49 protein-coding genes and 4 pseudogenes are annotated in these 51,127 nt (G+C 69.5%); 30 read left to right on the top strand and 23 right to left on the bottom strand.

Annotated elements, in window-relative coordinates; translation table 11 throughout:
- Nucleotides 1–381 precede the first annotated feature (381 nt).
- Nucleotides 382–738, top strand: coding sequence for a branched-chain amino acid transporter permease (locus ACIQFZ_RS24770; RefSeq protein ID WP_402692186.1), 357 nt, complete (start codon nucleotides 382–384; stop codon nucleotides 736–738).
- Here the strand turns inward: ACIQFZ_RS24770 and ACIQFZ_RS24765 are convergent.
- A pseudogene (locus tag ACIQFZ_RS24765) lies at nucleotides 674–883 on the bottom strand (hypothetical protein); the annotation flags it as partial. The gene ACIQFZ_RS24770 and the pseudogene ACIQFZ_RS24765 sit on opposite strands and share 65 nt — an antisense overlap.
- Between ACIQFZ_RS24765 and ACIQFZ_RS24760 the strand changes: the two are divergent.
- Nucleotides 824–994 carry a hypothetical protein gene (locus ACIQFZ_RS24760; protein WP_376653212.1) on the top strand — a complete coding sequence of 57 codons (171 nt, stop codon included), beginning with the start codon at nucleotides 824–826 and terminating at the stop codon, nucleotides 992–994. The pseudogene ACIQFZ_RS24765 and the gene ACIQFZ_RS24760 sit on opposite strands and share 60 nt — an antisense overlap.
- A 416-nt stretch (nucleotides 995–1,410) precedes the next feature.
- Nucleotides 1,411–2,166 (top strand): hypothetical protein, encoded by a 756-nt coding sequence (locus ACIQFZ_RS24755; protein ID WP_402692188.1) that lies wholly within the window; start codon nucleotides 1,411–1,413, stop codon nucleotides 2,164–2,166.
- A 15-nt stretch (nucleotides 2,167–2,181) separates the two neighbouring features.
- On the opposite strand, the pseudogene ACIQFZ_RS24750 reads toward ACIQFZ_RS24755, so the two are convergent.
- Nucleotides 2,182–2,307, bottom strand: a pseudogene (locus ACIQFZ_RS24750) (IS5/IS1182 family transposase); the annotation flags it as partial.
- Nucleotides 2,308–2,345: 38 nt separating this feature from the next.
- Nucleotides 2,346–3,263 carry an RNA polymerase sigma factor SigJ gene (gene sigJ, locus ACIQFZ_RS24745; RefSeq protein WP_402692148.1) on the bottom strand — a complete coding sequence of 306 codons (918 nt, stop codon included), beginning with the start codon at nucleotides 3,261–3,263 and terminating at the stop codon, nucleotides 2,346–2,348.
- Between the two features lie 101 nt (nucleotides 3,264–3,364).
- Between sigJ and ACIQFZ_RS24740 the strand changes: the two genes are divergently transcribed.
- Nucleotides 3,365–3,733 carry a hypothetical protein gene (locus ACIQFZ_RS24740; protein WP_365425214.1) on the top strand — a complete coding sequence of 123 codons (369 nt, stop codon included), beginning with the start codon at nucleotides 3,365–3,367 and terminating at the stop codon, nucleotides 3,731–3,733.
- 112 nt (nucleotides 3,734–3,845) lie between these two features.
- Here ACIQFZ_RS24740 and ACIQFZ_RS24735 read toward each other — a convergent pair whose 3' ends face one another.
- Together ACIQFZ_RS24735 and ACIQFZ_RS24730 are read right to left on the bottom strand one after the other, a co-directional pair.
- A complete protein-coding gene (locus ACIQFZ_RS24735; protein ID WP_365425212.1) occupies nucleotides 3,846–4,442 on the bottom strand; it encodes a hypothetical protein in 597 nt (198 codons plus the stop codon).
- Nucleotides 4,443–4,461: 19 nt separating this feature from the next.
- Complete coding sequence (locus ACIQFZ_RS24730) at nucleotides 4,462–5,466, bottom strand: anion permease (protein WP_383060359.1); 1,005 nt, start codon at nucleotides 5,464–5,466, stop codon at nucleotides 4,462–4,464.
- Nucleotides 5,467–5,521: 55 nt separating this feature from the next.
- Here ACIQFZ_RS24730 and ACIQFZ_RS24725 point away from each other — a divergent pair, with 55 nt between their 5' ends.
- A complete protein-coding gene (locus ACIQFZ_RS24725) occupies nucleotides 5,522–5,818 on the top strand; it encodes a hypothetical protein (RefSeq protein WP_383060358.1) in 297 nt (98 codons plus the stop codon).
- A gap of 4 nt (nucleotides 5,819–5,822) precedes the next feature.
- Here ACIQFZ_RS24725 and ACIQFZ_RS24720 read toward each other — a convergent pair whose 3' ends face one another.
- Entirely contained in the window at nucleotides 5,823–6,029 is a 207-nt protein-coding gene (locus tag ACIQFZ_RS24720; RefSeq protein WP_141367736.1) for a cold-shock protein, read from the bottom strand.
- A 660-nt stretch (nucleotides 6,030–6,689) separates the two neighbouring features.
- On the opposite strand from ACIQFZ_RS24720, the gene ACIQFZ_RS24715 reads away from it, so the two are divergent.
- Together ACIQFZ_RS24715 and ACIQFZ_RS24710 are read left to right on the top strand one after the other, a co-directional pair.
- Nucleotides 6,690–7,514, top strand: a complete 825-nt coding sequence (locus tag ACIQFZ_RS24715; protein WP_383060355.1) for a lipase family alpha/beta hydrolase — start codon at nucleotides 6,690–6,692, stop codon at nucleotides 7,512–7,514.
- A 105-nt stretch (nucleotides 7,515–7,619) separates the two neighbouring features.
- Complete coding sequence (locus tag ACIQFZ_RS24710) at nucleotides 7,620–8,447, top strand: GNAT family N-acetyltransferase (protein ID WP_365775513.1); 828 nt, start codon at nucleotides 7,620–7,622, stop codon at nucleotides 8,445–8,447.
- Between the two features lie 101 nt (nucleotides 8,448–8,548).
- Here the strand turns inward: ACIQFZ_RS24710 and ACIQFZ_RS24705 are convergent, their stop codons facing one another.
- Together ACIQFZ_RS24705 and ACIQFZ_RS24700 are read right to left on the bottom strand one after the other, a co-directional pair.
- Complete coding sequence (locus tag ACIQFZ_RS24705; RefSeq protein ID WP_402692147.1) at nucleotides 8,549–8,671, bottom strand: hypothetical protein; 123 nt, start codon at nucleotides 8,669–8,671, stop codon at nucleotides 8,549–8,551.
- Between the two features lie 15 nt (nucleotides 8,672–8,686).
- Complete coding sequence (locus ACIQFZ_RS24700) at nucleotides 8,687–9,598, bottom strand: hypothetical protein (protein WP_383060352.1); 912 nt, start codon at nucleotides 9,596–9,598, stop codon at nucleotides 8,687–8,689.
- A gap of 583 nt (nucleotides 9,599–10,181) precedes the next feature.
- On the opposite strand from ACIQFZ_RS24700, the gene ACIQFZ_RS24695 reads away from it, so the two are divergent.
- Together ACIQFZ_RS24695 and ACIQFZ_RS24690 are read left to right on the top strand one after the other, a co-directional pair.
- Entirely contained in the window at nucleotides 10,182–11,921 is a 1,740-nt protein-coding gene (locus ACIQFZ_RS24695; protein WP_383060351.1) for an amidohydrolase, read from the top strand.
- Between the two features lie 811 nt (nucleotides 11,922–12,732).
- Nucleotides 12,733–13,608, top strand: a complete 876-nt coding sequence (locus tag ACIQFZ_RS24690; RefSeq protein ID WP_376653139.1) for an undecaprenyl-diphosphate phosphatase — start codon at nucleotides 12,733–12,735, stop codon at nucleotides 13,606–13,608.
- Nucleotides 13,609–14,011: 403 nt separating this feature from the next.
- On the opposite strand, the gene ACIQFZ_RS24685 is transcribed toward ACIQFZ_RS24690, so the two are convergent.
- A complete protein-coding gene (locus tag ACIQFZ_RS24685) occupies nucleotides 14,012–15,154 on the bottom strand; it encodes a PucR family transcriptional regulator (protein WP_402692146.1) in 1,143 nt (380 codons plus the stop codon).
- Between the two features lie 215 nt (nucleotides 15,155–15,369).
- Between ACIQFZ_RS24685 and ACIQFZ_RS24680 the strand changes: the two are divergent.
- Nucleotides 15,370–15,483: pseudogene (locus ACIQFZ_RS24680) on the top strand (IS3 family transposase); the annotation flags it as partial.
- Nucleotides 15,484–15,761: 278 nt separating this feature from the next.
- Entirely contained in the window at nucleotides 15,762–16,316 is a 555-nt protein-coding gene (locus ACIQFZ_RS24675) for a hypothetical protein (RefSeq protein WP_402692145.1), read from the top strand.
- Nucleotides 16,317–16,487: 171 nt separating this feature from the next.
- Here the strand turns inward: ACIQFZ_RS24675 and ACIQFZ_RS24670 are convergent, their stop codons facing one another.
- Nucleotides 16,488–18,002: a low temperature requirement protein A gene (locus ACIQFZ_RS24670; protein ID WP_402692144.1), complete on the bottom strand. Its 1,515-nt coding sequence runs from the start codon at nucleotides 18,000–18,002 to the stop codon at nucleotides 16,488–16,490.
- Nucleotides 18,003–18,064: 62 nt separating this feature from the next.
- Here ACIQFZ_RS24670 and ACIQFZ_RS24665 point away from each other — a divergent pair, with 62 nt between their 5' ends.
- Nucleotides 18,065–18,241 (top strand): hypothetical protein, encoded by a 177-nt coding sequence (locus ACIQFZ_RS24665; protein WP_365422153.1) that lies wholly within the window; start codon nucleotides 18,065–18,067, stop codon nucleotides 18,239–18,241.
- A gap of 51 nt (nucleotides 18,242–18,292) precedes the next feature.
- On the opposite strand, the gene ACIQFZ_RS24660 is transcribed toward ACIQFZ_RS24665, so the two are convergent.
- On the bottom strand, nucleotides 18,293–18,631 hold the full coding sequence (locus ACIQFZ_RS24660; protein ID WP_402692185.1) for a winged helix-turn-helix transcriptional regulator: 339 nt from the start codon (nucleotides 18,629–18,631) through the stop codon (nucleotides 18,293–18,295).
- Nucleotides 18,632–18,791: 160 nt separating this feature from the next.
- Here ACIQFZ_RS24660 and ACIQFZ_RS24655 point away from each other — a divergent pair, with 160 nt between their 5' ends.
- From ACIQFZ_RS24655 to ACIQFZ_RS24570, 18 genes and pseudogenes are all read left to right on the top strand, one after another.
- On the top strand, nucleotides 18,792–19,430 hold the full coding sequence (locus ACIQFZ_RS24655) for an NAD(P)H-dependent oxidoreductase (protein ID WP_365422156.1): 639 nt from the start codon (nucleotides 18,792–18,794) through the stop codon (nucleotides 19,428–19,430).
- A 591-nt stretch (nucleotides 19,431–20,021) separates the two neighbouring features.
- Nucleotides 20,022–20,109, top strand: a pseudogene (locus ACIQFZ_RS24650) (transposase family protein); the annotation flags it as partial.
- Nucleotides 20,110–20,345: 236 nt separating this feature from the next.
- Nucleotides 20,346–22,457: a glycoside hydrolase family 27 protein gene (locus ACIQFZ_RS24645; RefSeq protein WP_402692143.1), complete on the top strand. Its 2,112-nt coding sequence runs from the start codon at nucleotides 20,346–20,348 to the stop codon at nucleotides 22,455–22,457.
- A gap of 234 nt (nucleotides 22,458–22,691) precedes the next feature.
- Complete coding sequence (locus ACIQFZ_RS24640; protein ID WP_383060177.1) at nucleotides 22,692–23,984, top strand: ABC transporter substrate-binding protein; 1,293 nt, start codon at nucleotides 22,692–22,694, stop codon at nucleotides 23,982–23,984.
- A gap of 2 nt (nucleotides 23,985–23,986) precedes the next feature.
- Nucleotides 23,987–24,883 (top strand): carbohydrate ABC transporter permease, encoded by an 897-nt coding sequence (locus tag ACIQFZ_RS24635; protein WP_383060221.1) that lies wholly within the window; start codon nucleotides 23,987–23,989, stop codon nucleotides 24,881–24,883.
- Nucleotides 24,883–25,806, top strand: a complete 924-nt coding sequence (locus tag ACIQFZ_RS24630; protein ID WP_402692142.1) for a carbohydrate ABC transporter permease — start codon at nucleotides 24,883–24,885, stop codon at nucleotides 25,804–25,806. Before ACIQFZ_RS24635 ends, ACIQFZ_RS24630 begins: the two co-directional genes overlap by 1 nt.
- Nucleotides 25,803–27,917, top strand: coding sequence for an alpha-galactosidase (locus ACIQFZ_RS24625; protein ID WP_383060178.1), 2,115 nt, complete (start codon nucleotides 25,803–25,805; stop codon nucleotides 27,915–27,917). Before ACIQFZ_RS24630 ends, ACIQFZ_RS24625 begins: the two co-directional genes overlap by 4 nt.
- 82 nt (nucleotides 27,918–27,999) lie before the next feature.
- Nucleotides 28,000–28,758 (top strand): SDR family oxidoreductase, encoded by a 759-nt coding sequence (locus ACIQFZ_RS24620; protein WP_365422170.1) that lies wholly within the window; start codon nucleotides 28,000–28,002, stop codon nucleotides 28,756–28,758.
- A gap of 49 nt (nucleotides 28,759–28,807) precedes the next feature.
- The gene (locus ACIQFZ_RS24615) at nucleotides 28,808–29,569 is read left to right on the top strand and encodes a FadR/GntR family transcriptional regulator (RefSeq protein ID WP_365422172.1); all 762 of its coding nucleotides are present in this window, start codon (nucleotides 28,808–28,810) and stop codon (nucleotides 29,567–29,569) included.
- A complete protein-coding gene (gene dgoD, locus ACIQFZ_RS24610) occupies nucleotides 29,566–30,717 on the top strand; it encodes a galactonate dehydratase (RefSeq protein WP_365422175.1) in 1,152 nt (383 codons plus the stop codon). Before ACIQFZ_RS24615 ends, dgoD begins: the two co-directional genes overlap by 4 nt.
- Nucleotides 30,711–31,508 (top strand): hypothetical protein, encoded by a 798-nt coding sequence (locus ACIQFZ_RS24605; protein WP_365422178.1) that lies wholly within the window; start codon nucleotides 30,711–30,713, stop codon nucleotides 31,506–31,508. The genes dgoD and ACIQFZ_RS24605 overlap by 7 nt, the downstream gene beginning before the upstream one ends.
- Nucleotides 31,509–31,534: 26 nt before the next feature.
- The gene (locus tag ACIQFZ_RS24600; protein ID WP_383060182.1) at nucleotides 31,535–32,170 is read left to right on the top strand and encodes a bifunctional 4-hydroxy-2-oxoglutarate aldolase/2-dehydro-3-deoxy-phosphogluconate aldolase; all 636 of its coding nucleotides are present in this window, start codon (nucleotides 31,535–31,537) and stop codon (nucleotides 32,168–32,170) included.
- Nucleotides 32,167–33,081 (top strand): SMP-30/gluconolactonase/LRE family protein, encoded by a 915-nt coding sequence (locus tag ACIQFZ_RS24595; RefSeq protein WP_402692141.1) that lies wholly within the window; start codon nucleotides 32,167–32,169, stop codon nucleotides 33,079–33,081. Before ACIQFZ_RS24600 ends, ACIQFZ_RS24595 begins: the two co-directional genes overlap by 4 nt.
- 10 nt (nucleotides 33,082–33,091) lie before the next feature.
- A complete protein-coding gene (locus ACIQFZ_RS24590; RefSeq protein WP_383060185.1) occupies nucleotides 33,092–34,069 on the top strand; it encodes a sugar kinase in 978 nt (325 codons plus the stop codon).
- A gap of 200 nt (nucleotides 34,070–34,269) precedes the next feature.
- The gene (locus ACIQFZ_RS24585; RefSeq protein WP_383060187.1) at nucleotides 34,270–35,274 is read left to right on the top strand and encodes a zinc-binding dehydrogenase; all 1,005 of its coding nucleotides are present in this window, start codon (nucleotides 34,270–34,272) and stop codon (nucleotides 35,272–35,274) included.
- Between the two features lie 46 nt (nucleotides 35,275–35,320).
- The gene (locus ACIQFZ_RS24580) at nucleotides 35,321–36,145 is read left to right on the top strand and encodes a hypothetical protein (protein ID WP_402692140.1); all 825 of its coding nucleotides are present in this window, start codon (nucleotides 35,321–35,323) and stop codon (nucleotides 36,143–36,145) included.
- Nucleotides 36,142–36,648: a DUF302 domain-containing protein gene (locus ACIQFZ_RS24575; protein ID WP_402692139.1), complete on the top strand. Its 507-nt coding sequence runs from the start codon at nucleotides 36,142–36,144 to the stop codon at nucleotides 36,646–36,648. Before ACIQFZ_RS24580 ends, ACIQFZ_RS24575 begins: the two co-directional genes overlap by 4 nt.
- Before the next feature lie 426 nt (nucleotides 36,649–37,074).
- Complete coding sequence (locus tag ACIQFZ_RS24570; protein WP_383060191.1) at nucleotides 37,075–38,175, top strand: NADH:flavin oxidoreductase/NADH oxidase; 1,101 nt, start codon at nucleotides 37,075–37,077, stop codon at nucleotides 38,173–38,175.
- Nucleotides 38,176–38,320: 145 nt separating this feature from the next.
- On the opposite strand, the gene ACIQFZ_RS24565 is transcribed toward ACIQFZ_RS24570, so the two are convergent.
- The 12 genes from ACIQFZ_RS24565 to ACIQFZ_RS24510 all read right to left on the bottom strand — a co-directional run bounded on the left by ACIQFZ_RS24565 (nucleotide 38,321) and on the right by ACIQFZ_RS24510 (nucleotide 50,757).
- Complete coding sequence (locus ACIQFZ_RS24565) at nucleotides 38,321–38,743, bottom strand: tautomerase family protein (protein ID WP_402692138.1); 423 nt, start codon at nucleotides 38,741–38,743, stop codon at nucleotides 38,321–38,323.
- Nucleotides 38,744–38,794: 51 nt separating this feature from the next.
- The gene (locus tag ACIQFZ_RS24560; protein ID WP_402692137.1) at nucleotides 38,795–39,496 is read right to left on the bottom strand and encodes an SDR family oxidoreductase; all 702 of its coding nucleotides are present in this window, start codon (nucleotides 39,494–39,496) and stop codon (nucleotides 38,795–38,797) included.
- A gap of 269 nt (nucleotides 39,497–39,765) precedes the next feature.
- Nucleotides 39,766–40,917: an alpha/beta hydrolase gene (locus ACIQFZ_RS24555; protein WP_383060195.1), complete on the bottom strand. Its 1,152-nt coding sequence runs from the start codon at nucleotides 40,915–40,917 to the stop codon at nucleotides 39,766–39,768.
- Nucleotides 40,918–41,123: 206 nt separating this feature from the next.
- Complete coding sequence (locus tag ACIQFZ_RS24550; protein WP_402692136.1) at nucleotides 41,124–41,972, bottom strand: MBL fold metallo-hydrolase; 849 nt, start codon at nucleotides 41,970–41,972, stop codon at nucleotides 41,124–41,126.
- A 130-nt stretch (nucleotides 41,973–42,102) separates the two neighbouring features.
- Nucleotides 42,103–43,815, bottom strand: a complete 1,713-nt coding sequence (locus ACIQFZ_RS24545) for an NAD-dependent malic enzyme (protein WP_402692135.1) — start codon at nucleotides 43,813–43,815, stop codon at nucleotides 42,103–42,105.
- 75 nt (nucleotides 43,816–43,890) lie between these two features.
- Nucleotides 43,891–44,799 carry an alpha/beta hydrolase gene (locus ACIQFZ_RS24540; RefSeq protein ID WP_365775528.1) on the bottom strand — a complete coding sequence of 303 codons (909 nt, stop codon included), beginning with the start codon at nucleotides 44,797–44,799 and terminating at the stop codon, nucleotides 43,891–43,893.
- 14 nt (nucleotides 44,800–44,813) lie between these two features.
- Nucleotides 44,814–45,575, bottom strand: a complete 762-nt coding sequence (locus ACIQFZ_RS24535; RefSeq protein ID WP_402692134.1) for an alpha/beta fold hydrolase — start codon at nucleotides 45,573–45,575, stop codon at nucleotides 44,814–44,816.
- A gap of 111 nt (nucleotides 45,576–45,686) precedes the next feature.
- Nucleotides 45,687–46,151: a hypothetical protein gene (locus tag ACIQFZ_RS24530; protein WP_402692133.1), complete on the bottom strand. Its 465-nt coding sequence runs from the start codon at nucleotides 46,149–46,151 to the stop codon at nucleotides 45,687–45,689.
- 241 nt (nucleotides 46,152–46,392) lie between these two features.
- A complete protein-coding gene (locus tag ACIQFZ_RS24525) occupies nucleotides 46,393–47,232 on the bottom strand; it encodes an MBL fold metallo-hydrolase (protein ID WP_365428811.1) in 840 nt (279 codons plus the stop codon).
- A gap of 178 nt (nucleotides 47,233–47,410) precedes the next feature.
- Complete coding sequence (locus tag ACIQFZ_RS24520; protein ID WP_402692132.1) at nucleotides 47,411–48,430, bottom strand: zinc-dependent alcohol dehydrogenase family protein; 1,020 nt, start codon at nucleotides 48,428–48,430, stop codon at nucleotides 47,411–47,413.
- Nucleotides 48,431–49,071: 641 nt separating this feature from the next.
- Nucleotides 49,072–49,476, bottom strand: a complete 405-nt coding sequence (locus ACIQFZ_RS24515; protein ID WP_383060205.1) for a nuclear transport factor 2 family protein — start codon at nucleotides 49,474–49,476, stop codon at nucleotides 49,072–49,074.
- A gap of 147 nt (nucleotides 49,477–49,623) precedes the next feature.
- Nucleotides 49,624–50,757, bottom strand: coding sequence for a zinc-binding dehydrogenase (locus ACIQFZ_RS24510; protein WP_402692131.1), 1,134 nt, complete (start codon nucleotides 50,755–50,757; stop codon nucleotides 49,624–49,626).
- Between the last annotated feature and the right edge of the window lie 370 nt (nucleotides 50,758–51,127).

The following is a 51,127-nucleotide window of genomic DNA, read 5'->3' as shown; positions in this document are numbered from 1 at the left end:
CGGCTGCCGAGGAAGCGGAGGCCGGTACCGAAACGCCCAGTGGCGAAGAGGTCGCGCCGGAGACTGAACCGGCCGCAGAAGGGAGTGATAGCGGCGGTGAGGAGTGAGGCATCCCTGGCCCGTGGTCGCTGATCAAGGCCGTGGTCGGCCAGGGAATTTCCGGAACCATTCTCTCCAGCACCGCCTGGAGCTATGCGCAGTCCGCCCGTTGCCCTCTGGTGACGACTAGCGGGTAGCGGGCGACAGCATTCGGCCGCGTGCCCAGTCCCAGCCGCCGTACGGCGGCTCGTACGCCACGGGGTGTATCACACCCGGATGCGCGACTGAGCTATGGAGATGATCCGCTGACGGTGCTGGTGGCGCCGTCGCTGCGGCCCGCTCCTGGCCGTTGCAGTCTCGGATGCCGTCACCTGGGCTCTGCGTGCCCTGCCCTTCACCGTCCTGGCCTCGCTGCGGGCCAGCAGGACAGTCCAGTACCTCGGCGCCCGTATGCCGGCCGGTGTCATGGTGATCCTCTTCGTCTACTGCCTGCGTGACCTTCCACTGACCCAGTCCCGCGCCGCCGCACCCCTGGCCGCCCTGGCCGTCACCGTCGGGCTGCATCTGTGGTGCCGCGGGCTGACCCGCTGCTCCCACGCACGGCCGAGGGGCTGCGGTTCAACGCCGGGGCACAGAACGGGAGGTGTCCCTGTTCCTTGTCGTCCACCACGAGCCGCGGGTCCTTCGAGCCGGGCGTGATCGGCCGCCACGGCCCGCCTTCGGCTCGCGAGGCGTTGACCACGTCGTCGTACAGTTCGGCCCGCAGGATTGGGATGTCGTCCTCGTGCCGGGCCCTGAGCCGGTCCCGCGCAGCCTGCTGGCCGCCGGCATCGAGGCCCGCCACGACGCCGACCCCCTGCCGGTCGTGGACCTCGCCAACGAGATCCTCGCCCGCTGGGACCGCCCCTTGATCACCCGCACCACCCTGGAGGGCAGCCTCGGCCCCGTGGCGTAAGACGGTTCGCGAGGCGAGATCAACCGGGCCGGTAGGGGCGCCCCGTACAGGCAGCAAGGGACCCGCCCATCCACCATGGAGTGGACGAGCGGGACCCGGACTTGGGGCGCAGGCCGGCCCAGGAACCCGAGGCATCGTCGATGAGAACGGTGTCGGGGTGCCCGTCATGCAAAGGCGCGGGGGCACCGGCGTAGCCCGGGCCGGCGCCGCCGTGCCAAATCCACCGGACACCACCATTGAGAAGCCGTTGCCCTGTCGGTCATGGTCCGCGGTGGTACGCGGCGAACTCGTCCTGGCGGTGTACCGGACGCTCGAAGCTGACGACTCCGTCCCGCGCAGCGGTTGGAGTACCGGGATTTGGGTCGGGGTTTCCGGCCGCGACGGGCATGGGGCGGGGGCGTGTGGAGTCTGCTTGGATGTCGGAGATGACGAGTAGTTCCCCGGTTCCCCGTGCAGGCGACGCCGATTCCAGCCGCCTGACCGCTTTGCTGGAGCGTGCCGCCACCGGTCGGGATGGTCAGGTCTGGAGCGACCTGTGGACGGAGCTCTATCACAACGGTTCCCTCGACGTGTCCCATCCGCTGGTACTGCCCGCGCTGACGGACATGGCGGAGGGCGACGACGCCGACACCGGGGCTGCGGCTCTCCACCTGGCCGGTGCCCTCCTCGTTCAGGCCGACCAGCGATACGAGACCCGGACACTGCGGGACCAGCGCGCACCCGAAGTCGCACGCCTGCTGGCCGCTGCGAACCGGTGGCGGCAGACCACCGCTGACCGGGACGGCTACTGCTACCTGCTGGAGACGGTTCTGAACCTGGAGGGCGACATCCAGTGGGCCGAGGACCTGATCTGGGGCATCGTCAACGAGGAGTACGAGCTTGAGTGCCCCGATCCAGACGGCTGCACGGCGCTATGGGTGATCATCGGTGAGCGGGGCTTCTTCGTCGCACCGGAGGATTACGCCCTCTCCGACGATACCGAAACCCTCCCTCTGCATCCGGCCGATCCCGGCACCCTCGACGGCCTCGGCCGCCGCCTGTACGAGCTGGCCCTGGCGGACGGCCACGAGGATGTGGCGCACGCCCTGACCTATGCTTTCGGCGAGGCAACCTGCCCGCAGTGCGAAAGACGCTTCTCCGTCGTCGGACAGCTCGCTGCTCGTTGGAGCTGAGAAGCTGATCTCTTCCTTCCAGGCGATGGCCTCAAGGGTGCGGCGATGGTCGGCCCACCGTCGTCCGCGAACCGGATCGGCCGGCATCAGCGGCTCGACCCGATCCCACATCGCATCAGTGATCACCAACCTGACAGACACATCTGATCAACTGACCAGCCCATCGAAGAGACACCGCTCTAGCCTTCCGGCGCCCACGGCCGCAGCTTCTCCGGGTTGCGGACCGCCCAGATCCGGGTGACGCGCCCGTCGGAGACGTCGAACGAGGCAACAGTCATGACGACGCCGGCACGCTGGGCCACCAGGCCCGGCATACCGTTGACCGACCGCTCCAGGAGTTCGAGGCCCAAAGCCTTATCGGCAATGGCGACCATGTACTGGGCGATGCGCACACCGCCCTCGACCGGGCGCAGGACGGTGCCGACCATGCCGCCGCCGTCGGCGGTCATCACGGCGGCCGGGTTGAGGAGACCGACGAGGGCTGCGATGTCCTTGGTCTCCCATGCCTCTTTGACGTGCCTCACCACGTCGGCCTGGCCGGTCGCCGTCACCGGAGCGCGCGCGACGCTCACACGCCGCCGGGCGGAGGCCGCCAGCTGCTTGCAGGCCGCAGGGGTCCGGCCGAGAACGTTGGCGATCTCGGCGAATGGGTACCGGAAGACGTCGTGCAGGACGAACGCCACCCGCTCGGCGGGCGTCATCGACTCCAGGACGACGAGGAAGGCCATGACCACCGACTCGTCCAGGACGATCTGGTCGGCGGGGTCTGCAGGGCCGGTGGGGTCGGCGCCGCCCGCGTGTTCCCACTCGGTGCGGTCGGGCAGCGGCTCGGGCAGCCACGCGCCGACATAGCGTTCACGGCGGGCCCGCGCGGAGCCGAGCACGTCCAGGCAGATGCGGCTGGTCACCGTCGTCAGCCAGGCGCCGGGGGACAGGATCTCCTCCTGCCGGCTTCGTGGAAGTCCGTACCAGCGTGCGTAGGCATCCTGTACGGCGTCCTCGGCCTCGGTCACCGAACCGAGCAACCGGTAAGCGACATTGATCAGTTGGCGTCGCTCGCCGGCTATCTCATCTGTGCTGGTCCCGACAGTCCCCATGCTTCCGGCCGCCCCCTCGCCTTACCTTTCGCAGGCCCGCGTCGTCGGGCTGGTGAGACCTTATAGATCTACTGCCCGAGGGCGGAAAAGGGGACTGTGACATGGCCACTGAGGTGACGACGAACGCACAGCGCAGCTTCTCGTTCCTGCAGATCGCGATCGCCCTGCAGACCCTGACCATCTTCCTTCAGGCGGTTTCCGCCGGACTGCTGCTGACCTCGTCCTACGGGGAGACTCTGCACAGTGCCGGAGCCCGTGTGATGTACGGGGCGTCGATGCTGTACGTGCTCGCGGCGGTGCTGGCGTGGAAGCCGGGCGGCGGTTCGCCCCGGCCTGTCTGGCACGCGTCAGGTTTCCTCGTACTCGCCTCGGTCCAGGTCGTGCTCGGCATCGCGCACGTCCCGTCGGTCCATCTCCCCTTGGGGGTCTTGATGTTCGGTCTGAGCGTGCTGGCGCTGGCCCGGCGCTGAGGTCCGATACGGGCCCGGGGGGGGGCGGCCCCCTGACCAAGGCGTGAGACGGGGCCGCCCAGGCCCTGTCGTCCTGTCAGTGAGCGGGGCACGACGACGTTGGAGCTCGGCGTCAGTTGGAGCCTTGTTCAGTGAGTCGTTCGGGTGAGTTCCAGTCCTCCGGCCTGACGCACGTCCGGGTCACCATGGAAAGCGGCGTGGCGCACACGGTCAGCAGCCGTAGGAGGGCCCGGTCGGCTTCGGCGCGAGGCAGGGCTGACAACACCCGCACCGCGGTTTCTGCGGCACGGCGTGCCGGGCCGTGCAGGCGCAGCCACGCCAGCACTCTCTCCTCCCGTCGGCACGCCTGAAGCCGTGCGCGGGCCATGTCGCGTCGGTGGCGCGCGTGCCGTTCGGCCCTGCTGCCGGGCGCCGCGGCGGCACTGACTGCATCCCAGCAGTGGAAGACGACCCGGTCGCGCACTCCCGCATCCGGTGCGCCGCGTGCCAGCAGGGGTGCGAGGTGGATCAGCCGGCTGCGGCCGGTATCGGTCACGGCGTCGTTGACCATCCGGGCGAGGGCCGCCAGGAGGTCATCGGTGCACGCCGGGTGGTCCGTGAAGCCGGTACCGGCCAGAAGCGAGACGTACTCCATGAGGCACATCCCGTCCGCCGGGCTCAGATGCGCGTACCGCTGGAGCACGACGGGATGTGCGCCGAAGTCATTCATCGCATGCACTTCTTTACGGTCAGGTCCCCAGTGCCAGGTGGATGAGCGCGTAGGTGGCGGCCGCGGCCAGTCCGGAGCCGGGCATGGTCAGCAGCCAGGCGGTGGCGATGTTGCGGGCCGTGCCCCAGTGCACCGCGGACAGCCGGCGGGTGGCGCCAGCGCCGAGGATCGCGGAGGTGATGGTGTGCGTGGTTGAGATCGGCGCCTGCCAGATGAACGCCGTTGCATACAGCACGCTCGCGGCGGCCGATTCGGCGGCGAAACCGCGCGGCGGGTCAAGGTGCACGATCCGCCGTCCCAGCGTGCGGATGATGCGCCAGCCGCCCGTGTACGTTCCCGCGGCCATCGAGGCGGCGACCGCCCCGATGACCCACCACGGCACGTCGAACGTGGCCTGCTGCCCAGCGGTGACCAGCGCGAGAACGATCACGCCCATCGTCTTCTGCGCGTCCTGCAGGCCGTGCCCCAGGCCCATCCCGGCCGCCGAGACGGACTGCGCGATACGGAAACCGTGCGTTGCCTTCGCCGGCTGGGCGCGCCGGAAGATCCACAGGATCGCCGTGTGTACCAGGTAGCCGAGCACGACCCCGAGCACGGGCGAGATGACCATGGGCAGGATGACCTTGTCCACCACCCCGCTCCAGTGCACGCCGCTGGCCGCAGTGAGCGCGGCGCCGACCAGCCCGCCGATCAGAGCGTGGGTGGAGGAGGTGGGCAGTCCCAGCCGCCAGGTGATCAGGTTCCAGCAGATGGCGCCGATCAGGGCGGCGAACACCACGCTCAGACCGTGGGAACTGGTCGGTGTGGCGATGATGCCCGCCCCGACCGTCTTTGCCACCCCTGTGCCCAGCGCCGCACCGGCGAAGTTCATGCATGCCGCGAGCGCCAGCGCGGCAGCCGGGGTCAGCGCACGGGTGGAGACCGATGTCGCGATCGCGTTCGCGGCATCGTGGAAGCCGTTGGTGAAGTCGAACGCCAAGGCGATGACCACCACAGCAACCAGGGCAGCCAGATTCGCGTCCATCGAGCCTGACTCCGTCCACCGAAAGTGGTGTACCCCAACATAATGAACTTCGTCCATGAACGGGGGAAGCGGCATGGCCCAGGGCGGCGGTGGCAACCGGCGGAAGGTGTCGGCCGCGGACCCGGCCGACAGGACGCCGGTGCTGGTGTTCGCCTACGAGGGCGTGCTCGACGGCTGGCGCACCGGCGACCTCACGCATCGCCCGGCCGGGGACGTCAGCATCACCGTGCCCGTCGCCGAGGCGCCTACCTCGATCGCGCTGACGGCGCCCGCGGAGGCGACCCTGAGCGGCGGTGTGGCGATCACAAGAGGCGGGTTGCCTGTTACGGCAACCCGCCTTCCATCATCGTGAGCAGTCAGCCCCGGACAATGTTTTGTGCCTGCGGGCCCTTCTGGCCCTGGCCGATGTCAAAGGTGACGTGCTCGCCCTCCGTCAGCTCACGGTAGCCGCCCCCGCCCTGGATCTCGGAGTAGTGGGCGAAGACGTCCGGGCCTCCGTCGTCCTGGGCGATGAAGCCATAACCCTTTTCGGAGTTGAACCACTTCACGGTGCCGCTGGCCATACTGCTATTCCTTCGTTCATGCCTGGGAACAGCCCTTGATCACGGGCATGTTCCGGCTCCCGTAACAAAAGAGCCACCAGCCGTTCTACCCCGCGCTGCCTGATCTACCCGGCCGGGACACACGCGCACGAGCGGCTCAAGCGCCGGGAGTACGCCAGGGCAGGTCAGACCGCCTACGCACCGTTGTGGGCCGGCTCACCTGAGAGCCGGACGCTGGCGCAAGCCCGGGGTAGGCGTCAGGGGCGTGGCGCTCCGGATAGGCCGTGTTCGGCCAGCCGGGTGGCTACTGCATCGCGCTCGAGTTGCTCCGCGCGGGCAGCTGCGGCGGCCTGCGCGGCATTGTGCTGGGCGTGGCCCACCCCACCGTACGGAGCGATGGTCCTATCGGCCGAAGATTCATACGTCGCAGTCCCAGCTTGATCGTCAGCCCGCATGCCGGGCTCGCGGCGTTGCTGTGCGGCTGCAGGTCTCGGTGGCGATCCATCCCAGTCAACTGTCACGGTGGTAGGGACTCCGAACCGGGGCACGTTTCCTATATCGGAACATATGCGGAGAAGGTGAGCGGCTACGGGTATTCCATTCGGACCGCACCTGTCGGTGCCGGGGTTGTCACCGGTGCGCGGCGTGGGTGCAGAGGCAAGCAGGGTGACCGTGCGGCTGATGCGCCTCCCCCTCGACCTGGCCGCGGGGGGCGTCGGCCAGCTGACCGGGCGCTTCGGTCGACCCCTGCCGTGGCGGGGGACGGCCCGGGACGAGCCGTCGGCAGATGGGGATCTCCCCGTGCTGTTGGTGCACGGGCTGGCGGACAGGGAATCGGTGTGCACTGCGCTGCGGCGGGGACTGGGCGGCTTCGGCGCGGGGCCCTTCGTCACAGTGAGCTATCACGCGCTCAGCCCGGACATCCGAGCGGTGGCCCGGGATCTGGGCGAGCAGGTGGAGCTGGCCAGTGCTCGCACCGCCGGGCGGGCTGTGGTCGTGATCGGGTACAGCCTGGGAGGGCTGATCGCCCGCTACTACGTGCAGCGGCTCGGCGGGGACTTGCAGGTGCCGCTGGTGATCACGCTGGCGACGCCGCACGGCGGGACTGCCGCGGCCCTGCTGGCACCACCGCATCCGCTTCTGCGCCAGCTACGGCCGGGAAGCGAGCTGCTGAGCGAGCTCGCCGAGCCGGCCGTGGGGTGCCGTACCCGGTTCGTGGCCTTCTACAGTGACCTGGACGAGGTGATCATCCCGGCCACCAGGGGTCGCATAGACCACCCAGACCTCGAGGCATGCAATGTCCTCGTGCCCGGCGTCGGGCACCTGACCCTCCCCGTGCACCAACCGGTCATCGACCAGGTGCGCTCGCTGCTCACTGCGGCCCAGCAGGCCACGTCCGCCGCAGGCCTCCCACACGGCCACACCTTCAGTGCGAACGGACAGCCCCACGGCACAGCCGAGGTTCTTCGTGACAGCGGGAGGCAAACGGAGGACCCTGAGAGGTAGCCGATAGGAACGTCAGCACGTGTGCGGACGGACAGCATGGCTCTTTCGCGTAACCCCAAGAACGCGCCGACGGTACGCCCGTATCATCCCCAGGACGAACCGGGTGTGCGAGAACTGATCGATGCCGACCGGCTGCCGGGGCAGCCGCACTGCACCCCGGAGAAGCTGGCCGCGGCGCGGCACGGTCCTGTCCCCTTCCCCCTGGCTGGCTGGACGGTACCGACTCGGCCGCGGATCAGCGTTCTGGCCGATGCCGAGGACCACCCCTACGGGATCATCGCCTACTTGTCCTGGACCGATGTACGAACCGGTCTGATCTGCTGGGTCCACGCCTACGAGGACCCGTCCGCCCTGCACACCCTGATCGGCCACGCTCTTGCCGCACTTGCCGACTGCACATGGATCGATGCGTTCGTGAGTGCTCCGCCGGGTCCCCTGGGTCCGGGCGGGCTGCCCTGCACCCGACGCGGCGCCACCCACGACGCCCTGGTGCAGACGGGCTTCACCGGCCGCTGCCAGGGCTGCTACCTGCACTGCGTGCTCCCTGCCGAGCCCCCGTCGGCCAAGCTGGTCGCCGATGTCTTCCCCTGCGACTACCCTCCGGGCCACCGCCTGATCATTCGTGAGGCCGCCGAACCGGTTGCCGAAGCCGTGGTCAGCGTGGAACCCGACCGCACCGCGACCGTCTACTGGATCGAGATCCTGCCCACCCGCCGCCACCGCGGCTTGGGCCACAAGCTGCTCAGCCAGGCCCTGGCCCTGCTGGCCGAACAGGGTGCCACCGAGGTCGCTCTCGTCCTCGACGACGCCCAGCAGTCCGCCTCCGAGAGCCGGGCCGCCACCCGTCTCTTCCGCTCCTTCGGCTTCACCCTCGTCGACCAGCTGTGGACCTACCAGCACCAACGCCCCCAAGCCCCGCGGCCCGGCGCGTGAGCCCGACGGGTGAAACGGCAAGGAGTGCGGTGAATCCTCCTGCTTCAGTTGGGGGGAGAGGCCAAGCCGTCGTAGCCGGGCCAGGGCTCGGGCCCGGCTAGCTAGTCCGCGATCCTGCTCAGGACCCGCTGGCGGTGCTGGTGCTGTCGTTCGTACTCCAGCACCTGCCGGACGACGTCGTCAGATACATCGTGCAGGTGCATCCTGATGCGTTCCGGGTCCATGGCGTCGTAGTCGGCTCAGGGCTCAGCTGGGCTCAGACGCTCGATGGCGTTCAGTACCTCGGGGCGGCCCGCGTGTGCGCGTTCGTAGCCCTCGATCACGGTCAACTCCGTCTGGGACAGATCGCGCAGGCGCTGCTGGATCTCCGTGACGTCGAGCCGGCTGAGGCCGGGGATGGGTAGAGCCTCCTCGCGGGTCATCGCGCCCTGCACCTTCTCGGCCACACGGGTGACGGCGGGCATCTCCCGCCAGGCTTCCTCGGCCGTGCTTCTCATCCGTCCGGTGATCCTTTGGAGCACTGCCCGCAGCTCGGCCGTGGCCGCCTGCATCCTGCGCTTGATCGCCTGCAGCAGGATGCCGCCTTCGGCGGCTTCTCCCCACGGCGGACGGGGACCTTCCGCCACAGCCCTGGTCCGTCGGGCGAGGTTCTCCTCGCTGGTCTCCAGCAGTACCTCGTTCTGCCGGCTGAGCATGGCGAGCAGCTCGGCGGTCTCCTGGTCGTTGAGCCGTTCGGCGATGTCCTTGCCTGCCTGGCAGCTTGCCAGGGCCCGGGCTGCGGCCGTGTACTGGCCCTCGGCGGCCCTCAGCAGCCGGTGCTCATCGGCCGGCCTCTTACCGCGCACGATCTCCGTCACGGCCGACATCCCCGCCTCGAGCGGAAGTACGCTCGCCCGCACGGCGCCGCGGGTCACCATCCCCATCAGCTGCCCGGAGGCCGACAGCAGCCCACGGGGCGGGCGCATTTCGCGCACCCGGGCCTCGATCCGCCCGAGGTGGTACTCCGCCTCGATCGCTTGGCTTTCGAGTCGTTGCCGGTCGGCGCCCGGCGGGGTGATGGCCGCATCCGTCCGGAATCGGCCGATGACCGCGGTGTGGGCGTCACGGGCGTCCTCCAGTGCTGGTATCAGCACATCCGTCTTCGCTGCCATGTGGTGCTCCTGAGCTCGGGGCGGCACGGCTGCCGCGCACGACGAAAAGCGCCCGCCGTCCCTCGCTTCGGCCGGGCAACCGGAACCCATCCTGCGGAAGGCTGCCGAAGATCGCCTGGCGAGCCAGTCACCCGTGAGTTCGCCCGGTGGGCCGTTGCTGCGCGGCGCGACCACTGCGGTTGAGCGTTGGCATGTCGCCGCAGAACGGCATCGGCTCCCGGGGACCGTGCCCGACCGGCGCCCACCGCTACCGTTCGAAGCCCCAGGCATGTTTCGACCGTGGTCTTGGGCTTGAGCCGGGCTGTGTGATCCGCCCGGCTGCCGGACGACCGGCAGCCTCGCGGGGGCCGAGACGTGAGGTCGCCCTGCCGCTCGGCGGCGCGGACCGGGCTGGGCGCAGCGCAGCCGCCTGGTTGCGGTTCGAGCCAAACCACGGAGAACTCGGCCGATTTGACGGTGCGACAAGAAGTTTCTTTCAGCGTGCACACACCTTGACCTGACGGATTTTCGCTCACTAGTTTTCGATCATTGAGCGTTCGGCAGCCACCCCCCGTCATACCCAGCCCCATTCTGGGAGGCACTCATGTGCAACGCTTGCTGCCCGATCCCGCCTGGTCCCCGTATCGACCGGGCCCAGTTCCTCAAGCTGCTCGGCGCCGGTGCCGCAGCAGCGGCCGCGCCGGCGGCGTTCGCGGGAACAGCGGCCGCCGCGACTCGCAGTGCGGCCACGGAGGGCGGTGCCCTGGTCGTGGACAACATACGCGGATACACCATCGCCGACGGCCGCCTGCGCCGCTTCTCCCGCATGCTCGTCACCCCCGGCGGCAAGGTCGCCGCCCTCGACCCGGGCGCGGCGCGCGGCGCCCGCCGTATCGACGGCCGGGGACGCGTACTCCTGCCCGGCCTGCACGACGCCCACGGGCACCTCTGGGGCCTCGGAGCGCTCGCCGTCCAGCTCGACCTCACGGGGACGAAGTCCCTGCAGGAGGCTGTGGACCGGCTCGCCGCCTACGCCACGGCGCACCCGGAGATGACCTGGATCCAGGGCCGGGGCTGGAACGAGGTGATCTGGGGTCTGGGGAGGTTGCCCACCGCCCGTGACCTGGATGCCGTGGTCTCCGACCGCCCCGTATGGCTGGTGCGGGTCGACGGCCACGCGGGCGTGGCCAACACCAAGGCGCTGCAGATTGCGGGCGTCACCGCCGACACCCCCGACCCGTCAGGCGGCCACGTCGAGCGCGATGCATCCGGCAACCCGACAGGCGTACTGGTCGACGCGGCAAAGGCGTTCGTCACCTCCAAGCTGCCCGCACCCACCTTGGACGATGTCCGGATGCGTGCCCTGGCCGCACAGACACGGCTGGGCGCCGTCGGTCTCACCTCCGTCTCGGACGCCGGCACGAGCGCGGACGGCGTCGTGGTCCTGCGACAACTCGCCGACGAGGGGCGGCTCACCCTCCGGGTGAACGCGTTCCTCGACTTCGACGCCTTCACCGAGGTCGGTGCGGACGCCCGTACCGACTCCTACGCGCACGACATGCTGCGCGTGCGCACGGTCAAGCTGTACATCGACGGCGCTCTGGGCAGCCACGGCGCGGCCCTGATCGCGCCGTACAGCGACATGCCCTCGACCAAGGGGCTGCTCCAGATGGAGCCCGCCGAACTGAACCGGCGGGTGGAGCGGGTCCTGAGCGGCGGCTACCAGGTCGCGGTGCACGCCATCGGAGACCTGGGCAACCGCGTCGTGCTGGACGCCTACGAGAACGGGTTCCGCACCGTGGGGGACCAGAAGCTGCGCCACCGCATCGAACACGCGCAGGTCGTCGCGCTGGACGACATCCCTCGCTTCAAGCGGCTGGGGATCACCGCCTCCATGCAGCCGGTGCATGCCACCGACGACATGAACATGGCCGAGACTCGTATCGGCGCCGAGCGCATCAAGGGCGCGTACGCCTGGCGCACGATGCTCGGCCAGGGGACGGTCGTCGCGTCCGGCTCGGACTTCCCGGTGTCGTCCTCGAACCCGTTCGACGGCCTGCACGCCGCGGTCACCCGCACCGACCGCGACGGCAGTCCGACGGGCGGGTGGTACGCGCAGCAGGCGATGACCCCGGTCGAGGCGCTGCGGTCCTTCACGCTCGACGCGGCGTACGCAGCCCACCAGGAGAAGGCCCTCGGCAGCCTCGAGCCCGGCAAGTGGGCTGACTTCATCCTTGTCGACACGGACCCGTTCGACCTGCCGAGCGGACGTGCGCTGTGGCAGACGAATGTCCTCCAGACGTGGGTCGCGGGCCGCCGGGTCGGGGAGTACGGCGCGCTGTGACGGACGGATGAGATCCTGCCCCTGCCCTTCCTCCGGTCTGCCTCTCCATGGACCCTCGCCAACAGGGGACAACCCCGAGGCCGCCCGCACAGTGAGTGCGGGCGGCCTCGGGCAGCCTTTGACGAGGACCTTCCAGTCGAGGCCCGGCGCGGCGAGCGAGATCCGCGGCTTGCCGAGGCGCCATCCGCCAGTGAGGAGACGCAGTTGGCGGACTGGGCTACGGTCAGGCAGAGGAAGCGCAGGACGGTGCGGTCCACCCATTCCTGTCGTACGGCCACACGGTCCGTGGGCGCGCTGCTCACGTATGCCAGGTCGGTGCGGAGCGAGTCCCACCCTGAGGGCGCCGGGTTCAGGTCCTTGCTGAGGACGGGGCTGGGGGAGGAGGCGGGTTCGGTGACGTACTGGTGCAGCTCGGCCTGGTAGGCGTGCCCTCGGCTCCGTCCCGAACACCGCCGCCTACGCCGTCGCAGGCGCCCGCGCCTCCGTACCGACCTCCCCGGTCTTCCCCCTCGCGATGGCCTGCATCATGGTCCCGGCCCTGCTGGGCACGGCGGTCACCTGGCACAAGCGCCACCACTGCGGCGTGGCTGACGACAGCCGCTGCGCGCGAGCCGGTTCGGGCTTCCTTGGCACGCGTCCGGACGTCCACACCCACCGTGTCGTCAAGAGCGCGTGGCGATTTGTGAAGCAGCTGTTCGCGGTCCCGTCACTTGCGGGCGCTACCTTGCCCCTCGACGCACCTGATCACCAAGCACGGCGGACCGGTGTGTCCATCGCCATTTCCCGATCAGCCCTTGGACTCCGTACCTCCATGTCTTGGTTTGAATCCCTCGTCCTCGGACTCGTCCAGGGGCTGACCGAATTCCTCCCCGTCTCCTCCAGCGCGCATCTGCGGCTGACGGCGGCCTTCTCCGGATGGCAGGACCCCGGCGCCGCCTTCACGGCGATCACTCAGATCGGCACGGAGGCGGCGGTGCTGATCTACTTCCGCAAGGACATCGGTCGGATCCTGTCGGCCTGGGCCCGTTCGCTGGGGAGCAGGGCGATGCGCCGCGATCCGGACGCCCGCATGGGCTGGTTGGTGATCGTCGGATCCATACCGATCGGCGTGCTCGGGCTGACCCTCAAGGACCAGATCGAGGGGCCGTTCCGCGATCTGCGGGTGACCGCGACCATGCTGGTCGTCGTCGGCGTGGTCATCGGCATCGCCGACCGGCTGGCGGCGCGCGACGAGAAGGGCGGCCGGCACCGGGCGCCCAAGCAGGGCAAGGTGCTGCAGGACCTGGGCGTCAAGGACGGCCTCATCTACGGCTTTTGCCAGGCCATGGCCCTGATCCCGGGTGTCTCCCGCTCGGGCGCCACCATCAGCGGCGGGCTGTTCATGGGCTACCGGCGCGAGGCGGCGGCCCGTTACTCCTTCCTGTTGGCCATTCCCGCCGTACTCGCCTCCGGCGTCTTCGAGTTGAAGGACGCGATGGAGAGCGACCACGTAGCGTGGGGGCCGACGCTGTTCGCCACGGGGGTCGCCTTCGTCTCCGGATACGCCGTCATAGCCTGGTTCATGAAGTACATCTCCACCAAGAGCTTCATGCCGTTCGTCTGGTACCGGATCGCCCTCGGCATCGTCATCATCGGGCTGGTCATGGCCGGTGTCCTCAGCCCGCACGCGGCCGAATCGGCGGGCTGACCGCACGGCGGCGCCGGTCTCCGCCGAGTGACCGACCGCCCGGTGCGGCGGCGGGTGTGGCTGCGGGTGACCGAGCCCATATGACCGCTGTAGCCGTCGTGGTTGCTTTCTTCGGAGGTGCGTACGGACCGGTGCGGCCGGTCGCGTGCGTGCTGGCGACCGTGCCCGTGTTGACGGCGGAGACACGCACGGGCCTTGTGAGCCACAGCTGATGCTCACGACGGCCTGAACATCCAGCACATAGGTCGCCGGGGATGCAGCCGGGCGGGCGGCGGACACCGACTCCAGCGCGGCCCGGCGCCGCCGGTACGGCCGACTTCGATGCCGACGACCGGATCACGAACATCCACAATGTGGCCATCACCCTTCGGTCGGCCCGACCGTCGGTGCGCATACTTCTCCCTCAACCACCGACGACCTCGGACGCCGCCAGCTCTGCCGAGGAAAGCGCCATGCGACGAAGCATCAGCACCAGCGTCGCCATGAAACGGTCTATCGAATCCCCCAGATCCCAGTCCATCACGGCTTCCACATGGGTGAGCCGACTCGCAACCGTGCTGTGATGGACGTGCAGTTCGGCGGCGGTTCGCCGCAGTGAGCCGTAGACACAGAACGCCTCGAGTGTGTCCACGTCCTGGGCACCGGCCGCGGACGCGGCAAGGGAATTGATCCGTGCGACACCCCGGGTCTCGAGCAGGCGTTCAAGGGGAACGTCGGCGAGCAGCTCCAATGGGCCGAGCCGCCCGAACTCCACCGCACGCTGTCCGTACACGGTGGACGACGCGAACCGCAGCGCCCGGCGGGCCTGCATCCACGACGTGGGTGCAGCGTGGACGCTCACACGCTCCCCGATGCCGACCCATGGTCCGCGACCACCACTGGAGCGCGGTGATGCCGGGTGTTCGGCGACGATCGCTGCGTGCAGAATGTCGCAGAGTCGTCGACTTTCGAGGGGCGCCTGCATCAGAATCGCGGTCGGGTTCCCGATCGTGACCGAGCGGACGAAGCGACCCGGGCAAGTACGTTCGAGCAGCTCCACGACAGGGCCTACGTCCTCCGTATATATGGCCAGCACCCGCACATCCTTTGCAGGGTCGAGCCCCAACAACTCGACAGCCCGGACACGATCCTCCCGTCGCTCCTTGTCGGACAGGATCACCTCGATCATCGCCGGATCGCCCAAGCGCAGATCGGTTCTCGACATCGACGTAACGTCCACCATGCGCAGCGTGTGCCGCAGTCGGTCCAGCAGGACCGGGTCCAGGGCGTGATCGGCTCCGGTACGTTCGAGCCATACCTCGAGATCTGGCCCCACCGGGGTGTTTGGGTCCCTGCTGTCGAGCAGATCGCCCAGCGCGCCGTACCGGATGACGGCGCCCGAGGGCCAACGGCTGCCGACGCTGCACTCCGCGAGTACGGCCGAGGATCGGACGACGGTGTCCGCGTCCGCCGCGGATTCTCCGAGTTTGTCGAAGTACGAGATGATCCGCATCAGCGATGCCGAGTCGGGTCCTAGTTCGGACATCCGCAGCTGCTCATGCCTCATCTCTGACCTGCTTCCTCATGACCGTCCGGCAACGTCGTTGATCCGCCCAGCCGCGGGATCCCAGCTGGTCATCGGTCCTGGGCAGGAGGCAACTCGGGGCGTGGGGGCAGCATAGTGAGCCCTTTTCCTCCTGAGTAGCGGTCGACCTCGATGGCCCGCGCGCTGCGTGGCGAGGTCCTCTCCTTGGTCGAGGGGGGCGCGCCCGCAGGTATGCCGAGGTCGACGGTGCTCGTGGCGTCCATGTACAGCTGAAGCGCGAGGGCGGCACGGTCGTCAGGCGCACGGTCGAGCGCCTTATGCGCGAGCACGGCCTGCGCGGGGTGATCCAGAGGCTGCGTCGGCGGGCCGTTCTTGGCCTACCGGAAGCGCCGCCCGCCGGCATCCAGCTACCCGACGAGAGTCGGGTGCGCCCTCGAAATCTGCCGACGACTGTCTGCTGTGAGTCCAATGCGGGCCGGTCACAATTGAGCTCAGAGGTCGGATCAGCAGAGAGATATCACGAGCTACGACGAGGGCCTCGTCCCCGGCCGATCCATACAGGATGACGAATCACGTGGATGGTCGGGTACGAAACACCCATCCCTATTACAGAATGGGAGCTTATTTCATGCCCGTTATCGACCCGAATCACACCTGGACGCTCCTTGAGGAGCGTCTGGCCGTCACGACAAACGAACGGCACCGGGTAGTACTGAAAGCGGTCATCGAACATATGAAGGCCGAGGCAGCGGCGGACCTCGACCGACTGATGGCGACCCTGAGCTCCACACCCGCGTACCATTTCTGGTACGAGGGAAACGACGTCGGACCGAAAGGTACCGACGGCGTGCGAACGTACTACTCGGACTTCGTCGCGTCCCGGAGCAACGTCCTTGAGTACACCCTCGACCGCCTGGTTCTCGACGATCACTGCCTGGTTACCGAGGGGTTCTTGAAGCAGATCTATCCCAGCACGTACGCGGCGCAGCTCGGATTCCCGGTCGACGACGAGTCCGCTGACTACCTGATCGTGCACCGGCAGCTACTGCTGTGGCCAGTCGACGGGAACGGAATGATTCAAGGTGAGGATTCCTACGGCACGGGACCGACGAGCATCACGAAGCTGTCGTTCGAGGAGCTCCCGCAACAATACATCGATCTCGTTCACAGTTCTGTCGGCTGACCTCGGTCGAATCGGTACTGGGATGGGGAATGAGGGGTTGTCAACTTAACGGATCCGGCTCAGATCCGGTGGTTGCCGAGCGTGAGTGTGCTCGTTGACAAGCTGTGCGCGATGTCAGCCTCGATCTTGCATGAGGGTTCGTCAGCTTGCCGACGGACCCTTTCTGCTCCTTCAGAGCGGAAATTCCTGCTTGCGGGCATGCCGGCTGGCCCGGCTGTCGCGTCGGGTGAGCACCGGGTTCCACGGCTCCGGCGGGGTGGTGCTGCGCGGCGCCGTGCAGGGCAGGTTGCGCAGGCCGGTGGCCCGCGTTCGCCGCCCTGTGGGCCGACCATGAAGTTGACGTTCCCTGCAACGACGACAAGCGCATCGTCCACCCGCGGCACCCGGCACCGAGGACCACGACAAGCTCCGGCTGCTGGCCATGCTCGGAAGCCAGTCCCCGGCCACGTGATCAGGAGGCTCCCGAGCCGCTCTCGATGGTGGCTTCCCCTCCTCGTGGGCCACGTCGTATGCCACGGCGAAACTCCAGGGGACGCCGAGGAGGAGGACCAGAGCCAGGCCGAGGACAAGCGGTGCCGGGCGTGCGGCGCCGAGGGCCAGGCACGCGGCGGCCACGACGGCGCACAGGCGGGCCAGCGGCCGATAGAGCCCACGCTTCTGGCCCCAGACCTGCAGGGAGGTCGTCAGCAGCACCGTTGTGGCGAGTACGGTGGCCGCGCCGCCGCAGAGCACCCAGGCCGTCGTGGTGGGAGTCCGGCTGTCGTGGGCGTGTTCGACGAGTCCGACCATCGCGGTACCCATGGCCGCGACCGCGGCCGTGAGCGGCAGGTGAGCGAGCATCCACCACACCGTGCTCGCGCGTGCGGGCCTCGGCGGTCGGTGACCGGCGAAGTCGAAGTAGGTCCACCAGGCGCCGAAACCGACGACGACGGCGACGAGCCCAACGGCAAGGGTGAGCGCGTTGGCCGGCCTGCCGGCAAGTCCGCTGACCACACCGGTCACGGTCTCGCCGAGCACGATGATGATGAGCAGCCCGAACCGCTCGGTGAGCGCGGGCGTCACCGTGACCGCGTTCTCCCGTATCGGGATGACCGTGCCGAGCATGACCGCGAACCCGGCCAGGTAGGCGCCCGCCAGCAGGCCCCACGCCAGCACACGGGCACCCGCGGGCAGGGCGGCGCTCGCGGCCAGGACAACCGCGAAGGCGGCCGTCCCGGCCACGAACAGCCTGCTGGAACGGCGGAACTCGGGGCTGTCCCCACGTGTGGCAAGCAGCCACAGCACGGCCAACACCGCGAACAGCACACCCGCGTCGACCGCGAACGCCGCCCCGCGCGCGCCGCCCGCCTCGGGAATGAACGAGCCCAGCGGGACCAGCACCAGGATCTGCAGAAGGAACATGATCCGGCTGCGCGCGTCGTCGTGTCCGTGCACTTCGTGGTGCAGGCTGCCATTGAGCCAGGCGATCCACACCAGAGCGAACACCGCGGCGAACTCGCCCAGTCCGTGCCAGGTCAGGTGCCCGGCCAGGTGATGGGCGGCCTGGGCGACCAACACCACCACGACCAGGTCGTAGAACAGTTCGAGTGGACCGACCACCCGCTCGGGCAGCCGTTCCCCGTGCGGGCGCGGGGGTTGCCAGAGCCGGCGGCGCAGCCTGGCGTGGTGCTGCTGTCGCGAGGTCATCCACGCAGCATAGAACCCGTCGGACCTGCCGGTTTTGTCATTCTGCTGGCCAAGGCCCAGGGGTGCGGGTCACCCACGGGGACATCGCCGCGCCGGGGGTGATCGTCCAGTTCGCGATGCCGAACTCCGCAATGACGCAGGAGAGCTGCTCCTTCAACTGGGCCAGGCGCCGGCCCTTCGCCTCCACCGAGGCGTGGACCCCCTCGGAGACCGCGGGCAGCACCCGGGCCTCGGTCTGAGCTACGCAAGCGAGCTGGGGCGGAACAAGGGCGGCGGGATGCAGCCCGGCGCTACTCGCACTTCTCCCCGCTGCACGCCCCGGCGGGCAGGTGAGTGTCTGCCCAGCGGCGGAGCTCTTCGAGCGCGGGGCGCATCGCGAGCCCGGCTTCCGTGAGGTGGTAGGCGACACGCAGCGGGGGGCCCGAGTAGACCTCGCGTATGACCAGGCCGGCTACCTGGAGTTCGGTGAGCCTGTCGGAGAGCACGCGGTCGCTGATCCCGGGGATCGCACGACGCAGGTCTGCGAAGTGGACCGGGCCCGCCATCAGCGAGGCGACGACGATGCCGGTCCACCGCTTTCCGAACAGCTTGAAGACGCGCTCGACCGAGGCGTCCACCCCCGCGCACATCTCCGCCCCGTGGACGGCCACCGTCGTTGCCGCCTCGCCTGTCTCCGCCATGGCTCCAGTCTACCGTGACTTGCCAAGGGGCTAAGAAAATGTAAGCTACTACAGGAAAGATACCGACTGTGAGTTCATCACCTGCTTACGTTGAATTAGGAGACCTGTCATGGCCACCCTGCTGCACATCGACTCTTCCGCCTTGCCCATGGGCTCCGCCTCCCGCGAGGTGACCGAGACCTTCCGGAAGAACTGGCTCGCCCAGCACCCGGAGGGGACGGTGGTCTACCGCGACCTGGCCGCCGAGCCGCTCCCGCATCTGACCGCGGCCGGCATCACGGCCGGCTTCTCCGACCCGGACACCCACGACGAGGCACAGCGCACCGCGTGGGCCGTACGCGATCAGCTCGTCGCCGAACTGGAGGCCGCCGACGTCGTGCTGATCGGCGCTCCGATGTACAACATGTCGATCCCCTCCACTCTCAAGGCCTGGCTGGACCACGTGATCGTCATGGGTCGCACCGCCGGAGAGACCAGCACGGTGGCGGGCAAGCCCGTCGTGGTGGTCGCCTCGCGTGGCGGCGCCTACGGCCCCGGCACCCCGCGCGAGGGCATGGACTTCGCCGCGCCCTACCTGGAGAAGGTCCTCACGACCCTGCTGCACCTGGACGTGCACGTGATCACACCGGAGCTGACCCTGGCCAAGGTCAACCCGGCGATGTCCGAACTGATCCCCCTGGCCGACGCCTCGAGCGAACAGGCCCACGCCCAGGCGGCAGACAAGGCGAAGGAACTGGCCGCAGCCTGACAAAGGTGCGCCGACGTCTGGTACACCGAGAACGGCAAGGTCAAGGTGTTCAACTGCTGCGCCAGCATGAACGTGATGCTGGCGCAGCTCGGGGTGCAGCCCGACTGCGTCGGCGGCGTCGCCGCATCGGAGGCCGCCGCAGCCGGCTGACGCACCCGATCGATCGCAAGGACACCGAGTAGCCCCGACCGCGAGCCGACCACGGCGGCGCGCAGCTCGACCACGTGGGCCGCGATCGCGCTGATGGCCCGCCGTCTCACCCGCTCACTCGGGAAGTCCGCCGCCGTTCTCGACTTGGTCGGCCGGAGTCGACACCCCCTCGTCTCCGAAGAAGGCCAGGAGCCGCCTGTCGTGACAGGCCGCTTACCGGCACAGCGTCGTCAATCACCCGTGTCAACGCCGTCGGACCGAACCGAACCAGGCCGGACGTCGGCGTCCAGAGGCCGCGGGAACGTGCGGTCGTCTCAGCCCTGACCGCGCCCGTCTGGCACTTGGGGCAAAGTTCGTGTCCGCCCTCGTCATTGACCACGCTCCCTCACCCCGGCACTCCAGGTTCGGGGCGAGTGCGGCCAGAACCTCGATGGCCTTGACCACGCGTTGCTGGCGCTGGCCCACCTGCGGCGCGGGCTCACCTACGCTCAGCTCGCCGCCGGTTTTGGTGTCGGCACCATCACCGCAGCCTCGTCCGCGTCGGCGAGAACACGCGTAACAGGCGCGGCCGCTGATGTCGTACAGCAACGCGCCGTTGCCGCAGCACGGCGCGATCCCGTTTTTAAGTTAATTAGCAATTAATGTTGACAGGCTTGGGGGGCCTGGGCACAGTTTCCGCCGTGGCACCGCCGCCCGGCAGACCGGAGTGGGGTGCCCCGTACCCCCAACTCTCGGGAGAATTCAGTGGCTTCGCATCGTGCAGGGATGGCGCGTGTGCGGCGGACCGCGGCGGCGCTCGGCGCCGTGGCGCTGGTCGGGTCGGTGGCTCCGGCGGCACACGCCGCGGAGGACCAGGGTGCGCCGCAGTATTACGACAGCGGCCTCGCCCCCACGCCGTACATGGGATGGAACACCTACTACGGGCTCGGCGCCCCGACGGAGGACCAGGTCAAGAAGGTCGCCGACTACCTCGTCAGCAGCGGGCTGCGCGACAGCGGCTACGACATCGTCTGGCTGGACGGAGGTTGGCAGGCCGACCAGCCGCCTGACCCGAAGACGGGCCGGCTCGTGGCCAACCCCACGCGCTTCCCCTCCGGCATCCCCTCGCTGGTGACGTACCTTCACCAACGCGGCCTCAAGGCCGGCATCTACACCGACGCGGGCGAGTACGACGGTGGCACGTGGTGCGGGCTCGGCAGCCGCGGCCACTATGAGCAGGACGCCCGCCAGTTCGCCGGGTGGAAGGTCGACGCCATCAAGGTGGACTTCCTGTGCGGCATCGGCGCCGGGCTCGACCCGGGCCCGGCTTTCAAGGAGTTCAGCGACGCCGTCGCCAAGTCCGGGCGGAAGATGCTGCTCAACCTGTGCAACCCGCTCACCGACGACTGGGGCATGCCGCACACCCCCGAGCAGGACGCGCACAACACCTTCGTCTATGGCCCGACGACCGCCGACTCCTGGCGCACCGGCACCGACATCGCCTGGGGCACCCCGACGGCGGGGGAGTGGCCGAACGTCCTGCGCAACATGGACGCCAACGCCTGGCACCCCGAGGCCCAGGGCCCCGGGCACTGGAACGACCCGGACTACCTCATCCCGATGCGCAAGCTCGCCGAGGGCGGCTACGAGCTGACGGAGGAGGAGTCCACCACGCAGTTCGTGATGTGGGCCGAGATGGCCTCGCCGCTGGTGCTCGGCAGTGACCCGCGCACCCTGCCGAAATCGATGATCGACACTCTGCGCAACCCCGAGATCATCGCCGTCGACCAGGACCCGCTGGGCATCCAGGGCGCTCGCGTGGCGACAGACTCCGTCGGCGACGTCTACAGCAAGGTGCTCAAGGGTGCGGGCAAGCGCGCAGTCGTCCTGCTCAACCGCTCCGATCGGGCGCAGGATCGCACGGTGGCCTTCGCCGACACCGGGCTGGCCGGCACAGTCGCGGTGCGTGACCTGCGGGCCCGCACCTCGCGCGGCACCTTCAGCGGCTCGTACATCGTACGCGTCCCCGCGCACGGCACCGCCTTCCTCAAGCTGACCGGCACGGACGACGCCCCGGGCGCGCAACTTCCCGGCCGCTCCTCGGCGAGCCCGGCGCTGGTGCAGGTCGGTGACACCCTGACCGCCTTCACCCGGGGCACGGACGGAACCCTGCGCACGCAGACCGCGCGCGGCGGTGACTGGTCCAAGGCCGGGACCACCGAGCTGGGCGGCCCGACGCAGGGTCGCATCCTCGGCCAGCCGGCCGCGTACGCCTCCGCCGGCGGCCGCATCGACGTCTTCGTCCGCGGCACCGACGACACCGCCTATCGGCGCGTGTACGCGAACGGGCAGTGGGGCCGTTGGCAGAACCTGGGCGGCACGCTGACGGACGCGCCGACCGCGGCCTTCTCCGGGCCGGACGACTGGACGCTCTTCGCGCGTGGCGCGGACGGCAATCTGTGGTCCCGCGGCCCGGCCTCCGGCTGGATCTCGCTGGGCGCGCCGCAGGACCGTCCGTTCTACGGGCGCCCGTCGGCCGTCGTGGACGACGCCGGGCGGCTGCACGTGGCCGTGCGCACCGCCGACGACGCGGTGTGGTGGCGGTCCCGTGACACCTCCGGCAAGTGGTCGGACTGGACGGCCCTGGGCGGCACGATCAGCGGCAGCCCGACACTGGTGGCCTCCGGCGGCACGGTGCACCTGTACGCCCGTGCCGGTGACTACACACTCTGGACGCGCAACTGGACCGCGTCCGGCGGCTGGGCCGGCTGGAGCAAGAACAACGCCTTCGTCAGCGGTGTCTTCGACGGCGCTCTCGGCGGCGTCGCAGGACCCGACGGCGGCGTGCTCGTCGCCTTCCGCGGGGTGGACGGCCGCGTCCACCAGACCGCGCTCTGAGCCCCGCGATCACCCCACTCCACCCTGCTTCACCTGCCTCAACCCGTACCACCACCCGGCACCAACAGGTGTGCCTCCGGGCCCTGTTCGGCCGGAGGCACACCCTCCGAGAAATAAATTAGTAATTAATCTTGACGGTATACGGATCTCTGCGACAGGCTGTGCCTGCCGCGCCCGGGGCCGGGCCGTCAGGGGGCCTCAGCTCCGTTCCATGGGCACTTAGGGAGTGCACAGATGACCGCCTTCAACTCCACCCGCCGCAGGTTCCTCGTAGGAGCGGGCGCAGTCGGCGCCGGCGCGCTGCTCAGTAGCTGCGTCACCCAGAGCCCGTCCGCCTCCGGAGGAAAGTCCGGCGGCCCGGTGACCCTGCAGTCCAACCTCTCCTCCCCGCAGGCGAAGACCGCGATGCAGGCGATCGTCGCCGCCTTCGACAAGCGCGGCGACGCCAAGGCGGAGCTCAACACCGTCGCGTCGGAGACGTTCCGCACCCAGCTGCCGACCTACCTCACCTCGGCCAACCCGCCGGACGTGTACACCTGGTACCCCGGCTCCGTCGCCGAGTCGTACGCCAAGAAGGACCTGCTCCTCGGCCTCGACGACATCTGGGAGAAGCCCGAGCTCTCCGGCTACTCCGACGCGCTGAAGAAGCTGTGCACCTCGGCCTCCAGCGGCAAGAAGGTCTTCGTGCCCACCAGCTACTACTGGTGGGGCATGTTCTACCGGAAGTCCAACTTCGCGAAGTGGGGCGTGCAGGAGCCCAAGACCTGGGACGAGTTCCTCGACCTGTGCGACAAGCTGAAGAGCAAGGGCGTCGCCCCGATCGGCCTCGGCGCCGGCGGCGACACCCCATGGGTCGCCTCCGCCTGGTTCGACTACCTCGACATCCGCGTCAACGGCGCCACGTATCACCGCGAACTCCTCGCGGGCAAGCACCGCTTCGACGACCCCGAGGTCCGCAAGGTCTTCGACAAGTGGGACGAGGTCCACCCGTACTTCGATCCCAACGGCACGGCGATCCCCTTCCAGGACGCCACCACCGCCCTCCTTCAGGGCCGCACCGGCATGATGCTCATAGGCACCTTCTTCGCCGACGCCGCCCCCAAGGATGCCTTGGGCGACCTGGACTTCTTCCAGTTCCCCATCATCGACCCGAAGGTGCCGGTCGCCGAGGAGGCGCCGACCGACGGTTACTTCGCCAGCGCCCGCACCAAGCGTGCCGACGACGTGAAGGAACTGCTGCGTTACCTGGCCACCGCCGAGGCGCAGGAGCTCTACCTCAAGAGCTCGTCCGGCACGACGCTGCCCACACACCCCGACGCCAAGGACGCCGGCACACCGCTGGTCCTCAAGGGCCGCAAGCTCATCGAGGGCGCCGCCGACCTGACGCAGTTCTTCAACCGCGACTCCAGCGACGCCCTCCAGCCGACCGCCGACACGGCGCTGGTGCACTACCTGGCCAAGCCCAAGGAGATCGGCTCGATCCTCACCACGTGGCAGCGCAGCGCACAGAAGATCTGGAGCCAGTGACGATGGCGCTGATCGGCTCCGCACGACGGTCCAGGGCCACGCGGGTGCCCCCGGTGGTCCTGGCCTTCGTCCTCGTCCCGCTGCTCGCCGAGGCGTTCTGGGTCTTCTGGCCGGCCCTCCAGGGCTTCTACCTTTCCCTGACGTCCTGGGACGGCCTGTCGGCACCGACGTTCGTCGGCCTCGGCAACTTCAGCGAGATGCTGCACGACGCGGTCTTCCGCACCGCCGCGATCAACACGGTGCTGTGGCTGCTGCTCTTCGGCGGGCTCTCCGCCGCCCTGGGCCTCGGTGCCGCGCTGCTGCTCCAGCAGGAGCGGCGCGGCATCGGGCTCTACCGGGCGGCGCTCTTCCTGCCGGTGGTCTTCTCGCTGGTCGCCACGGCGCTGGTGTGGCAGGCCATGTACCAGCCGGACGGCCTGATCAACAATGTCCTTGAGGCCATCGGCCTCGGCGGCTGGAAGCATGCCTGGCTCGCCGACCAGGACACCGCCTTCTACGCGGTGATCGTGCCCGCGCTGTGGCGCCAGGTCGGCTACGTGATGGTGCTGTACCTGGCCGGCCTCAAGGGCATCGACCTCGCGCTGTACGAGGCGGCCAAGGTCGACGGCGCGAGCCGCTGGCAGCAGTTCCGGCACATCACGCTGCCGCAACTGCGCAGCGTCAACGCGGTCGTCCTGTCGGTGATCGTCATCGACTCGCTGCGCTCGTTCGACGTGGTGTGGGCGCTCACCCGCGGCGGCCCGTACCACTCCTCCGAACTGCTGAGCACCTACATGTACTCCACCGCGTTCCAGTCCCTGCGCCTGGGATACGGCTCCGCGCTCGCCGTCGTCATCTTCGTGCTGGCCTTCGGCGTCATCGTGAGCTACCTCGTGCGCGCCTTCCGGGAGGCCGACTGATGACCGCCACCCGCACCACAGCGCACGTCAAGGACACTGAGGGCGCGTCGGGTCAGGTCGGCCCCGCCGAGGTCGCGGTGCCCCGCCGCCCCGTGCTGCGCGGCCGCGCCCTGCGCACGACCGGCTTCCACCTGACCGCCGGCCTGCTGTCCGCGCTGTGGCTGCTGCCGATCGTCCTCGTGCTCGTCACCAGCACCCGGACGTTCGACGACATCGCCGCGCACGGCGTCGGCAGCCGGCCGCACTCCTTCACCCTCGACAGCTTCCGGCAGGCGTGGGTGGACGGCGGCCAGCAGCGCGCCCTCATCAACAGCATGCTGGTCACCGTCCCCACCGTCCTGCTCTCGCTCGGCCTCGCGTCCATGGCCGCCTTCGCGCTCAGCCGCTACGCCCTGCCCTTCCGGCGCGTCCTGCTGCTGCTCATGCTCGGCGGCAACCTGCTGCCCCCGCAGATCCTGCTGATCCCGGTCTCCAAGCTCAGCGAACTGCTCGGCATCTACGACCAGTTGTACGCCCTGATCGGCGTGCAGGTCGGCTTCGGCGTCGGCTTCTACGTCTTCGTCCTGCACGGCTTCATGAGGTCGATCCCCGGAGAGATCCAGCAGGCCGCCGTCATCGACGGCGCGAACCCGTGGCAGATCTACTGGCGTGTCATCCTGCCGCTGGCCCGCCCGGCGTTGGCCGCGCTGAGCGCGCTGTCCTTCACCTGGATCTTCAACGACCTGCTGTGGGCCATCACGGTGCTGCGCACCGACAACCGGATGCCCATCACCGCCTCGCTGATCGGACTCCAAGGCCAGTACGTGTCCATGTGGAACGTCATCGCGGCCGGTTCGGTGATCGCCGCCGCCCCGACGGTGGCCGTCTTCCTCCGCTTCCAGCGCCACTTCGTGGCCGGACTGAACCTCGGAGCCGTCAAGTGACCGCGCACGACGACCGGTGGCTGCTGCGCACCGACACCACCACCTACGCCGTCACCCTCGGCGGCGACAGCCGCTGGGCCGAGCTCGCCGCCTGGGGGCCGCACGGCGCCGAGGACGGGCCGTCGCCCCTGGACTGGTCCCGCCGCACCCACTTCATCACCCCCGCCGACGCCGCCCCGGCCGAGTACATCCCGTACGGGCTGCGGCCGTTCACCGGCGCCGACCTGATCGCCTCCCGCCCCGGCGGAGACCGAGGCAGCTGGTGGCGCTTCACCGGCGCCACGCCGGACGGAGACCGGGCACTGCTCCTGGAGTTCGCCGACGACCTCCTCGGCCTGCGCACGACGCTCCACTACGAGACGGTGCCCGGCACCGATGTCGTCCTGCGCTGGACGGAGCTCACCTGCACCGGCGAGACCGACGTACGCCTGGAGCGCTTCGACTCCGCGGCCGTCAACGTGCCCGTCCAAAGCGGCGCGCGGCTGACGTACCTGGCCGGACAGTGGTCGCAGGAGTTCCAGCTCAAGGATGTGCGCCTGGAGCGCGGCCGCTTCGAGATGGAGAGCACCCAGGGCTCGGCCGGGCACGCGTATCACCCCTGGCTCGCGATCCAGGACGCCGCAGTCCCCGCTGAGGGCGCCACTCCTACCTACGGCATCGCCCTGGAGTGGTCCGGCAACTGGCGGATCACGGCCGACGCCGAGCCCGGCGGCGCCGTACGGGTGCGCGCCGGCCGCGTACCCCACGAGGGCGCGGTCCGCCTCGCGCCCGGCGCCACCCTTGTCACGCCCCGGCTGGCCTGTGCCTTCAGCCCCGACGGGCTCGACGGGCTGGCCCGCGTGTGGCACCGCTACGAGCGGCACCTCACCGGCGAGCGCATCGACCGGCCCCGCAAGGTCCTCTACAACTCGTGGGAGGCCACCGGCTTCGACGTCGACGCCGCCGGTCAGCTGGAGCTCGCCAAGGTCGCCGCTGACCTGGGCGCCGAACTCTTCGTCGTCGACGACGGCTGGTTCACCGGACGTCCCGACGACACCGGCGGCCTCGGCGACTGGGACCCGGACCCGGCCGAGTTCCCCGGCGGCTTCGACCGGTTCGTCGAAGACGTCCGCGCCCTCGGCCTGGACTTCGGCCTGTGGGTGGAGCCCGAGGGCGTCAGCCCCCGCTCCAGGCTCTACGCCGAGCACCCCGAGTGGGTGTACCGGATCGACGGCCGCCCCGCCACGCTGGTGCGCAACCAGCTCCTGCTCGACCTCGGCCGCGAGGACGTCCAGGACTTCGTGATCGGCACCCTCGACCGACTGCTGGGCTCCCACGCCATCGGCTACCTCAAGTGGGACATGAACCGGCCGCCCACCGAGCGCGGCCGCCCCGGTCACCCGGCCGGGCCCGACCGCGAGTTCCACGACCTCGACGCCGCCCACGTCGCCGGCTACCTCCGCGTCCTGGACCATCTGCGCAGCGCCCACCCGCACGTCACCGTCGAGGGCTGCGCCGGCGGCGGCGCCCGCGTCGAGCACGCCACCCTCGCCCGCACCGACGTGATGTGGCCCAGCGACAACACCGCGCCCATGGACCGGCTGCGCATCCAGTACGGCTACCTCCATGCCCACGCCCCGCACACCATGAGCTCCTGGGTCACCGACGCCCCCGGCGTCTTCGACCCCCGGCCCCGCTCGCTGGCCTTCCGCTTCGTCAATTCCATCGCGGGCGTCCTCGGCATCGGCGCCGACATCCGCCACTGGACGCCGGAGCAGCGCGCCGAGGCGGCGCGGTGGGTCGCCCGCTACAAGGAGATCCGCGACGTCGTCCACCACGGCGAGGTCCATCTGCTGGGCAGTCCCGAAGACCCGACGTGCGGCGTCCAGTACGAGGAACAGGGCGGCGCTCGCCTGGTGGTGACCGCCTGGAACACCGGCCCGCTCGACGGGGCGCCCCTGGTGCCCGGCCGGGCCGCCCGGCTGCGTCTGCGCGGCCTGCGGCCGGACGCCGTCTACACCGACACCGCCACCGGCACCTGCTACAGCGGCGCCTACCTGATCCACTCGGGGCTGCCGTTCGCCTGGACCGCCGGACACGACGCGGAGTTGACCGTCCTGGCCCGGCTGTGACGACAGCGGAAGAATCGGCACCCCATCCGCCTCTCGAACATCCGCACCCCACCTTCCCCTCGAACAGGAGACGATCCACCCCATGAACCCAGCCGCCCGCTTCACCAACCGCGTCGCCGTCGTCACCGGCGCCGCATCGGGCATCGGCGCGGCCACCGCAGCACGCCTCGCGGCGGAGGGCGCGGCCGTCGTCCTGGCCGACATCGACGCCGAACGCGGCGAGGAGACCGCCGAGCGGCTGCGCAAGGTCGGCGTCCGCGCCCTGTTCGTCGCCGCCGACGTCGCGAGCGAGGACGACTGGCAGCGCGTGATCACCACCGCCCACAGCTTCGGGCCCGTGGGCGTTCTGGTCAGCAACGCGTACACGGTGGCGGTCGCCCCGGCCCACGAGACCAGCCTCACCTCCTGGGAACGGCAGCTCTCGGTCAACCTCACCGGCGCCTTCCTGGGCGTCAGGGCGACACTGCCCGACCTGCGCGAGCACCGGGGGGCCGTGGTGCTCGTCTCCTCCGTCCACGCCCACCGGGGCATCCCCGGCCACCCGGCGTACGCGGCGAGCAAGGGCGCGCTGCTGTCGCTGTGCGGTCAACTCGCCGTCGAGTACGGACCGTCCGTCCGCGTCAACGCGGTGTTGCCGGGACCGATCCTGACCGCCGCCTGGGACCGGGTCCCGCCGGCCGACCGCGAGCTCAGCGTCGCCGGAACCGCGGCGCACCGCTTCGGCACCCCCGAGGAAGTCGCCGCCGCCGTCGCCTTCCTCGCCGCCGACGAAGCCTCCTACATCACCGGATCGAGCTTGCTCGTGGACGGCGGCTGGAGCGTCGCCAAGGACTCCGCCTGACGGAACCGACCGCTCCCGCCACCGACCGACCAGCAAGAAAGGCAAACACATGACGCGATACGCGCGCCGCGGAGTGCACGGCCAGACCGTGGAGACCCTCGCCCGCCGGGTGCTCAGTGGCGAGATCCCCGAGGGAGCGACGCTCGACATGGCGGCCCTGCAGAGCGAACTGGACGTCAGCCTGACGGCCCTGCGTGAATCGCTCAAGGTGCTCGCGGCCAAGGGGATGGTCGACGCCCGGCAGAAGCGCGGCACGTTCGTCCGGCCCCGCTCCGACTGGAACCTGCTCGACGCCGACGTGCTGCGCTGGCAGTTCTCCGAGAGAAGCGGCACCGGCGCCGACCCCGCGCTGCTCCGTAACCTCGGCGAGGTCCGCGGCATCGTCGAACCCGCCGCCGTGCGCCTTGCCGCGGTCCGCCGCACCGACGCCGACCTCAAGGCACTGGAGGCGGCACTGACCGCGATGGGCCAGGAGGGCGGCGCGAGCGACGCCGTCGAGGCCGACCTCGCCTTCCACCGGGCCCTGCTCGCGGCCACCCACAACGAACTGCTGGAACGCATGGAGATGGTCATCGAGTCGGGCCTGGCCCATCGCGACCAGCTCGTGCACAGCGCCCCCCACAGCGAGGACCCCGTCCCCAGCCACCGAGCCGTCCTCGACGCCGTGCGCGACCGGGACCCGGACGCCGCGGAACACGCCATGCGCGCCCTGCTCGACCAGGCGACGCGCGACCTCGACAAGCTCAGCGGGCCGTCCACGCCCGAGGGCGCGGACCACTCCGCCGAGAAGAAGGACGGCCAGGCACAGTGAAGATCGAGCGCGTCGAGACCTTCCTCGTCCCGCCCCGTTGGCTGTTCTGCCGCATCGAGACCGACGACGGCGTCGTCGGCTGGGGCGAGCCGGTGGTGGAGGGCCGGGCCGAAGTGGTCCGGTCCGCCGTCGAGGTGCTGGCGGAGTACCTGGTGGGCCAGGACCCGCTGCGCATCCAGGACCACTGGCAGGTGCTGAGCAAAGGTGGCTTCTACCGGGGCGGCCCGGTCCTCTCCAGCGCCGTAGCCGGCATCGACCAGGCCCTGTGGGACATCGCGGGCCGCGCGCTCGGGGTGCCGGTGCACACCTTGCTCGGGGGCCCGGTCCGCGACACCGTCCGGGTGTACGCCTGGGTCGGCGGCGACGAACCCGAGCGGCTCAAGGAGGAGGTCACCGCCCAGGTGGAGGCCGGCTTCACCGCCGTCAAGATGAACGCCGCCGGGCGCACCCCGCCGATCGGCAGCCCCGCCGAGACGGCCGCCGTCGTCGAGCGTGTGGCGGCCGCCCGCGAAGCCCTGGGACCGCACCGCGACGTCGCCGTCGACTTCCACGGCCGCTTCAGCGCAGCCAACACCCGGCGCGTGCTCCACGAGATAGCCCCGCTGCACCCGCTGTTCGTCGAGGAACCCGTTCTGCCCGACCAGGCACACCTGCTGCCCGGGCTGGTCGCCGCCTCGTCCGTGCCGCTGGCCACCGGCGAACGGCTGTACGGGCGGGGGGACTTCCTCCCGGTGCTCACCGCGGGCGTCGCCGTGGCCCAGCCGGACCTGTCGCACGCCGGCGGGATATCGGAGGTCACTCGGATCGCCTCGCTCGCCGAGACCTTCGGAGCCCACCTGGCGCCGCACTGCCCACTCGGTCCCATCGCGCTGGCCGCCAGCCTCCAGGTCGCCTTCGCCACACCCAACTTCCTGATCCAGGAACAGAGCCGGGGCATCCACTACAACAAGGACGCCGACCTGCTGTCCTACCTGGTCGACACCGAGCCCTTCCGCTTCGTCGACGGCCAGGCGCACCGCACCGCACTGGCGCTGCCCGGACTCGGCATCGCCGTCGACGAGGACGCGGTTCGCGCCGCCGACCGGTCCGGACACGCCTGGCGCAACCCCGTGTGGCGGCACGCCGACGGATCCTTCGCCGAATGGTGACCGGCACCCGGCTCCCGGTCTCCGTGGTCACCGATCCGGACCACGGCGGACGCTGGACCTCGCTGACCGCGGGCGGCCGCGAATGGCTCTGGCACCGCGACGAGCCCCGCCGCCCCCTGGTCCGGCCCGGCGACCCCTTTGCCGACGCCGGCGGGCTGGAGGAGTGCGTACCCACCGTGCGCGGGCTGCCCGACCACGGGGACGCCTGGTCACGGCGCTGGCGCAGAGACGGGCAGGCGGACGTCGTGGAGTGCCCCGACTTCCGCCTGACCCGGCGCCTCGGCATGGAGCCGGGAGCCGTTGTGGCCGACTACACGCTCACCGCAGAGCCCGGCTACCGCTTCGTGTGGGCCGCCCACGCTCTGCTGGACCTCTCCCCGGCCGCACGGATCGGCATCGAAGCACCTGCGGAGACCCGGCTCTACCCGGACGAGGGCGCGGGCTGGATCACCGGGGCCTGGCCGCGCGTCGACGGCATCCCGCTCGACCGGCTCGGCCCGGACGACGGGACGGCCGTCGGAGCGGTCGTCCTCACCCCACGGGTTGCCGTACACGACGGCCCCCACACGCTGCACCTGTCCGTCGAGGCCGCCGGACAGCCGGTCGCGGTCGCCCTGTGGCGCAACCTCGGCGGCTTCCCCCAGGACGCGCCGTACCGCTCGATCGGCGTCGAGCCGATGCTCGGCCACGTCTTCGACCGCACGGGGGCAGCCGAGGGCGACACGGCCGTCGTCCCGCCCTCCGGCGAGGTCGCCTGGCGGCTCACGGTCACCGCGACCCGCCGCCACTGAACCCCCATCACCAGAAGGGATGTCGGATGGACCTGCTCGCCGCGCTGCGCGCCCACCGGCTGCTCGCCATCGTCCGCGGCAGCGACCCGGACGCCGCGCTGACCACCGTGCTCACCCTCGCCGAGGAGGGAGTCACCCTCATCGAGGTCTCCCTCAGCGGACGCGACGCCCTGGACGTCATCGCGCGAGCCCGCGCCGCGCTCGGCCCGGACGTGACCCTCGGAGCCGGAACCGTCCTCAGCACCGAAGACGCACGGGCCGCCCACAAGGCCGGGGCCGCCTTCCTCGTCACCCCGGCGGTCAGCGACGGCGTCGCCACCGGGCGGGAACTCGGACTCCCGGTGCTCGCCGGGGTGATGACCCCCACCGACATCCTCCAGGCGCTGCGGCTCGGCGCCGACGCCCTCAAGCTCTTCCCGGCCGGCAGCGCCGGCGGACCCGGGTACCTGCGCGACCTGCGCGGCCCCTTCCCCGATCTGCCCTTCGTGCCCGTCGGGGGAGTGGACGCGGAGGCCGCCGCCGCATACCTGCGGGGCGGCGCCACCGCCGTCGGCGTCGGATCGCCCCTGATCGGCGACGCCGCCGAGGGCGGCAGCATCACCGCCCTGCGCCAACGGGCCCGCACCTTCCTGGACGTCGTTCGCGCGGAGGCCCGCCCGTGACCGCCACCGTGCCCCCGGCGGTTCTCGGGACCGACCGCCTTGAACTCGGCGAGGGCATCCGCTGGACGGACGACCGCGCCGTGCTCACCGACATCCTCAGCGGCCGGCTCCTCGCCGCCCCCGACGACCCTGCCGCGCCACACACACTGATCGCCCAACTGCCGTGCCCGCTGGGCGCGGTGGCACCGGTCGAGGGCCACCCCGGCCACTGGATCGCGGCCGCGGGCACCGGCATCTGCCGCATCGACCCCGCAGGCCGGGTCGAATGGATCGCGCGACCCGAGGACGACGCCCCGGTGCCGATGCGGATGAACGACGGCGTCGCCGACCCCCACGGCCGCTTCTGGGCCGGCAGCATGGCCTACGACACGACCGAGGACGCGGGCTCCCTCTACCGCCTGGACCGCGACGGCCGCGTCACCCGCGTCCTGCGGGACATCACGATCCCCAACGGTCCGGCCTTCAGCGCCGACGGCACCGTCATGTACCTCGCCGACAGTGCCCGGGGCGTCATCCTGCGCTGCCCGGTCGACCCCGCGAGCGGCGACCCGGGCACGCCCGAACCCTTTGTCACGCTCACCTCCGGCAGCCCCGACGGGATGACCACCGACACCGAGGGCGGGCTGTGGACCGCCGTCTGGGGCATCGGGCAGGTCCACCGCTACCACCCCGACGGCAGCCTCGACCGGATCGTCGGCCTGCCCGCCGAACAGCCCGCCGGACTCTGCCTCGGTGGCCCCGACGGCCGCACGCTTCTCGTCACCAGTGCGCACATCGGCCTGCCCGCCCCGGGACCGTTCGACGGCGCCGTCTTCGCCGTCCGGGTGGACGTGCCCGGCGCCCCGGCCGCCCCGTACCGCCCGGCGATCCCCTCCGTCCCGGACCCGGCGGACCGCGCCGACACACTCTAGGAAGCCCACCATGAACACCCACCGGCCATTGCGCCCCGGCCCCGTGGTCTGCGTCGGCGAGACCATGGCCGCCCTCGCCCCCGACCCCCTCGGACCGTTGGACGGCGCCGACCTGCTGCGCGTCGACATCGCGGGCGCCGAGTCGAACGTCGCCCTCTACCTCGCCGACCACGGCATCCCCGCCCGCTGGGTCTCCGCCGTCGGCGACGACCCCTTCGGCCGCCGCGTCCGCGCCCGGATCGCCGCGGGCGGCGTCGACGTCACCGGCGTCCGCACCGACCCGGAGCGGCCCACCGGACTACTGCTCAAGGACCCGGGCGGGCATGGCACCCGCGTCCACTACCACCGCGCCGGATCTGCCGCCTCGGCCCTCACCCCCGACGTGCTCGACGATCCGGCGCTGGAGGGCGCTGCGCTCGTCCACCTCAGCGGCATCACCCCCGCCCTGTCGCCCGATTGCCGCGCCCTCGTCGAACGCGCGCTGCGCCCCGACCGTCCGTGGCCCGTCAGCTTCGACGTCAACCACCGCCCCGCCCTATGGGCCGGCCGAGCGGCCGCCGACGTGCTGCGGCCGCTCGCGGACCGGGCCGACATAGTCCTCGTAGGCCTCGACGAGGCCCAGGCCCTGTGGGGGGACGGGATCACTGACGCCGTACGGGTCCGCGATCTCCTGCCCGGCCCGCGGGTCCTCGTCGTGAAGGACGGGGGCCACGCCGCCACTGCCTTCGTCGGCACCACCGGCCACAGCGTGCCCGCCCTGACCGTGCGCGTTGCCGAACCGGTCGGCGCAGGCGACGCCTTCGCCGCCGGATTCCTCAGCGGACTGCTGCGGCAGCTGCCCGTGGACCGTGCCCTGCGGCTGGGCCATCTGACCGCGGCCTCGGCCTTGAGAATCGCCGCGGACCACGGCCCGCTGCCGGACCCCGCCCTCGTCGCGGCGCTCCTGGACGCCGACGAGGAGACCTGGCGGACCGCCGCGATCGACTGATTCTTCGGCTTTTAGCCTCACAACCCGATCGGCCTAGCCGGCTGTGCCGCTGATTGCCCACCGTGCGAGCGTGACCAGGGGGCTGCGTGAGGTCGGGCGGCTGATGCGGCTCGACGGTGGACTCAGCGGAAGGAACCCGCTGCTGCGCGACGTCGGCTGACGCCCCGGCCAAGCCCCCATATCGGCGCATGAGGAGAATCATGAACCGTCGTGTCGTCCACACCCGTGGAGGGTTGCCCGCCGATGTTCTGACCGTTATTGAGGAGCCGGAGCCGACGGCACCCGAGCGTGGCCAGGTCCTCATCCGCACCACGGCCTTCACGGTGCACCCTGGTGATCTCCAGGCCATCGAGGCGTACCCGGGCAAAGCTGCCCAGCCGGTCCCGGCCGGCGTGGAGGCCACCGGCGTAGTGGAGGCGATCGGCCCGGGCACGCGCGTGGCGCCAGGGGTCGAGGTCGGCGGCCGTGTGACGGTCTTCCCCCAGCCGGGGGCGTGGTCGCAGTGGATCGTGGCGGAGGCAGAGGTGGTCGTCGCCGTACCGGACGAGCTGTCGGATGAGGTCGCCGCGCAGATGCTGGCGAACCCGTTGACCGCGGTGATGCTGCGCCGTGAGGCGCAGGAGCACCTGGCCATCGGATATGACGGTTTTCTGGTGCAGACCGCCGCGGGCTCGTCGGTCGGGCGGCTGGTGACGGGCGTGTCCCAGTTCCACAACTTGGCGCTCGTCAACGTCGTCCGCAGCGATCGCGGTGCCGCCGAGCTCCGCAAGCGGTTCCCGGACGTGCCGGTCGTGTCGACAGCACATCCGGGCTGGGCCGACGAGGTCCGCAAGGCAGCCGGCGGCCGGCCGGTGAGTGTGGCCTTCGACCCCATCGGCGGGAAACTGGCGGAGAGCCTTCTGGACCTGTTGACGCCGGGCGGGAAACTGGTCAGTTATGGGCTGATCGCCGAGGAGCCGATCTCGGTGCATGCGTCGACGCTGCTGAACAAGTCGCTGACGCTGCGGGGCAAGAACATCGGCCAGTGGCTGTCCGAGGCCTCCGCCGAGAGGCGGGCATCCGACGTCGCCACCGCGAAGCAGATCGCGCTGGGGCTCAAGGACCAGTTCGACGTGGCCGCCACGTACGGCCTTGGCGAACTGGCCGACGCCGTGGAGCACGCGGTACGGCCCGGCAAGGTCGGCCTCGTCCTCGTCCGCCCCTGATAGCCGCCGGAAGGCCTGGCGGCCCCGGGTCCCACGCCGCCAGCGGTTGCATGCTTCTGCCGCTCCCGGCACGCTGACCGCCATACGTATCGCGACGGAAAGTACGCGGCCCATGAGTGAGGAACTCCTCGATCTGGCAATCGCCACCACCGGCGGTCAAGCACTCTGGGACACCCTGCGCGGCCTGAAAGTCGACATCTCCATCGGCGGCCCGATCTGGGCGATGAAGGGCTGGCCTCCGGAGAAGACGTTTGACCAGATCCTGACCCTCGACACGGTCAGAGAGCACATCGTCTTCAGCCCGTTCACCCGCCCCGACCAGCGGATGGTCTTCGACGCAGCCGCCGACAGCGTCACCATGCAGACCCTCGACGGCGAACCGGTCGAGACCCTTGCCCCCGCACGCGCCGGCTTCAAGGGAATGCTGCGCAACAGTACCTGGGACGCTCTACACCTCGGCTACTTCCTTGGCTACGCGTGCTGGAACTACTTCACCACCCCGTTCCTCTTCACCCATCCGGACGTGCGGGTCCGCGAGATCGAACCGTGGCGCGAAGCCGGGCAGACCTGGCGACGCCTACAGGTGCACTTTCCACCCGAGATCGCCACGCACAACCCCGACCAGGTGTTCTACTTCGACGCCCTCGGAATGCAACGCCGCATGGACTACATCGCCGAAGTCAACGGCAGCACCCTGGTGGGCCACTACACCAGCCGCTACCAGAGCTTCGACGGGCTTCTCGTGGCGACGCGCCGACGAGTCTTCCGTCGCAACCCCGACAACAGCGTCAACCTCAACCTCCCTTCCATCACGCTCGACATCCACGATGTGGAGCTCGTCCACTCTGACAACGAACAGGCACAGCCATGACCACGGACAACGCCGTCATCGACCACCCTGCCCGGCGGCTGGTTGTGGCGCTCCCTCATCCCTACGACGCAGCGCGCGAGCATTACGAAGCCCTCGTCCCCGAGATCGATCTCCACCGCTTCTTCCAGATGGCCTCCTGGCAGGCCACGCTCGAGCTCGCCGAGATCAACGCCCCGCACGGGTTCATGCGCTACTACCGCAGCGACATCACCGCCGTCATGGCCGGCTCGCCCTCCTCCTGGAAGACCACGCAGTACCTGATGGGCAACCACACCATCGCGGAACGCATGTTCCGACACGACCCGTCGGTCATGCTGCACGCACCTTTGCGGACCCTGCTCTACGCGGACCCCGACGGCGACACCAAACTCGCCGTCGACCAGCCCAGCCTGCTGTTCGCCAGCTACGGCAACCCGCGGATCGCGGACGTCGGCCGCGAACTCGACATGCTGCTCGCTCGGCTGATCACCCTCCTCGGCGGCGACGCACCTCCCCACCTGTGATTCCGAGGGAAGAGCCGGCCCCCTACAGTCCGGCCATCGGGTCGTCGGTGGCCAGGGCCCGCAATGGCCGGCGTCCCTCTTAGCGTCGTCCCTCTTAGCGTCCCGCCTTCGACGCGGGGATCACCAGTCCGTACGCGCACCTGAGCCAGTACGTGGTTCCCAGCACCCTCGAGCCCGACACCGACCCGGCCGTCACCGTCGTCCCGGACGACCCGCTCGCCCTCGTCCGCGAGCTCAAGCGGGAGGAGGGTGTCGGCTTGGACGTCCGGCTCTCAGGCGCATTCCCGAGTGCTTGCGCACGCAAGTATGCGGCTAGGGTAAAATGGCGGCGGATGCAATTAAATGTGGGCGGGGCCGGTCCGGGTCAACAGGATTTGACCGCCGGTGCTCACCGCAAACCCCGAGGTCGCTTACGAGGAGTTGGACTTGAGTACCCTTTTCACCCCCTATGCCGTCAGGTCGCTGACCATCCCCAACCGCATCTGGATGGCGGCGATGTGTCAGTACAGCGCGGCCCCGGAGGGCGAGTCGGTCGGCGCCCCGACGGACTGGCACTTCGCCCACCTCGCCGCCCGTGCCTCCGGCGGCACCGGTCTGATCATCACGGAGGCCACGGCCGTGAGTCCCGAGGGACGGATCAGCCCCTACGACCTCGGCATCTGGAACGACACGCAGGTCGCCGCCTTCCAACGCATCACCGCGTTCCTGAAGACACAGGGCACCGTTTCCGGCATCCAGCTGGCGCACGCCGGGCGCAAGGCCTCGACCGAGCGCACCTGGGTCGACCGCGGACGCCAGATCACCCCAGACGAGCCTTACGGCTGGAAGCCGGTCGGCCCCACCGCCATTGCCTTCGCCGAGTCGTCGACGATGCCCGACGAGCTGAGCAAGGAGCAGATCGCGGAGATCGTTCAGCAGTTCGCCGACGGCGCCCGGCGCGCGGCGGCGGCGGGATTCGAAGTCGCCGAGATCCACGGTGCGCACGGCTACCTGATCCACCAGTTCCTGTCCCCTCACAGCAACCGGCGCACCGACGAGTACGGCGGCTCGTTCGAGGGCCGGATCCGGTTTGCTCTGGAGGTCGTCGAGGCGGTCCGCGCCACGTGGCCCGAGGAACTGCCGGTCTTCTTCCGTATCTCCGCCACGGACTGGCTCACGGAGAACCCGGAGGACGACCGCGAGGGCTGGACCGCGGACGACACCGTCCGCTTCGCCAAGGAGCTCCAGGTACGGGGAGTGGACCTGATGGACGTCTCCACCGGGGGCAACGCCCCCGACGCCAGGATCGAGGTCGGCCCCGGCTACCAGGTGCCCTTCGCCGAGCGGGTCCGCAACGAGACCGGAATGCCCGTGGCGGCCGTCGGCATGATCACGGCACCGGCCCAAGCCCAGGACATCATCACCTCCGGCAAGGCGGACGCCGTCCTCCTGGGCCGTGAGCTGCTGCGCAACCCGTACTGGGCGCGTCACGCCGCCGCCGAGCTCGGCGGCGAGGTTTCCGCCCCCGTCCAGTACCACTACGCGTGACGACCCCGCGGGCGGAACGGAGGTTCCGCCCGCGGTACCGGGGTCTGACATCGGTAGGGGATGTGGGATGCGCCATCCACGGCGCGTACTTGCTGTGTGTGTCTTGTGCGGCCCGGCTCTATCGAGTGGGCAGCGCAGGGCCCGGTCAGTACGGGACCGGGCGGTTCTCCTGCACCCAGAGCTTTTCGGCCTCGCTCCCCGGAGGGGGCGGCGCGATTCCGTCCGTCATCCAAAGGTCTCGGGGCGTTTCGTCGACGTGGAACTCGCAGTACAGGCCACGCTCGGTGGTGTGGGGGGCGACCACGCGGGCGAGGGTTTCACTGGTCCGTCGGCGGGCGGTCGCGTCATCGAGGTGTCGGGCGATGTGCGCGACCACGATGCGCACGGCCGCCTGCCGGGGCTCGCCGCCGATGTAGAAGGAGGTCGCGTCGATCTCGTGGAAGAGGGTGACGACGTAGAACTTCGGCAGCCCGAAGCGGGTGTAGATCCCGGTGATGCCATCAGCGAACTGCTGCTTTTCCTGCGCCGTGTAGGTGCCGGGCGGGTGGTAGACGTGCCAGAGCGGCATATGCTCCTCCGGACTGTACGGGGTCGGGTCGAGCGCTGGGCGTGTCGAGGGTCAGCGGCCAAAGGGGACGGCGAGTCCCTCATCCGGACCGGCGACAGCGGACTTGATCTTGCGAGTGATGTCGTCGACGAGGACCTCGCTGTCGCCGCGTTCGACGCCGTCCATGACGATGCGGGCGACGCCGGCGGCGGAGATCTTCTCGACGGGGAGGGCCGCGACCATGTCGGTGTCGGCGAAGCCCAGATGCACGCCGACCACCTGGGTGTGTTGGGCGGCGAGCTCAATGCGCAGGGAGTTCGTCAGGGACCACAGGGCCGCCTTGGAGGCTCCGTAGGCGCCGGCTCCAGCTCCCCAGGACAGCATCGAGTGCATGTCGACCAGGACGCCGCCGCCGTGGCTCGCCAGCACCGGGGCGAATGCCCGTGCGATCCGCAGGGGACCGAAGACGTTGGTGTCGAACGTGTCCTTGATCTGCTGCATATCCGATTGAAGCAGCGGAGCCGGGTACAGGACGCCAGCGTTGTTGAAGACCGCGTTCACGTCCTGGGTGCGCTCCGCCAGGGTGGCGACCGAGTTGTCGTCGGTGACGTCCAGTGCGAGGACCTCGACCCGCTCGTCGTGGCTCGGGCTGGGTTTGCGGGCGGTGGCATAGACCTTTTCCGCGCCTCGGGCCAGCAGCTCTTCGACGAATGCCTTTCCAATGCCGCGCTGGCCTCCAGTGACCAGGGCGACCGAACCTTCGATCGCAGTCATGCGTGTTCTCCTCGTCTCCGGCATGGCAGGGGCAGTGGAATGCCGCACCGACCCGAAACGGATGTCTGGTTCGGCAGCACCTGCCGCGACTCGCCCAGCGCGGGCGTGCGAGGCTCAACCGGCAGCGGATGCGGGCGGCTTCGTTCGAGTCGAGCATCGAGGACGGGGCCTTGGTTGGTCTCCCGGTGAATGCGGTTGTCCACCGTCTGGCAGAAGAACGCGCAATCACCGCCTAGTTCAACAGCCGAGCGCCATCCCCCGCGGTACGGTCACTTGCCGCCGTTTCCTGCGCCCTGGTGCAGCGCCTTGTGGAGCGCATCGGTGACTTCGGCAATGGCTTTCTTGTCCGATTCGGTGTCGGACAGCGCGTTGAGCATCATGAAGTCGTGGGTGATCGCGGGGTAGTGGGTCACACTGGTCGGGACCCCTGCCTTCTTGAGCTTGTCCGCGTAGGCATTGCCCTCGTCGCGCAGCACGTCGGAGTCGGTGATCATCAAAGCGGAGGGCAGACCGCGCAACTGGTCGATGGTCGCCCGCAGCGGGGCGGCGATGGGGTTCTCGCGATCCTTGGCGTTGGGGGCGTAGGCGTTCCAGAACCACTTCATGGCTTCACTGGTGAGCCAGCAGTTCTCCGCGAAGCGCTTGTAGGAGGCGGTGTTGAAGTTGGCGTCGGTCACCGGGTACATCATGACCTGCTTCTTGAACTGCGGGCCGCCGCGCTGTTTGGCCAGCAGCGTGACGGCGGCGGTCATGTCGCCGCCCACGGAGTCGCCGGCGACGGCGAGGCGTGAGGAATCGACGCCGATCTGCCGTCCGTTGGAGGCGAGCCACTTGGCGACGGTGTACGCCTGCTCGACGGGTACGGGAAACCGCGCTTCAGGCGAGGGCGAGTAGTCGACGAAGACGACCGCGGCCCGAGATCCGTTGGCGATCTGCCGCACCAGTCGCTCGTGCGTCTTGAAGTTGCCCAGAATCCAGCCGCCGCCGTGGATGTAGACGATGCCCGGCAGGTCGGTCGTTGCGCCCTTGGGGCGAACGACGTGCACCGTCACGGAACCGGTTGGGCCGCCGGGCACGCTGCGTTCACTGATCTCGGCCGGCGGCATCTGCACTGGTCCGGCCTGCAGCTTGTTCAATGTCTCCCGGGCGGCGGAGTAGGACAGCTTGTAGAGCGGCGTTCCGTCCGCGGCTGCCAATTTGTTCAGGAACGCCTGGTCCTGCTTCTCGAGCTGTACGGGCGGGTCGCCGCACGGGACGTTGGAGGTGGATGCCGCGACAGGAGGAGCGGCGTTCTGCACAGTGCTGGCACTCTGCTGGGTTCCACAGGATGTGAGTCCCACGGCGGCGGTGAGGGCGACGGCTATGACACCGACGCCACGAGCGCTGCCGGGTGACTTGACGAGTGCGTGGGCACGGCGCATTGATGGCTCCTAGCAGACGTGTTTCCCCTGGCCAGCGTGCGATCAGCTCAGCGGCCCGCACAAGCGGAGGTCAGCCAGGAGAGTGACGGGTCGCGCACGGTCTGCGGTCACTGGCCTCCTGGGTCGGAGGACGACCTGATCGCCCGAGCACTCACGGCCGCGTTCGCCGAATGCCGCCAGGCCATCGCACGGCCTTCGTTATGCCGTCAGCCCTTGGCGGACCTGGCCGAGCCCCAGAGCGCGCCTCGGTTCACCCGGTCCGGGTGCAACTTCAGCATTCCCTGGTAGAGCTCAAGGGCGGTTGCGGTGCGCTCGGCGACCGTTTCGAAGTCATGGATGTACTTGGCGGTCTCGGCGATGTTCTTCGGGTCGTCGGGGCTGCCCGGGCGCTTGTGCCCTGCGACGACCGCCTGCGGGTCCAGGGCGGCGATGGTGTCGAGGGCGTGGACCCAGGCTCGGCGGCCCTCGGCGGATGATTCGGTGAGGTAGAGGTGGACATCGTTGTAGACGGCGTCACCGGCCACGACCAGACCGATCGACGGGACGTGCAGGCATGTGGTGTCGTCGGTGTCGGTGTGCCCGAGCCTCACGACTCCGAGGTCGTTGCCTTCCAACTGCAGCCGGTCGCCGACCAGCGGCTCGGCCGTGACGAGCCTGTCGGGAATCTGGCCGGGGAAGCGCGCGTTCCACAGGGAGCCGACCGCATCCGACGCCATCTGCTCCTTCATCTGCGCCACCACTGCTGGTGCGGCAACGGCGCGGGCGTTCGGGAAGCGGTCGAGGAGTGTCCCCAGGCCGAACCAGTGGTCACCGTGCCCGTGGGTGATGAAAACCGTGGTGAGGTTCTTGCCGCTCGCTGCGACCCAGTCCGCCAGGTGCCCGGCTTGCTCCGTGGTCATCAGTGCGTCGACCAGCACCGCGTCGAGCTCACCTGCGATGAGCGTTGCCGTGATCGGCGACCACATGCGTCGGGGCAGGTCGGGTGGCAGGTCCGGGACCTCCGTTGGGATCGACGGCGCTGTGTGGACGCTCCAACTCAGCGATGTTCCGGACATGATCAGCTCCTTGGACTCCTGGTGGTGTCACTGCCGGTGGAACCTCGGGGCGCGAGCGGACGCGGGATGCTGACGAGCCTGCCCGGTCGAATGGCGTCGGGTGACCTTGCGGGCAGCAGGCTGGTGCGGGTCAGATCGCCTGTACACGGTGGTAGTCCGGCTGCCACATGGCCGCGCGGACCTGGGCCTCGATCTCGTCGCTGATGACGGCACGCGCCACCTCGTCGTGGGCGGCGACGCGGGCGACTGCCGTGGCCACCGCGGCGGAGGTCTCCCTCAACTGCTGGATGGGTGGCAGGAGCGGAGCACCGGGTGTGGTCGGGTCGACCCGTTCGGCGACAGCGTGGGCCGCGGCGGTGAGCATGCTGTCGGTGATCCGGGTGGCCCGGGCCACGATGGCGCCCAGGCCGAGACCGGGGAAGATCAGCGCGTTGTTGGCCTGTCCGACCTGGTGGGTGATGCCGTCGTGAGTGACTGGCGAGAACGGACTGCCGGTGGCTACCAGGGCCTGGCCGTCGGTCCAGGCGAGCAGATCGGCGGGCGTCGCCTCGGCGAGCGGTGTGGGGTTGGACATGGGCAGGATGATCGGGCGTCGGGCGGATGCGGCCATCTCGCGGACGACAGGTTCGGTGAAGGCTCTGCCCTGACCGGAGGTGCCGATGAGAACGGTCGGTTCGACCCGGTGCACGACCTCCGCCAGAGCGATGCCTCCGAGCTTTGGATCGCGTGCCCAGTCGGCCACCTCGTCCGCTGTGCGCGCGTAGGGAGCCTGGAAGTCCCGCATGCCGGCCATGTCGTCGGTGAGCAGGCCGTGGCGAGCGATGCACCAGATGCGACAGGCGGCCTCGCCCGGGGTCAGGCCGTCGGCGATGAGCGCGTCGCGCAGTTGGTCGGCGATGCCGACACCCGCTGTACCGGCGCCGAAGATCACCACCCGGTGCTCCCGCAGCGGCGTGCCGCTCGCCCGCACGCCGGACAGCACCGCCGCCAGATTCACCGCGCCCGTGCCCTGGACATCGTCGTTGAAGGTGAGCACCTCGTCGCGGTAGCGCGCCAGGATACGCCTCGCGTTGTCCGGCCCGAAGTCCTCCCAGTGCAGCAGGGCACCGGGGAAGAGCCGGGTCGCTGTGTCCACGTAGGTCTGGACGAAGGCGTCGTAGGTCTCCCGATCTACCCTGGGGTGGCGGTTGCCGAGGTAGAGCGGGTCGTCGAGCAGTTCCTCGCGGTTGGTGCCCACGTCGAGCACGACGGGGAGGGTGCGGGCCGGATCGATCCCGCCCGCGGCTGTGTACACGGCGAGCTTGCCCACCGAGATGTTGATGCCGCCCACTCCCCAGTCGCCGATGCCCAGGATCGCTTCACCGTCGGTGGCGACGATCAGGTCGACGTCGTCCGGCCCCAACCCGGTGGCCCGCAGCGAGCGTTCGACGTCCTCGGGCGCGTCGACCGACAGGTAGACCCCGCGGGGTCGCCGGTACTGGGAGCTGTAGCGCTCGATCGCGGTGCCGACGGTCGGGGTGTACACGATCGGCAGCATCTCGTCCAGGTGTTCACTGACCAGCCGGTAGAACAGCACCTCGTTGCGGTCCTGCAAGGCGGTCAGGTTGACGTGTTTGGCCAAGCCGTCGGGCTGCGCGAGGTATTGCGCGTAGGCGCGGGAGGACTGCTGCTCGAGCGTGAGCACCTGCGGCGGCAGGAGGCCGACCAGGTCGAGCGCCTGCCGTTCGTCCTCGGTGAAGGCGGTGCCCTTGTTCAGCCGGGCATCGGCCAGCACGGCCCGGCCCCTGGCCGCCGTGTCCCATCGTCGGTGGCGGGCATTCCACCGGGTCGGCACCGGATTCATGACTGTCTCCTCGGGGGTGCTCCGGTGCCGTACGGCACCGAGTTGCGCGATGAGAGGGTCGAGCTTGCACTGTGCTCATCCCGGCTCGGCGAGATGTTCTCGGAACCACTCCGTGGCGGCTCCACTCGTCGTTTCGAAGGCCGTGACGTAGGCGTCGAAGTGGTCACCGGCATACATCGCCAACCGCTTGGGTTGCAGGGCACGCTCATACGCGGCGAGCCCGAGGTCGCTGAGCGTGATCGTGTCCGCCGTCCCCACGATCATCAGCAGTGGTGTCGGTGAGACGCGTGCGACCCACGCCCCGGGCTCGTACATCTGTGACTTTCGCGTGGACCGCAGCGTGACGTGCTCGGGTTTCTCGACGTCCGGCGGCAGCGGGAACCGGGAGTTGAACTCGTCCATGCCCTGGGAGTGGTAGGCGGCCTGCACTTGCGGGTCGGGGCTGTTGAGGAGCTGGTACTCGGCTGGGTGGCCTGCCAGTTGGGCGCGTTCGTCGTCGTCGAACCGCTCCTCCAGCGCGCGTTTGCGGTCGGGGGGCACGCGGCGAAGGCTCTGCTCGTAGCCGCTGATCGTCGGGATCTGCGCGACTGCGGCCTTGACTCGCCGATCCGTGGCTGCAAGAACGATCGCGTGTCCGCCGGCGTAACTGGAACCCCAGAGCCCGATCCGATGGACATCGACATCGTCCAGGGTCTCCAGGAACGAGATCGCGCGTCGCCAGTCCGCGACCTGCTGCCAGGGGTCGATGTCGCCGCGCGGCTCGCCCCCGCTGAGACCGAATCCACGGTGATCGTGGACCAGGACGACGAACCCCGCCTGGCTGAAGCGTTCCGCATAGCCCTGCAAGCTCTGGTACTTCACTCCACCGAAGCCGTGCGCCATCGTGATCGCTGGAAGGGGGCCGTCGCCCGTGGGCGGGCGAAACACCCAGGCGTGCAGCTGTACGTTGTCAGCGGCGGGCACGAATACTTCCTCGAAGCCCATGAACCTTCACCTCTTTATGTGTTCGCGATCCCGTTCACGAAGTCGGTGAGGATGCGCGCCACGGCCGCGGGTTGTTCGACGTGGGGCCAGTGCCCGGCGCCGGGGACGTAGGCGGTCTCGCAGTGCTCGAATCGGCTCGCCACCTGCTCGCGGACGAGTGGACGTGTGGCGAACGTGTCGTCACTGGTGATGAGCAGTGTCGGCGCGGTGACCGCGGACGGCGCGACGCCCAGCGGATGTCCGTCGGTCCATGCGCGGAGCGCTTCCATCGCTGCGTCGGGCGGAGTGCCGAGTGTTCCCGCCACCAGGGTGTTGACGACCTCCGGTGCTCTGGACACCAACAGTTGCCTGCGGCCTTCGGCGGCCGCGGCTGGGTCTCGGGTGCGCGCAGCGGTCTCGAACGCGGACATCTGGTCGGCGGACAGCGCATATCCCCGCAACGGTATGGGGCAGATCAGAACGAGTCCCACGGTCCGGTGCAGGGGCGCTACGGCGAGGAGTTCCGCGATCTGGGCTCCCATGCTGTGTCCGACGATGACGGCAGGCCGGGCCGAGGGGCCGTCATACGCGTCCACGGCATCGGCGACCTGGTCTCGGTATGCCTCCAGCGTCGCACCCCGCTCACGGGTCTCGCCCCGGCCCGTATGGTGGAGGTTCACTGGGACCGGCGTCCATCCCGGGCATCCCAGACGGTCGATCACCTCCTGCCAGAACGTGGCGTTGTCCTGGAAGCCGTGGATGAAGACCAGGTCCTGTGACCTGTCAGCATGCACCACCCCGTCACGCTCCCTCAGTGCCTGGGTGTCCGGCTCCTCTGGTTCCAAGGCCGACCGTACCGGGCAGTCGGCGCACGGCCTGGTCGACCGCAGCGTCACACCGCATCGTGCTCAACTCGCTGCCCGCCACGCCGCGTCCAGGGAATCCGCCGTCGTCGGCACGTCCTGAATTCCGACGATCCGCCAGCCGGCGGATTCTCGAGCGACCTCGAAATGAACGGCGAGACGCTCGATCTCACTGTGGTCCGCACGACGACGGGACCAGATCACCTCGATCGCCGCTCCGGCCTCGTGGTAGACCGTCACCTTCCGGTCCGGTACGGCAGTGTAGGAGTAGCCCTGCGCCTGCAACGGGTCGTGGTTGCTCTCGAGCAGCCCGATGACGGCGTCGCTGTCGAGAAGCCACTCCCTTGACGCCGGCGAGCTGTGGTGCAGCGGCACGGCCCAGTAGTCAAGGATGAACTCTGGCCCGCGGGCGATCTCGCCGCTCCCCACTCCTACCCAGGTCGGCAGGTAGTCGTCGAAGAACCAGTGCGTGACCTCGGTCCGGACTGCATCGTCACGCGCGCCGTCCACGTCACTGCCGCCGTTCATCGTGGCGGCGTGCACGTGCCAGTACGCGCCTGGCCGACCGAGACAGGATCGCTGTACTCCTGACCGACTGCGCTGTGATTCATGAGACTTCCTCCTCCGAAATTTCGCTCATACGGCGCGCGAGACGGAAGCACCGTCATGGCAGTCGGCTTCTCGGGCTTGCCACCTGATGCCGTGGCCGAAGAACTCCTCACGGGGATCTGCCATGGCCGGACGAAGCCGGTCATGACAGGAGTGCCAGCGCGCTGTACCAGACCGGGCTCACGTTGAGCCGGTCCGGATAGAGCTCCAGCATCTGGTCGAAGAACTCACGCGGGCTCGGTTTCACTGCCAGCAGGCGCTGCGCGTCGAGCAGATAGCCGCGGGTCTGCTCCAGGATCGACGGGTCATCGGGGAGCTCTCGGTTCTTGTGGCCGGCGACGACCGCGCGTGGGCGCAGCGCGGCGACGGTGTCGAGCGCGGTGAGCCACTTCTCGATTCCGCCGCCGGGGCTTTCCAGCAGGTACTGGTGAACTCCGTTGTAGGCGACGTCACCGGCCACGACGAGGCCGATCGACGGCACGTGCAGGACGGTGGTGTCGTCGGTGTCGGTGTGGCCGGTCTCCACCGCCAGCAGGCGGTGGCCCTCCAGTTCGAACCCCTCGGCGGGAATCACCCGGTACACAACGGGACTGTCGGGAATGAGTCCGGGGAAGTCCACATCCCAGGTCTGTTCGCGCCCCTCGGTGGCCTGCTCGTGCATCAGCCGGATCGTGCCCTCGGTCGCATACGGCACGGCGTCGGGGAACCGCCGCATCAGCAGATCGGTGCCGAACCAATGGTCGCCGTGCCCGTGGGTGGCGTAGATACAGGCCAACCGCCTGCCCCAGTGCTCGATCCAGTCGCCGACGCCGTGCACCTGCTCGCGGGTGAACGGCGGGTCGACCAGGACCGCGCCCGCCTCGCCGAGGATCAAGGTACATGCCAGCGGCGAGGACACGATCGGGCTTCCGTCAGGCAGGCGCATGGGCCGTTCGCGGCGCACCCCGTCGAAGACCAGCACCTCGTAGCGCAGCTCCGTCACGTCGAACCTCCTGGCTCTACGACCGCTCGCCGAACACAGACCTTGGGAGGGATCCGACCCGGATGACGTCCGGATCGACGGTGAACAATTCCCGCAAGAGGCGGCCGAAGCCACCGGCGACGACGTGGCGTGCATGCCGTGCCTCCGGCAGCCGCAGTGCGGGTCGCAAGACTCCTCGCTACTTCCCGGGTACGAGGAACACCTTTCCCTGTCGGCCCTTCTGCTCTGCCTGGGCGACGGCTTCACCGATGTCGTCGAGAGAATACTTGCGCCCGGGAGAAGTCTCGATGATTCCCTCCCGCATAAGTGTCACGATGTCTTCCCGCAACTGCCGCCGTTCCGCGTCCGTGAGCCTCGGAAGCCAGTACCCGAGCCAGTAGACCTCCAAAGTACGGCGGCCCGCCAGGATGTAACGCGGGTCCTCACCGACACGGATCGGCTCGCCCGTCAGGGAGCCGTACACCAGCATCCGCCCGTCCTCGTGGAGCGCCTTGAACATCTGCGTTCCGGTTTCTCCGACCACCGGATCGATGGCGTACTTCACACCTTCGGGCCCGACGATTTCACGGACCTGTTCGTCGATCGGCCCCTCGGTGGACACGATGACGGCGTCGGCGCCGAGGGTTTCCAGCTCGGCCACCGATTCGCGCCTGCGTACGACGTTCACGGTCCGGATACCGTCGCACTTGGCCATCCTGATGACCATGCGTCCCAGCTCGGAACCTGCCGCGGACTGGAGGAGCCACTCACCCTTGGGGACCGCCAGCACACGGCGGACCATGAGGATCGCGGAGGCGGGATTGATGACGAAGGAGGCCACCTGTTCATCGGGGATCTCATCGGGTACCGGGAAGAGGTCGGTCGCAGGAACAACAGCGTATTCCGCCCAGTTTCCCCCCTGCCCGTTGACGACCGACACCCGCTGCCCACTGGTGAAGTCCTTCACCCCGGGCCCGAGGACATCCACGATGCCGACGCCCTCGAATCCGACCGGCGCCGGGAACCTGGCCTGAACGCCCGCATAGAACCCCCGCACGTACAGGAGGTCCGACGGGTTCACGGGAGTCGCCAGAATGCGAAGTCTTACTTGCCCCTCCCCGGGCTCCGGGACAGGCACGTCTTCGACTTCAAGAACCTCGGATGGCTCACCGTGTCGAGCGAATCGAATAGCCTTCATCACCTCGACCTTTCTGTGCATGACATCACCGAAAAGCACAGCTGAATTGCTGGACAATCTGCTCGCCGTTGAGACCGCAAGAGATGTTGCGGAGATCGATGATTGAAATGTGCCGGAGCCCGCCGGTCGCGCCCTGGCGAATGGGCATAGTCAGACCCGCCCTCTGCAGCGATCGTAGCCCGCGCACCTCGGCAACGCCCACAGGAGGCGCCGGCACCTCAGTCGGAGCTCCGGCTGTGCTCCCTCGCCTTGAAACCGGCAGCCAGACCCGCTCGCCCCCCGGACGGTTTCCGGCCAGGCCGCGCCCGGTCACCGTCATCGTCCTCCGACGCCTCGACAGCACGCCCAGTCGCTCAGGGAGACAGGGAGCGGGATGCCCTGCCGCTCGGTGCGCTTCCTCTGCCCTGTCGACCCTGGTCGGCGCCCTTCGTCGCCCCGCCGGGGGCCAGGTGACGACGCGTATCGGTTGTCCTGCCTGGAAGACCTCGTAGAGCTCGCGGGTCATGTACTGGCGCGAGTTGAGTGACTTCTTTCTGGGGACCGAATAGCCCAGAATTCAGACTCGGGGAGGACCAATTCGATGGTCTGCGGCTGCGGCGGGGACGGGTCCCGGCCGCAGGACCGTGTACCAGGAAATGGAGAATGCCGGGGGCTGAGCTGGGTCAGCGATCTTCGGGGAAGGTGTCGCCGTACATCGGCAGGCCGCTGACGGACTCCTTCCGGGAAACCTCGTCCTCGATCACGTCCCAGTGCTCCACCAGGACGCCGTCCTGGAGGCGGACGAAGTCGACGGCGATCCAGGGGGCGGGCTGTCCGTGCCCGGTGAAGCGTCCGCGCACGATGACCATGTCCCCTTCGGCCATGGCCAGTTCCCAGTCGTGCCTCAGCTCGGCCGGGGCGCTCTTGATCAGGTCGAACAGGCCGTCGCGGCCGGGAGGGATGTGGGCGCTGTGCTGGATGTAGTCGGGGGACCAGAAGCGTTCGGCGGCGGTGTAGTCCCGCTGGTTGAAGAGGGTGTCGAAAGCCTCGATGACGATGGCCTTGTTCCTGTCTTCCATGGTGCTCATGGGGTGGTCACCTACTGTTCGTTGTTGTGAGAGATGGCGTACTGGCGTTGAGGACCTGCACGGGTTCCAGGGCGCACCCGACCAGTTGGACTTCGCCCTTGTGGTCGCGGAAAGCGCCGGCTGGTCGTGCGGTTCGGTGGCAGGGGGTCACCACTGCGGGTTCGCGAAATCCAGCACGAGGCGGCCACGCACTCCGCCGGCGGCCAGGCGCTGGTGTGCCTCGGCGGCATGCGAGGCCGGCAGCAGGTCGCCGACGCGGAGGGTCAGTTCGCCCTTCTCCGCCTGACGGGCGAGCCGGTCGAGCAGGGCGGTGTCGGTGGCGGCGCTGAAGGAGGAGATCGGGTGGATCGTGATGCCGCACTCGGTCGGGCCGGTCCAACCCTTGAGACTGACCAGTGCTCCGCCATCGGCGACCGCACCGAGCGCCCGCGCGTTGAGGGCGGCTCCGTCGATCAGCGCGGGTGCGCCGTCCGGCAGCACGTGGCGGATGTCGGTTGCGGCGTCCTGATGGCGCAGCACGACCTGGTCGGCGCCCAGGTTCCGCACCGCCGCGTGGTCTGCGTCGGATGCGTAGGCCAGCACGGTCAGACCATCTGCCTTCGCGGTCTCGAGGGCGAAGCCGCCCACCGCTCCGGCGGCTCCCACGATGACGAGCGTCGCCCCGGGGTCAGGGCGATCGCGTCGAGGGACAGCCGTGCGGTGACCGCGTTGAGCAGCAGTGTGGCGGCCTCGGGGAAGGTGGCCTTCGCGGGAGCGGGTACCACCGGTGCCTGGGAGACGACCAGTTGCTCGGCGGTAGGTGTGCTCCGGCGGCACGTAGATGTCCTCGGCGGTGTGCCACAGAAAGAAGGGGGGTGAGCCCGCGGACACCAGCGCGTCGAGCGACGTCGCACGACGCAGGTCGGGCGAGGCGTTGTCGCCGAGCAGGATCAGTCGTGCGGGACGGTAGCTCTCGGTCTCCATCGACGTGATCGCATAGCCGAGAACAGCGAACTGGACCGACTCACGAGGATCCTCGCCCGGCGCGAGCGCGGCCAGCCCGGCGAGGTGCCCGCCGGCCGAGAAGCCGACGACTCCGATGCGCTCGGCCCCCTGTTCGCGCCGGCGCCGGATCTCGGACCGCAGCGCCAGCAGCGGGGCGGGATGCGGGACGTTCAGCGGATACCGGAAGGCGCTTGCCGACAGTCCCAGCCCGGTGAGCCATGCGACGATCGGTTCCGCTTCGTGCGGAGCGTGCATCGCGTAGCCGCCGCCGGGCAGCACGATCAGGTGCGTGGTCACGGATGGGACCAGACCGGCCCGTCCTCGAGCCGTCGGTGCTGTTTCATGCCGGTCGCTCACGCTCAACCTCCGTGCTCGTTCGAATGCGAACCGTGTGCGGCCGTCGCCTTCTGCCAGGGCCTCGGCCGAGGCTTTTGGTGCGTGTACGGCCCGTCGACAATCGACCATGCCAGGCGCCGTAGATCCCGGGTGCGCTCAGGTGCTTGGTGCATCGAGCCAGCCATGCTTGTCACTCGGCGCGTGCGGGAAGGGCCGGCCTGGACAGGGCTCTATGCCAAGGCCCCGGGGAGAGTCGCGTTCGCCCGATTTGATCATGGGATGCCGTGCAGGGTGAGGATGGCTTCGGGGCGGGTGTGAGCGCGGCGGCCAC

The sequence above is a fragment of the Streptomyces sp. NPDC093064 genome, from assembly GCF_044754605.1.
Lineage (GTDB): Bacteria > Actinomycetota > Actinomycetes > Streptomycetales > Streptomycetaceae > Streptomyces.
The sequence above is the reverse complement of the archived record's forward strand: the minus strand, read 5'-3'. Positions and strand labels throughout refer to the sequence as shown.

Excerpts from the sequence above, each read along its gene's own strand:
- ACIQFZ_RS24555 (WP_383060195.1), bottom strand. The coding sequence starts at position 40,917 with ATGCGCCGTGCCCACGCACTCGTCAAGTCACCCGGCAGCGCTCGTGGC.
- ACIQFZ_RS24585 (WP_383060187.1), top strand. The coding sequence starts at position 34,270 with ATGAACCGTCGTGTCGTCCACACCCGTGGAGGGTTGCCCGCCGATGTT.
- ACIQFZ_RS24715 (WP_383060355.1), top strand. The coding sequence starts at position 6,690 with ATGCGCCTCCCCCTCGACCTGGCCGCGGGGGGCGTCGGCCAGCTGACC.
- ACIQFZ_RS24560 (WP_402692137.1), bottom strand. The coding sequence starts at position 39,496 with ATGACTGCGATCGAAGGTTCGGTCGCCCTGGTCACTGGAGGCCAGCGC.
- ACIQFZ_RS24635 (WP_383060221.1), top strand. The coding sequence starts at position 23,987 with ATGGCGCTGATCGGCTCCGCACGACGGTCCAGGGCCACGCGGGTGCCC.
- ACIQFZ_RS24600 (WP_383060182.1), top strand. The coding sequence starts at position 31,535 with ATGGACCTGCTCGCCGCGCTGCGCGCCCACCGGCTGCTCGCCATCGTC.
- ACIQFZ_RS24675 (WP_402692145.1), top strand. The coding sequence starts at position 15,762 with ATGCCCGTTATCGACCCGAATCACACCTGGACGCTCCTTGAGGAGCGT.
- ACIQFZ_RS24730 (WP_383060359.1), bottom strand. The coding sequence starts at position 5,466 with ATGGACGCGAATCTGGCTGCCCTGGTTGCTGTGGTGGTCATCGCCTTG.
- ACIQFZ_RS24645 (WP_402692143.1), top strand. The coding sequence starts at position 20,346 with ATGGCGCGTGTGCGGCGGACCGCGGCGGCGCTCGGCGCCGTGGCGCTG.
- ACIQFZ_RS24735 (WP_365425212.1), bottom strand. The coding sequence starts at position 4,442 with ATGAATGACTTCGGCGCACATCCCGTCGTGCTCCAGCGGTACGCGCAT.
- ACIQFZ_RS24700 (WP_383060352.1), bottom strand. The coding sequence starts at position 9,598 with ATGGCAGCGAAGACGGATGTGCTGATACCAGCACTGGAGGACGCCCGT.
- ACIQFZ_RS24660 (WP_402692185.1), bottom strand. The coding sequence starts at position 18,631 with ATGTGCGCGGGGGTGGACGCCTCGGTCGAGCGCGTCTTCAAGCTGTTC.
- ACIQFZ_RS24590 (WP_383060185.1), top strand. The coding sequence starts at position 33,092 with ATGAACACCCACCGGCCATTGCGCCCCGGCCCCGTGGTCTGCGTCGGC.
- ACIQFZ_RS24755 (WP_402692188.1), top strand. The coding sequence starts at position 1,411 with ATGTCGGAGATGACGAGTAGTTCCCCGGTTCCCCGTGCAGGCGACGCC.
- ACIQFZ_RS24685 (WP_402692146.1), bottom strand. The coding sequence starts at position 15,154 with ATGAGGCATGAGCAGCTGCGGATGTCCGAACTAGGACCCGACTCGGCA.
- ACIQFZ_RS24695 (WP_383060351.1), top strand. The coding sequence starts at position 10,182 with ATGTGCAACGCTTGCTGCCCGATCCCGCCTGGTCCCCGTATCGACCGG.
- ACIQFZ_RS24565 (WP_402692138.1), bottom strand. The coding sequence starts at position 38,743 with ATGCCGCTCTGGCACGTCTACCACCCGCCCGGCACCTACACGGCGCAG.
- ACIQFZ_RS24690 (WP_376653139.1), top strand. The coding sequence starts at position 12,733 with ATGTCTTGGTTTGAATCCCTCGTCCTCGGACTCGTCCAGGGGCTGACC.
- ACIQFZ_RS24670 (WP_402692144.1), bottom strand. The coding sequence starts at position 18,002 with ATGACCTCGCGACAGCAGCACCACGCCAGGCTGCGCCGCCGGCTCTGG.
- ACIQFZ_RS24725 (WP_383060358.1), top strand. The coding sequence starts at position 5,522 with ATGAACGGGGGAAGCGGCATGGCCCAGGGCGGCGGTGGCAACCGGCGG.
- ACIQFZ_RS24575 (WP_402692139.1), top strand. The coding sequence starts at position 36,142 with ATGACCACGGACAACGCCGTCATCGACCACCCTGCCCGGCGGCTGGTT.
- ACIQFZ_RS24550 (WP_402692136.1), bottom strand. The coding sequence starts at position 41,972 with ATGTCCGGAACATCGCTGAGTTGGAGCGTCCACACAGCGCCGTCGATC.
- ACIQFZ_RS24655 (WP_365422156.1), top strand. The coding sequence starts at position 18,792 with ATGGCCACCCTGCTGCACATCGACTCTTCCGCCTTGCCCATGGGCTCC.
- ACIQFZ_RS24615 (WP_365422172.1), top strand. The coding sequence starts at position 28,808 with ATGACGCGATACGCGCGCCGCGGAGTGCACGGCCAGACCGTGGAGACC.
- ACIQFZ_RS24705 (WP_402692147.1), bottom strand. The coding sequence starts at position 8,671 with ATGGACCCGGAACGCATCAGGATGCACCTGCACGATGTATCTGACGAC.
- sigJ (WP_402692148.1), bottom strand. The coding sequence starts at position 3,263 with ATGGGGACTGTCGGGACCAGCACAGATGAGATAGCCGGCGAGCGACGC.
- ACIQFZ_RS24620 (WP_365422170.1), top strand. The coding sequence starts at position 28,000 with ATGAACCCAGCCGCCCGCTTCACCAACCGCGTCGCCGTCGTCACCGGC.
- ACIQFZ_RS24520 (WP_402692132.1), bottom strand. The coding sequence starts at position 48,430 with ATGCACAGAAAGGTCGAGGTGATGAAGGCTATTCGATTCGCTCGACAC.
- ACIQFZ_RS24540 (WP_365775528.1), bottom strand. The coding sequence starts at position 44,799 with ATGGGCTTCGAGGAAGTATTCGTGCCCGCCGCTGACAACGTACAGCTG.
- ACIQFZ_RS24740 (WP_365425214.1), top strand. The coding sequence starts at position 3,365 with ATGGCCACTGAGGTGACGACGAACGCACAGCGCAGCTTCTCGTTCCTG.
- ACIQFZ_RS24515 (WP_383060205.1), bottom strand. The coding sequence starts at position 49,476 with ATGAGCACCATGGAAGACAGGAACAAGGCCATCGTCATCGAGGCTTTC.
- ACIQFZ_RS24640 (WP_383060177.1), top strand. The coding sequence starts at position 22,692 with ATGACCGCCTTCAACTCCACCCGCCGCAGGTTCCTCGTAGGAGCGGGC.
- ACIQFZ_RS24630 (WP_402692142.1), top strand. The coding sequence starts at position 24,883 with ATGACCGCCACCCGCACCACAGCGCACGTCAAGGACACTGAGGGCGCG.
- ACIQFZ_RS24720 (WP_141367736.1), bottom strand. The coding sequence starts at position 6,029 with ATGGCCAGCGGCACCGTGAAGTGGTTCAACTCCGAAAAGGGTTATGGC.
- ACIQFZ_RS24605 (WP_365422178.1), top strand. The coding sequence starts at position 30,711 with ATGGTGACCGGCACCCGGCTCCCGGTCTCCGTGGTCACCGATCCGGAC.
- ACIQFZ_RS24545 (WP_402692135.1), bottom strand. The coding sequence starts at position 43,815 with ATGAATCCGGTGCCGACCCGGTGGAATGCCCGCCACCGACGATGGGAC.